This window comes from Rubrivivax albus, from assembly GCF_004016515.1.
Classification (GTDB): Bacteria; Pseudomonadota; Gammaproteobacteria; order Burkholderiales; family Burkholderiaceae_C; genus Rubrivivax; species Rubrivivax albus.
Window position 1 is genome coordinate 227026 of sequence record NZ_SACT01000005.1, and the last position, 56544, is coordinate 283569.

A 56544-nucleotide genomic window follows, 5' to 3' on the forward strand; every position below is an offset into this window, starting at 1 on the left:
CAAGGATCCCGCCGCATTGGCGGACTTCGCCGCCCTTTGCGACGAGGCCGCCGCGATGGGTCAACCGTGGGTGCTGGTCTTCGCGGCAGCGCTGTCCGGCGCAGGACAGCATCCGCTTGCCAGCAGCCAGATCGACAGCGCCCTGCAGCGCATGGTCGAATCCGTGAAGGCCGGTAGCCTGGGCGGGATGATCCCCTTCGATCGCCAGGGCCGCGCGGTGCAGCTGGGGTGAAGGCACTGCCGGACTGCCCCTTACGGCGCCACCAGGCAGATCGTCAGCAGCGCGGACGCATTCGTCACCGCGCACACGGCGTGCGGCTCGCCGGCGCCCAGGTGAATGAGCTGGCCTGCGGCCAGCCGCAGGGCGCTGCCCTGGACCAGGATGTCGATCACCCCTTCCACGCAGAGCACGGTGATCTCCCCTGCAACACGGTGCTCGCGAAGGGCCTTGCCGGCGGGGAGCACGAGCCTGACCAGCTCCAGCTGAGCGGACTTGATCAGCGCGTGGGTGACGTGCTGCGCCAGCGCATCGCCCAGCGCCTTCAGCTCGACGATCTCTCCCGAGGATGCATGCCGGTGCGCCATGCTCGGTCCTCTGGCTACTGCACCAGCGGCGACGTGGCGGCGTCCAGGTCGACACCCACGAGCGCCGCCCCGGCCGCGAGCAGTTGCAGGTACTGGCGAAGCGCGGTCGCGAAGGCCTGCTGACGCAAGGTCTGAGCCACTGCGGACTTCACCACCTCGAACGGGGGCTCGACGCCGGGTTCGCGCGCCAGCACCTCGACGACATGCAACCCGAAGCGGCTGTGCACCAGCCGCGGCAGCACACCGATCTCGGGCTTGCCGAAGATCTCGCCGGCCAGCTCGGGCGCGCAGTCGGGGCTGGTCAGCCAGCCCAGGTTGCCGCCTTCGGCCCCACTGGGGCAGTTGGAGGTGGCCCTCGCGGCCGTCGCAAAGCGATCCTGGCCGTCGGGCGTCGCGCAGCGCACGTCCAGCAGGCAAGCCTCGGCGCGCTGCCGCAGGGCATTCACATCCACGCCCGGCGTGACAGCGAACAGGATGTGGCGCATCAGCACTCGCTCCCCGACCGCGTAGCGCCCCCGCTGCGCCGCGTGGTGGCGGCGCAGGGCTTCTTCCGTCGGGTCGGGCAGCTGAAGCTCACGCTCCAGCAACTGCTCGATGGCCGCGCTGGCCGTTTCAGTCATCGCACCGCCCAGCGGCAGCGGATCGTCCTCGGCCAGCAACCCGGCGCGAATGGCGGCCTGCCGCAGCAGTTCGGCGCATGCGCGCTGACGCAGCGCCTCGGTGCCCAACTGCTCGCTGGGATACGCGAGTACGACGCCATTGACCTGCGCGAGGCTGGAAACCGGTGCATCCATGACGAACTCCTGGTTAGGTGGGCCGGGGACTCAACTGGCGCGGCGCGGAAGGTTCTGGCGCGCCGGGACATTGAGCCGGCGCGAACGCACCATCTGGTACGGGCGGAACAGATAGGCGACGGTGCCAAAGCCGCTCCACACGTGCACCAGCCGGCTGAAGGGGAACAGCAGGAAGATCGTCATGCCCAGCAGTATGTGGAGCTGGAAGTGCCACTCGATCCCGGCCACCAGCGCCGCGTTGGGCTGCAGCAGTACGATGCCCTGCAGGTACTCGGCCAGGCGCAGCATGGTGGTGGGTTCGCCCACGTGGCGCAGCGAGGATGGCAGCGTCGACAGGCCGATGGCCAGTTGCACCCACAGGATCACCAGGATCGCGATGTCGGTGCGGTGGCTGGTGAGCCGGATGCGCGGGTCGAACAGCCGGCGGTGCAACAGCATCGTCAGCCCGATGAAGCACAGGCCGCCGGCCACGCCGCCGGCGATCACGGCCAGCAACTGCTTCTGCGAGGACGTCATGACCAGGCCGTACACCGCGTGCGGGGTCAGCTGGCCGAACAGGTGGCCGAAGAACAGGAAAAGGATGCCGCCGTGGAACAGGTTGCTGCCCCAGCGCAGCTGTCCCGCGCGAAGCAGCTGCGAGCTGTCGCTCTTCCACGTGTACTGGTCGCGGTCGAAGCGGGCCAGGCTGCCCATCAGGAAGAACGCCAGACAGACGTAGGGGTAGACGGTGAAGGCGATGGTGTGGAGGGTGTTCATGCCGATGCTCCCGGCTGGTTGGACGCCTGGCGCGCGGCGGCGCGCACGAGCTGGATCGGTTGCGGCTGGCCCGGACTGGCCTGGCCCTGGGTGGAGCAGCCACCGAAGGCCGCAGGCTCCTCCCAGGATTCATCGAGGGTGGGCTCGTCGGGGATCTTCACCGCCTGGGCCTTCTCCCCGGCCAGTTCGAGCACCGCTGCCAGCACGCTGGCATAGGGGCTCTCGCGGCGCAGCAGCGCGCTGAAGATTGCCTGCAGGATATGCGTCAGCTCGCGCAGGAAGGCCCGGGCCTGTGCGGGCGGCTGCGTGGACGCGTACTCCAGCACCACCGCCAGGTGATCGGGCAGTTCGCCCGGCGCGAGGTACAGCCCGGCCTGCTCGTATGTCTTCAGCAGGTCGATCATGGCCGGCCCGCGGTCGCGACTGTCGCCGTGCACATGCTCGAACAGGTGCAGCGCCGTGCCACGGCCACGGTCGAAGGTCTCGACGTAGTGCGCCTCGACGTCCATCGCGCGCGCGCCACGCAGGTGCTGCATCAAGGCCGACAGTTCTTCCAGGCGATCAGCGCCGAGCGCCCGTTCGCGTTGCAGCGCTGCCGTCATCTCGGCCATGTGATCGCGCAGCGAAGCGGCCGGATAGCTCAGCAGGTGCGCCAGCACCCGCAGCGTCAAGGGAAAGGGCTTGCTCATACGGTGGCCTTGATGGGAATGGTGCGCTTCTTCTCGCTGCCGAACAGGCTGGTCTCGGTGACCCCTTCGCTGCAGCCATTGCCGAAGCTGAAGCCGCAGCCGCCGCGCACGTTGAAGGCGTTCTCGGCGTACTCGCGATGCGTCGTGGGGATGACGAAACGGTCCTCGTAGTTGGCGATGGCCATCACGCGGTACATCTCCTCGACCTGGTTCACGCTGAGCTTCACCTGTTCGATGGCGGCCCGGTTGGCGCTGCCGTCGACATGTTTGGCCCGCTGGTAGGCGCGCATCGCCAGCATCCGCTCGAGCGCCCGCACCACCGGCGCGGTGTCGCCCGCGGTCAGCAGGTTGGCGAGGTACTTGACCGGGATGCGAAGCTGATTGACGTCGGGGATCTCCCCATTGGTGCCGACCTGGCCGGCGTTGGCCGCGGCGGTGATGGGACTGAGCGGCGGCACGTACCACACCATCGGCAGCGTGCGGTATTCGGGGTGCAGCGGCAGCGCCACCTTCCAGTCCACCGCCATCTTGTAGACCGGGCTGTTCTTCGCCGCTTCCAGCCAGTTGTCGGGGATGCCGTCGGCCCGCGCCTGCGCGATGACTTTCGGGTCGTTCGGGTCCAGGAAGATGTCGAGCTGTGCCTGGTACAGGTCCTTGTCGTGCTCGACGCTGGCCGCCTCCTGGATGCGGTCGGCGTCATAGAGCAGCACACCCAGGTAGCGGATGCGGCCGACGCAGGTCTCGCTGCACACCGTGGGCTGGCCGGCCTCGATGCGCGGGTAGCAGAAGATGCACTTCTCGGCCTTGCCGCTCTTCCAGTTGTAGTAGATCTTCTTGTACGGGCAGCCGCTCACGCACATGCGCCAGCCGCGGCACTTGTCCTGGTCGATCAGGACGATGCCGTCTTCCTCGCGCTTGTAGATCGAGCCAGAAGGACATGAAGCCACACACGCCGGGTTCAGGCAGTGCTCGCACAGCCTGGGCAGGTACATCATGAAGGTGTTCTCGAACTGGCCGTAGATGTCCTTCTGGATCGCGTCGAAGTTCTTGTCCTTCGAACGCTTGGCGAACTCGCCGCCCAGGATCTCTTCCCAGTTCGGACCCCACTCGATCTTCTCCATGCGCTTGCCGGTGATGAGGCTGCGCGGCCGGGCGGTCGGCGCGTGCTGCATCTCGGGTGCCGACTGCAGGTGGTCGTAGTCGAAGGTGAAGGGCTCGTAGTAGTCGTCGATCTGCGGCAGGTTCGGGTTCGCGAAGATCTTCATCAGCAACTGCCACTTGCCGCCCTGGCGCGGCACGATGGAACCATCGGCCTTGCGCACCCAGCCACCGTTCCAGCGGTCCTGGTTCTCCCACTCCTTCGGGTACCCGATGCCCGGCTTGGTCTCCACGTTGTTGAACCAGGCGTACTCGACGCCGGGGCGGCTGGTCCAGACGTTCTTGCAGGTCACGCTGCAGGTGTGGCAGCCAATGCACTTGTCCAGGTTCAGCACCATGCCGATCTGTGCGCGTACTTTCATTGCGATGCTCCTTGTCTGATCGGCCGGTTCAGGGGTTCTCGCCCTGGCCCTGGTAGGCGGCGGCGAGGTGGTCGTCGGCGGGTGTGTCCAGCCAGTCGACCTTGGCCATCTTGCGCACCACGACGAACTCGTCGCGGTTGGTACCGATGGTCCCGTAGTAGTTGAAGCCGTAGCTGAACTGCGCGTAGCCACCGATCATGTGCGTGGGCTTGAGCACGATGCGCGTCACGCTGTTGTGGATGCCGCCGCGCACGCCGGTGATCTGCGATCCCGGGGTGTTCACGATCTTCTCCTGCGCGTGATACATCAGCAGCATCCCGGGATTGACGCGCTGGCTGACCACCGCACGCGCCGCGATGGCGCCATTGATGTTGAAGACCTCGACCCAGTCGTTGTCCTCGATGCCCGAGCGCTTGGCGTCGTCCTCGCTCAGCCACACCACCGGGCCGCCACGGTTGAGGGTCAGCATCAGCAGGTTGTCGCTGTAGGTGCTGTGGATGCCCCACTTCTGGTGCGGCGTGATGAAGTTGAGCAGGATCTCCTGGTTGCCGTTCGGCTTGATGTTGTGGATGCCGGACGTCGTCTTCAGGTCCACCGGCGGGCGGTAGCTGCTCAAGGCCTCGCCGAACGCGATCACCCACGGGTGATCGAGGTAGAACTGCTGGCGCCCGGTGAGCGTGCGCCAGGGGATCAGTTCATGCACGTTGGTGTAGCCGGCGTTGTAGCTGACGGTCTCGCTTTCGATGCCGCTCCAGGTGGGGCTGCTGATGATCTTGCGCGGCTGCGCCTGCACGTCGCGGTAGCGGATCTTCTCGTCCTCGCGGTACAGCGCCAGGTGGGTATGGTCGCGACCCGTCTGCTTGCCCAGGGCTTCCCAGGCCTTCACCGCGACATGGCCGTTGGTCTCTGGCGCGAGCTGCAGGATGACCTCGCAGGCGTCGATGTCGGTCACGATCTTCGGCATGCCCTGTGTCACGCCCTCGGTCAGCGTCGTGCCGTTGAGTTGCCCGAGTTGCTCCACCTCGGTACCGGTCTTCCAGCCGATGCCCTTGCCGCCGTTGCCCAGCTTGTCCATCAAGGGGCCGAGCGCGATGAAGCGCTTGTAGACGTTCGGGTAGTCGCGCTCGACCACGCCGATCTGCGGCGCGGTCTTGCCGGGGATCAGATCGCACTGGCCCTTCTTCCACTCCTTCACGTCGAACGGCTGGGCCAGTTCGGCGGCGCTGTCATGCATCAGCGGCGTCAGCACCACCTCGCGTTCGACACCCAGGTGGCCGACGCAGACTTCGCTGAAGGCCTTCGCAAAGCCCTTGTAGATCTCCCAGTCGCTGCGGCTTTGCCACACCGGGTCCACCGCGGCACTCAGCGGGTGGATGAAGGGGTGCATGTCGCTGGTGTTGAGGTCGTTCTTCTCGTACCAACTGGCGGTGGGCAGCACGATGTCGCTGTAAAGGCAGGTGGTGCTCATGCGGAAGTCCAGCGTCACCACCAAGTCGAGCTTGCCGACCGGGGCCTCGGCGTGCCACTTCACTTCAGATGGCTTGGCGTCGTCGGCGCCCAGGTCCTTGCCCTGGATGCCGTTCTCCGTGCCCAGCAGGTGCTTGCAGAAGTACTCGTGACCCTTGCCCGACGAGCCCAGCAGGTTGCTGCGCCAGACGAACATCACGCGCGGCCAGTTCTGCGGCGCATCCGGGTCCTCGCAGCTCATCTCGACAGTGCCGTCCTTCAGCGCCCGCACGACGTAGTCCTTCGGGTCCAGGCCGGCGGCGGTTGCATCCTTGACCACCTGCATCGGGTTGGTCTTGAGCTGCGGCGCACTGGGCAACCAGCCCATGCGCTCGGCGCGCACGTTGTAGTCGATCATGCTGCCGCCGAAGGCCTTGCGGTCGGCTAGCGGCGACACGATCTCCTCCATCCCGAGCTTCTCGTAGCGCCACTGGTCGGTGTGCGCGTAGAAGAAGCTGGTGCTGTTCATCTGGCGCGGCGGTCGGATCCAGTCCAGTGCGAAGGCCAGCGCCGTCCAGCCGGTCTGCGGGCGCAGCTTCTCCTGGCCCACGTAGTGCGACCAGCCGCCGCCGCTTTGGCCGATGCAGCCGCACATCATCAACAGGTTGATGACACCGCGATAGTTCATGTCGCAGTGGTACCAGTGGTTCATCGCCGCGCCGATGATCACCATGCTCTTGCCATGCGTCTTGTGCGCGTTCTCGGCGAATTGCCGCGCCACGGTGATGATCTGGTCGCGCGGCGTACCGGTCACGCTCTCGGCCCAGGCCGGCGTGTAGGCCGCGTCGTCGTCGTAGCTCTTGGCTCCGCTGCCCAGCCCACGGTCGATGCCGTACTGCGCGGCCTGCAGGTCGAACACCGTGGCCACCAGCGCTTCGCGGTGATCGCCTTCCTTGCCCAGGCGCAGCCGCACCGCCGGCACCTTGACGAAGTTGACCTCGCCGTTCTGCACATTGGTCGTGAAGTGCGGATTGCTGACGCCGCCGAAGTAAGGCAGGCCGATGTCCACCACCTCGTGCGCCTGATCGCCGTCTTCAAGGACCGACAGCTTCAGCTTGACCTCGGTGCCGTGGCGCGCCTCCTTGTTCTCGAGGTTCCACTTGCCTTGGTCGGGGCCGCCCTCGGGCGTCCAGCGGAAGCCGATGCTGCCGTTGGGCAGCACCGCCCGGCCGCCGGTGTCGAAGGCCACGGTCTTCCACTCGGGGTTGTTCTGCTGGCCGAGCTTGCCGTTGAAGTCCGAGGCGCGCAGGTAGCGGTCAGGCACCAGCGTCTTGCGGCCGTCGGGCAGCGTGTGCTCTTTCAGCATCACCAGCAGCGGCAGGTCGGTGTAGCGGCGCGCGTAGTCGTCGAAATACGGGCTACGCTGCTTGAAGTAGAACTCGTTGAGTGCAACGTGGCCCATGGCCATCGCCAGCGCAGCATCGGTGCCCTGCTTGGGGTGGAGCCAGATGTCGGCGAGCTTGGCGACCTCGCTGTAGTCGGGCGTGACGGCCACCGTCTTCGCTCCCTTGTAGCGCACCTCGGTGAAGAAGTGCGCATCGGGCGTGCGCGTCTGCGGCACATTGCTGCCCCAGGCGATGATGTAGGTGCTGTTGTACCAGTCGGCCGATTCAGGCACATCGGTCTGCTCACCCCACACCTGCGGGCTGCTGGGCGGCAGGTCGCAGTACCAGTCGTAGAAGCTCATGCACACGCCGCCGATCAGGCTGAGGTAGCGGCTGCCGGCGGCGTAGCTGACCATGCTCATCGCCGGAATCGGGGAGAAGCCGATCACCCGATCGGGGCCGTGCTTCTTGATCGTGTAGACATTGCTGGCTGCGATGATCTGGTTCACCTCGTCCCAGCTGCTGCGCACGAAGCCGCCCATGCCGCGCACCTTCTGGTAGTCGCGCCGTGCCTCGGGGTTCTCGACGATGGTGGCCCAGGCGTCCACCGGCGTCTTGGCGGTCTTCATCGCCGCGCGCCAGCGTTCGAGCAGGCGGCCGCGCACCATCGGGTACTTCACGCGGTTGGCGCTGTACAGGTACCAGCTGTAGCTGGCGCCGCGTGCACAGCCACGCGGCTCGTGGTTGGGCATGTCCCAGCGCGTGCGCGGGTAGTCGGTCTGCTGGGTCTCCCAGGTGACGATGCCGCCCTTGACGTAGATCTTCCACGAGCACGAGCCGGTGCAGTTCACGCCGTGCGTGCTGCGCACGATCTTGTCGTGGGCCCAGCGATTGCGGTAGGCGTCCTCCCAGGTGCGGTCCTCACCGGTGGTCAGGCCATGGTCGCCGGCGAACGTCTCCTTGGGCAGTGAGAAGTGGGTGAGGCGGTCCAGAAAGTGGCTCATGTCGTCGTCCTTGAAGGCTTGGAAAGGGTCTTCCGCGTGCGGGATCCAGCAGATGAACTAGCAGGGGTAAGGCGCGTTGCGGCGGCTGTACGCCCACCAGGTCAACGCGATGCAGGAAAGGTAGAAGCCGATGAACATCACCAGCGCCGCCGAGGCGCTTCCGGTGATCGCCAGCGACGAGCCCACGCTCTTGGGGATGAAGAAGCCGCCGTAGGCGCCGATGGCGCTGGCAAAGCCGAGCGCCGCTGCGGCCTCCACAGCACCTTCGCGCGCAGCCTGCGCACGCGCCGAGGGCAGTTCATCGGCCTTCTTCAGGCGCTCGGCGACGAACAGGCTGGAGATCATCCGGAAGGTGCTGCCGTTGCCTATGCCCGACGCCGCGAACAGGAGACCGAAGGCCGCGAGGAAACCGGTGTAGCCGTTGCTCGACACTTCCGAGCCCGAGCCGCTCACCGTCGGCAGACACAGCAGAGCGACCAAGGCGGCCAGCGCCATCAGCACGAAGACCCAGAAGGTGACGCGCGCGCCGCCCCAGCGATCGGCCATCCAGCCGCCCAACGGGCGCAGCACGGCGCCAATCAGCGGCCCCAGCCAGACCAGGTGCATCGCATCGGCGCGCTGGTACTGGCTCTGGGCCAGCATCGGCAGGCTCGCCGAGAAGCCGATGAAGCTGCCGAAGGTGCCGAGGTAGAGCCAGCACATCAGCCAGTTGTGCCGGCGGGTGAAGACCACCGCCTGCTCGGCCATGCCGGCGTGCCGGTCGGCGAGGTCGTCCATGCCGAACCAGGCCGCAGCCGTGCTGGCCAGGATGAGCGGCACCCAGATGAAGCCCGCGTTCTGCAGCCACATCGGTCCCTGCGCCGTCGACTGAGGCGGACCGTCGAAGATCCCGAAGACACTCGCGCTGATGGCCAGCGGCACCAGCAGCTGCATACCGGCCACGCCGAGGTGACCGAGCCCCGCGTTCAGGCCGAGCGCATAGCCCTGGCGTGCGCTGGGAAAGAAGTAGCTGATGTTCGCCATGGAACTGGCGAAATTGCCCCCACCCAGCCCACACAGCAGCGCCAGCACCACCATCCATTCGAATGGCGTGGACGGATCCTGCACGGCCAGGCCTATGCCCACGGCCGGCAGCAGCAGGCTCGCGGTGGCCAGCGTAGTGAAGCGGCGGCCGCCAATCACCGGCACGGCAAAGGCATAGAAGATGCGCAGCGTGGCACCGCAGAGGGCGGGCAGCGCCGTCAGCCAGAACAGCTGGTTGGTGCTGTATCGGAAGCCAGCCGCGGGCAGATGAACCACCACCACCGACCAAAGCATCCACACCGCGAACGACAGCGCCAGCGCCGGGATCGACAGCCAGAGGTTGCGACGCGCAACGGCCTCGCCCTGGCGCTCCCAGAAGACCGGGTCTTCAGGATTCCAGTGGTGGATGATCGCGGCGGACATGGCGAATCGAGGTGAGCGCTGACCGGGGTACGCTCAGGGGTTCTTCACGTAGGCGTTGCCGCGCAGGTAGAACCACCAGTTCAGCACCAGGCACAGGGCATAGAACACCGCGAAGCCGTAGAACGCCAGTTGCGGTGCGCCCGCCTTGATGTACTGGCCGATCAGCACCGGCGCGATGAAGGCGCCGTAAGCCGCGACCGCCGACGTCCAGCCCAGCACCGGGCCCGCCTGGGTACGGTCGAAAATGACGCCGATGGTGCGGAAGGTGGAACCGTTGCCGATGCCGCTGGCAAAGAACAGCACCAGGAAGAGCCCGAGGAACATCGGGAAGTACTGCTCCGGCGTGGCCGAGCCGTAGGCCAGCATCATCACGTAGCCGACCGCGACGGCGGCCAGGGCCATCACCGCGGTGATCACCTGCGTGACGATCGAGCCGCCCACCTTGTCGGAGATCCAGCCGCCGATGGGCCGAGTGGCCGCGCCGACGAAGGGGCCGATCCAGGCATAGGCCAGGATGGTCGGCGCGTTCGGGTTGTTCAGGGTGTGCTGCATCACACCGTTGGCATCGGGCACGTGGCTGACACCGAAGATGACCTTCATCGACAGCGGCAGCGCCATCGAGAAGCCGATGAACGAGCCGAAGGTGACGATGTACAGGGCGGTTAGCGACCAGGTGTGCTTGTCCTTGAAGATCGCGAACTGCTTCTTCACGCCCTCCTTCATCTCGCCGAAGGCCGCCAGTCGCATCACGGCGAGCGCCATCAGGATGTCCAGGGGAATCGCCACCCACATGTTCAGCAGCCCCAGGCCGGTGGGCTTGGGCAGGTACAGCCAGAGCATGAAGATGGTCGGGACAAAGGCCAGCGTGTACAGGTAAGTGATCTTGGCGAAGGCCACGATCGGCGAGCCGGATTTCGGCGACACCGTCTTCAGGTTGTTCATGCCGAACCAGCACAGCGCGCCCAGCGGCACCAGCGAGAACACCCAGGCGAAGCCGGCGTTCTGCACCCAGGTGGGCGTGCCGGCGGCGATCTTCCCGAAGATCCAGCCGCTGTCCTTCAGCAGCGTCATCGGCTCTCCGCCGAAGGCGCCCAGCAGCGGAACGGTCATCACCAGCGGGATGACGATCTGCATCGTGGTGACGCCAAAGTTGCCCAGGCCCGCATTCAGGCCCAGCGCCGTGCCCTGCAGCCGCTTCGGGAAGAAGCCGCTGATGTTGGACATCGAACTGGCGAAGTTGCCGCCGCCCACGCCCGACCACAGCGCCATCAGCTGGAAGGCCCACAGCGGCCAGTCCTTGTGCTGCAGCACGATGCCGGTGCCGATGGCCGGCGCCAGCAGCATCGAGGTGGTCAGGAAGATCGTGTTGCGCCCGCCGGCCAGGCGAATCAGGAACGAGGCCGGGATGCGCATCGTCGCGCCGGCGATGCCGGCGATGGCGGTCAGCGTGAAGAGCTCGTCCTGGGTGAACGGAAAGCCCAGGTTGAGCATCTGCACGGCGATGATGCCCCACATGCCCCAGACCGCGAAGCCGCACAGCAGCGCGGGGATCGAGATCCACAGGTTGCGGTAGGCCACCTTCTTCCCGGTGCCCTCCCAGAAGGCGTTGTCCTCGGGGCGCCAGTCGGCGATGTCGGCCGCTGAGCCGCCATGCTTGGCCGTCCCTTGTGTTGCCGTGGTGGTGGCATTCATGAAGGTTCTCCTTGCCCTCAGCGCGCGAAACTGCGCGACAGGGGCGATGCGGGCGCGTTGCGGCCCATCATTTCGGTCTTGCGCACCTCGGTCCAGTACATCCAGATCAACGAGACCCAAACCACGCCGTACAGCAGCATGAAGGCGCTCGAGCGGATGCCGGTCAGATCCATCAATGCACCGAACAGGATCGGCAACACGAAGCCCCCAAGGCCACCTGCCAGGCCCACGATGCCGCTGACGGTTCCGATGTTTCCGGCGTAGTCGTCGCCGATGTACTTGAAGACGCTGGCCTTGCCGAAGGCCCAGGCGATGCCCAGGATGAACATCAGCGCTGTGAATACGTAGACGTTCAGGCCCACTTGGAAGGTGCGGGGGCCGTTGACGGTGAGCACCGTGAACTCGGTCTGCGGGTAGCTCAGCAGGAACAGGCACACCCAGCTGACCCAAAGCACCCACCAAGTGACCTGATGGGCGCCGAACTTGTCAGAGAGAATCCCGCCGACAGCGCGCAGCACGCCACCAGGCAGACTGAAACAGGCGGCGAGCAGGGCGGCGGCCTGGATCGACAGGCCGAACTCGCCCACGTAGTACTGCACCATCCACAGGGCCAGCGCAACATAGCCACCGAAGACGATGCTGTAGTACTGGCAGTACTTCAGCACCTTGGGGTCCTTCAGCATCTTCAGTTGGTCGGTGAACTTCACGCTCGACGGCACCCTGTGCTTGGGATCGCTGGCGCTGCCCAGCCAGAACAGGATGACGGTGCCGAGCATCACCGCGGCGTAGACCTGCGGCACCAGCGTCCAGCCGCCGATGGCCAGCAGCACCGGCGCAGCGAACTTGTTGACGGCCGAACCGGAGTTGCCGGCACCGTACACACCCATCGCCATGCCCTGGCGGGACTTCGGAAACCAGCGCGCCACATAGGGCGTGCCCACCGAGAAGGAGCCGCCCGCCAGACCCACGAACAGGCCGATGACCAGGAAGTGCCAGTAGGCGGTGGCATAGCTCATCAGCCAGATCGCCGGCACCGTGGCAGCCATCAGCAGCGCCATCACGATGCGGCCGCCGTAGCGGTCGGTCCAGATGCCCAGAGGCACGCGGATCAGCGAGCCCGTGAGCACCGGGGTGGCGGTCAGCAGGCCGAACTCGGTGGCCGACAGGCCAAGGCTCTTCTTCAGCGGGATCCCGATGACGCCAAACATCATCCAGACCATGAAGCAGACGGTGAACGCCAGCGTGCTCACGACGAGCACGGACCACGCCTGGCGTGGGATGGCGGTAGGGAGGGCGGTGGGGTTGGTATGGGAAGCCATGATGCTGACTCGACCGGGGTTGGCGAGACTGTCCGCCCGGCCTATGTCCGTGACCATCCGACCGGTGGCTAGGCGCGGCACGGCAGAAGAACGATGGGGCCACGCCGGTACATAGTTCTGAAGAACTACTCCGGGCGGGTTTGCCCGGGCCGTTGACTTGCGTCAACGTCGCAACGTCGCCGGCTCGCCCAGACTGGTCCGGCCATGCCCGCTGAACACGCTTCTCGCATCGATCCTGCCGCCCAGGCGGCGACACTGATCGAGCACATCCAGACCCGCTACCACGACACCCATCGGCGATCGCTTGCGCAGTTGCTGCCCCTGGCCAGCCAGGCCGTCGCGCTCGGTCTCCATGTCGGCGTGGTCGAGCAACTGGCCTCGATCGGCAATGCGCTCGAGCAGCACATGTTCAAGGAGGAGATGCGGCTCTTCCCGATGATGGAACAGGGCGGCAACACGCTCATTGGGCGCCTGATCGAGGATCTGCATCGAGAGCACGGCGAGCATCTGCCGGCCGTGCAGGAGTTGCAGAGCCAACTACGCGCGAGCGATGCGACGGGCGCGGCGCAACCGATCCTGGCCCAGCTCGTCCGGGGCGTCGACGACTTCGCCCGCGAGCTGGCCGAACACATCCGCCTCGAGGACGAGGTGTTGTTCCCCCTGTTCTGCCACTCCGCTGCTGCGGGCGCGCGGACGGCCCTCATCCCCTAGACAGCGAGGTTCAGAAGTCATGGATCCACATTCACCGCAGGAGAATCGGCCCTCGCTCGATGAGACCGCTCGCGCCGAGTTGCTGGCCGCGCTCAATGAGCTGCTCGAAGCCGAGCGCGCAGGAGCGCGCGTGGCCATGGAGACAGGCCGCGAGATCCACTCACAGGAGCTGGCCGCCCTGGTGGCCGACATTCACAAGGACGAAGTGCACTGGTGCGGCATGCTGATGCGGACGATCAAGTCCCTCGGCGCCACGCCTTCGAGCGCAACGGGCGCCTTCCATGGCAAGGCGATGGCGATCCCTGACGTCGACGATCGGCTGAAGTTCCTCAATCGGGGTCAAGCCTGGGTCGTGCGAAAGCTCGAAGCCTTGCTCCCCCGGCTGGATGTCCCGCAAGCACGCGCAGACCTGGAGGCGATGCTGCAGGCCCATCGTCAGAACATCGAGCGAGTCGAGTCGCGCTTCTCTGAAGGCGGCACACCCGAACCCGGCGGCGCGGCCGGCAAGACAGAACCCACCGAGCCTTCGGCGCTGATCGAGTACATCCTGCAGCGCTTCCACGAGGTCCACCGTCAGCAGCTGCCCGAACTGATCGAGCTGGCAACCAAGGTGGAATCCGTCCATGCGGATCATCCGGACGTGCCGCGGGGTCTGACAGTGCTTCTGCAGCAGATGCACTCGGAATTGCTGGATCACATGGCCAAGGAAGAAGGCGTGCTCTTTCCGATGCTGGCGCGAGGCGGAAGCTCCTTCGTGACCCACCCCATCTGCGTGATGATGTCGGAGCATGAGGAACACGCCCACCGGCTGACGCAGCTGATGGCACTGACGCGGCAAGCCACGCCGCCGGCGGGCGCCTGCAGAACATGGGTTCGGCTCTGCACGGCAACGAAGACTTTTGCCGAAGACCTGCAGAAGCATATTCAACTGGAGAACACAGTGCTGTTCCCGCAGTTCGACAGTTCGCTTGCACGGCAAGGGTAGCGGCCGCGCGATGAGCAAGCGGTTCCCGGTGAAGCCTGCGCATCCTGAGCGAATCTGCTGGGGATGCGACCGGTACTGTGCGGCCGATTCGATGATGTGCGGGAACGGGAGCGTGGCCACTCTTCATCCGTCCGAACTCTTCGGGGCGGACTGGGAGAGTTGGGGAACCCACCCGCAGCCGCCAGCAGGCGCTGGCGCCGAGACTGTCCCTGTGCAGGGTGCTGTGGCAAGGATCGAGCCCCCCCTCGAGCAATGAGCCGCCGCACAGACGAGCGCCTCGCGTCGGACCTGCCCCAGCATGCGTACGCACAGTCGGCCCATGCGGGCTGCGTTTTCGAGGTCAGGGCCAGAACCTTTGCCGATGGTTCTGGAAGCTACGTGCTTGTGGTGGTCCATGCACCCGCCAACGCCCCTCATGAGCAGTCGGCGGAGTACGTGACCGACGACGCGACGGCTGCGGGCGGGTTGAGATCCGGCATCGCCATCGCGAAGTCAATGATCATGGATCGGGTCCAATGGGGGCCCGGACAACTTTCGCGGGATGGTCACGCGTCTGGACCATCCTGACTCCCTGCGCGACGATGAAGAATCTGCTGGAAAACAGCCGAGGGCTGCTATGGCTGGGCTTCCAGCGGCAGACCGTCGATGCACGCGAACGAACGCGTGACGTCACCGGCGCCGCGCTTGGGCTGCTGCTCACAGGCGGCCTGAGCTGGTGGGCGTGGGGTGCCGACTCGGTCTGGCTCGGCGCGCCGATGGGCGCCTCGGCCGTGCTGCTGTTCGCCGTTCCCAGCAGCCCGCTGGCGCAGCCCTGGCCGGTGGTGGTGGGCAACCTCATGGCCGCGCTGGTGGGTGTGTTCATCTTTCGCACCTTGGGTGCCTCGCCCCTGTCCGCAGCGCTGGCCGGAGGCCTGGCACTGGCGCTGATGTTTCCCTTGCGCTGCGTGCATCCCCCCGCAGGCGCGGTGGCCATCACGGCGGTAGTCGGTGGCGCGACGGTGCACAACCTGGGTTACGGCTTTGCGCTGACGCCGATTGCGGTGAACTCGGTGGTGCTCGTCGCCTGTGCGCTGCTGTGGCGGCGTCTGACCCACAACCACGTGGCGCCGCATCCGGTGGTCCACGCCAACCGCCATCGCACGACAGACGCAGCGCCGCAGGACCGCATCGGCATGACCATCGAAGACCTGGACGCCGCGTTGCGCAGCTTCAACGAACTCTTCGACATCGACAGCCAGTCGCTGGAGCAGGTGTTGCGGCACGCCCAGGGGCTGGCCTGGGAGCGGCAGTTCGGCAAGGTGCGCTGCGCCGACATCATGTCGCGCGATCTGGTCACGGTGGAATTCGCCACTCCGCTTCAGGAGGCCTGGACCTTGCTCCACCGCCACCGCATCCGGGCGCTGCCCGTGGTGGACCGTGCCCGCCGGGTGATCGGCGTCGTCACACTGGTGGACTTCCTCAAGCACGCCCGGCTGGACCCGCGCGATCACCTGAGCCTGGGGCAGCGTATCCGCAAGCTGCTGGCGCCCACGCCGGGGGACTACTCCGACAAGGCCGAGGTCGTCGGGCAGATCATGACCAGCCCCGTGCACACCGTGACAGAAGAAGACGCGGTGGTCGAGCTGGTGCCCAGGCTGTCCGACGAGGGCATGCACCACTTGCCCGTCGTCGACGCGGAGCGCCGGCTTTCTGGCATGGTGACCCAGTCGGACCTGATGGCCGCCTTGTACCGCTCGCAGTCCTCACTTCAGACGGTCAAGTCGACCTGAGCCGGCGTCGTTGAAACATGGCGAGTCACTCCCACGACACTTCACCACGGGCACGGGGCAGTGGTGCCATGCCTACCGACGCCTTCCGCTGCGCTGTGCACGCTCTACTGGGGCGTGGTGTTCCCGCTCAGCATGTACGCTGCGAGGACGAAGCGCATGATCGAGGTGATGGGGATCGGGTTTCTCGATGCCGTTCCGCGCATGTTCTTCGCGATCGCGGTAGCGGCCTGGTGAGCGGCGTTTTTTGGGCTGGTTTCGGAGTTTCTGGGCCGGACGCGGCGGGCGGCGGGGCCATGACGTTCTCAGCCCCCAGGCCTCAGGAGCCGGTTTCATCGTGACAAGCAGCCTCGCCATCCAGCACGTCGCATTCGAGGACCTCGGCACCCTCGCGCCCGTCTTGGACCACGCCGGCATGGCACCCCGCTATCTGGACGGCTGGAGCCCGGAGCTGGCCCACGTCGATCCCGCCGCGGGCCTGGTCGTGGTGCTGGGCGGCCCCATCGGTGTCTACGAGGTCGCCGCCTACCCCTGGCTCGCGCACGAGATCGCGTGGCTGCGAACGCGCCTGCTGGCCGGTCGGCCCACGCTCGGCATCTGCCTGGGGGCCCAGCTGATCGCCGCCGCGCTGGGCGCTCGCGTGTACCCCCGCCCGTCGAAGGAACTCGGCTGGACGCCGCTGCAGCTGAGCGCCGCAGGGCGCGCTTCGGCCCTGGCTCCGCTGGACGGCGAGTTGACCTCGATGCTGCACTGGCACGGCGACACCTTCGACCTGCCCGAAGGCGCTCAGCTGCTGGCCAGCACGGGCTCGTACCGCCATCAGGCCTACCGGTGGCAGCAGCATGTGCTGGGCCTGCAATGCCATCCCGAACTGGACGGTGCCACGTTCGAGCGCTGGCTGGTCGGCCACGCGCTGGAACTTGCCCAGACCGGCGTCGACGTGCCCGCGTTGCGCGCCGAGACGGCGGCCCGGTCCGGCACACTGGCTCGGCAGGCGGCTCTGGCCTGGCGGCGCTGGCTGGCCGAGGTGGGTCTGGCGTCTGCTGAATGAGTCTTCCGCCCCCTGAGGCCGCTGCAGCCGAGTCGACACGCGCGTCAAGCTGGCGTGCCCAACGGCTGCTCAGCTCGCCCCATCGGCTGTGCTTCTTCTGGGCCGGCGTGCAATGGGCGGTCAGCGCCGGCTGGTGGGCCGCCGAGTTGCTCGCTGGACCACGCGCCGGCGATTCTCAGCACATGGTGCCCTCGGTGGCGTGGCACGGACTCTGGTTCAGCCTGGGCACCATGCCCTTGTTCGTGGCCGGCTTCGTGTTCACCGCAGGTCCGCGGTGGCTACATACCATCCCCATCGACACGCGCCAGCTTCGCGTGGGAGTGGGATTGTTTTCGGCAGGCTGGCTGCTGGCGCTGCCACTTGCCGGGGTGAACGCTCGAGCCGTTGCGGCCATGTTGCTCGCGGCTGCGATTGGCCAGTCGCTCCTGGTCGAACGGGTGCTGGCCCTGCTGCGAACGGGTCGCCCCGGAGAGCGCGTGCACGTCGCTCTGATCACCATTGCCATGGCAGCCATGACGCTGACACTCCTGGCCGCAGCGCTGGCCTTGGCCACCGGTTGCGTGGAGTGGCTGCAGCCTCTGGCACACGCCGGGTTGTGGTGCGGACCCGTCCTGGTCTTCGTGGCAGCCTCGCATCGCATGCTTCCCTTCCTCGGCGACGGCCTGTGGCCGGCGCTGGATCGAGGTTGGCCCCATTGGCCGCTGTGGCTGCTGGTATCGCTCGTCCCTGTCCAGGCGGTCTGCGCGTTGTTGCCCATCATGGCCCCGCTGCCCCCGTGGCTGCGGTTCGTTGGCTTCGGCCATCTGGCCGTCGTGTGCGTCGCCAGTGCTGGCCTCACACTTCGCTGGGTGGGACACCCCGCGATGCGCACGCCCATGCTGAGGATGCTTTTCGGCGCGGCCTTGTGGTGGCTGCTGGCGTTGCTTCTGTTGACGGCTGCGGCGGTCCCTGCGTTGTCCGATGAGAGTGCCAGGCGGCTCGAACTCGCCGGCCTGCACGCCTTGGGCATGGGTTACCTAGGTGGCACATTGCTGACCATGGCGACACGCGTGAGCGCCGCGCACCAGGGAATCGCCCGCGCGATCGACGGTGTCGCCCGCGTGCTCTATGTGGTGCTTCAGACCGCCGTGCTCGCCCGACTTTGCGCCTTGCTCTGGCCGCAGGCCGCTTCGGTTTGGCTGCCTGCTGCCGCCGTGGCCTGGAGCTTCGTGACCGCGGTCTGGCTGCTGCGGCATGGCCGCTGGCTGGGCCAACCGCCCAGAGTCCGCTCGCGTTTGTCCCAATCACCGATCATTGCCGCAATCGAGAAGCGTTGACGGCCGAGAAGTGTCGGTCGACGTCGCAGGCCGTGTGCGGCCCGACGATCAACGGAGGCTGAGTTGCGGGACACGTGCCTTCAGCGCCTCGCGCCATGACGCGGCGAGCGCCGCGGCCGGGCCGCCGCCGGGCGGGCGTCCCGCCTGCAACACCCAGCGCTGCACGCCGTGCGACGATAGCCAATCGGCCAGCATCAGCAGCGCAGGCTCGGGCAGCCACCGCGGATGCCATGTGGTGCGCAGTTCGTACGCCACGCCTGACTGCTGCACCAGCTGCAGCGCCCGCGCGGTTTCCCGCACGCTGCCCGGCGCGCCCGTCAGCCCCGGCAGTTGGGGTGGCGCGGCCTTGATGTCCAGCGCCACCCAGTCCAGCAGCGGCAGCACGCGGCTCAAGTGCGCGGCCGACACGCCAGCCGTGTGCAGTGCCGTGGCCAAGCCTACCTCACGCACTTCGGCCAGGGCCGAGGGCAGCGCCGGGTCGAGCGTAGGTTCACCGCCGCTGAACACCAGTCCGTCGAGCAGGCCGATGCGGTCCTGCCAGCGCGCACGCAAGTCAGCCCAGCGAAGCCCGGCCTGGGGCGCGCACTGAGACTGCAAACCCGGGTTGTGACAGTAGCTGCAGCGCCAGGGACAGCCTTGCACGAAGACGACGGCCGCCAAACGGCCCGGCCAGTCCTGCGTAGAGAAAGGCTCGAAGCCGCCCACCGACAAGGCATCGGCGACCACCATGGATGACACTCAGGCGCAGGCCGGAAGCTGCTGCGAGGCCTCGGCAAGATCCTCGGTCACCATGGCGCAGTCCGTGGCCACGAAGCTCAGGCGCTCGGCATGCTCGCCTTGCTTGCCGATGTTGAACGAGGCCACCGGCCGGTGGTAGCCCATCACGCGGGTCCAGACCTCGCAGGGCTGGCGCTCGTGGATGGCGAGTTCCGGATGGTGGATGGGGGTCTGGCTGTGGCTCATGAAGTTCCTTTCAAGGGCTGGTTTGATGCATGGAGCGGGCCCCCGGCGCACCCTGCGCCGGGGGCCTGGACTCAGGTGACGGCCGCATCGGCTTGCGCGCTGCGCTTGCGCTGCAACGCCAGCTCGTCGCACTGCGGACAGAATTGGTGTTCGCCCGACAGGTAGCCGTGAACCGGGCAGATGGAGAACGTGGGCGTGACGGTGATGTAGGGCAGGCGGAAGTTCTCCAGCGCACGCCGCACCAGGCTGCGGCAGGCCTGGGCATCCGGCAAGCGCTCACCCAGGTAGAGGTGCAGCACCGTGCCGCCGGTGTACAGGCGCTGTAGCGGCTCCTGGCGAGCCAGTGCCTCGAACGGATCGCTGGTGAAGCCCACCGGCAGCTGGGTGGAGTTGGTGTAGTAGGGCTGCTGCTCGCTTCCGGCCTGCAGGATGCCAGGGTAGCGCCGCCGGTCCTCCTTGGCGAAGCGATAGGTCGTGCCCTCGGCCGGCGTGGCCTCCAGGTTGAAGAGGTGGCCGGTGCCCTCCTGGAACTCCGTCATACGCACGCGGATGTGCTGCAGCCAGCGCAGCGCGAACGCTTCGCCCCACGGCGTTGTGATGTTCTCGGTGCCGCCGCTGAAGTTGCGGATCATCTCGTTGACGCCGTTCACGCCGATGGTCGAGAAGTGATTGCGCAGCGTGCCGAGGTAGCGCTTGGTGTAGGGGTACAGGCCACCGTCGATGTAGCCCTGGATCACCTTGCGCTTGGTCTCGAGGCTGTCGCGCGCCAGGTCCAGCAGCTCGTCGGTACGCGCCAGCAGCGCGGCCTCGTCGCCGGCATACAGGTAGCCCAGGCGGGCCCCGTTGAGCGTGACGACACCGACCGAGCCGGTCTGCTCGGCCGAGCCGAACAGGCCGTTGCCACGCTTGAGCAGTTCGCGCAGGTCGAGCTGCAGCCGGCAGCACATGCTGCGCACCATGTGCGGCTGCAGGTCGCTGTTGAGGAAGTTCTGGAAGTACGGCAGGCCGTAGCGCGCCGTCATCTCGAACAGCGCGTCGCAGTTGGGATGCTCCCAGTCGAAGTCGCGTGTGATGTTGTAGGTGGGGATGGGAAAGGTGAAGGCTCGGCCCTTGGCATCGCCGGCGCACATCACGTCGATGTAGGCGCGGTTGATCAGGTCCATCTCGGCCTGCAGGTCGCCATAGGAAAAGGGCATCTCGCGCCCGGCGATCACAGGCACCTGCTCGCGCAGGTCTTCCGGGCACGTCCAGTCAAAGGTGAGATTGGTGAAGGGCGTCTGGGTCCCCCATCGCGAGGGCACGTTGAGGTTGTGCACCAGCTCCTGCAGGCACTGGCGCACCTGTTCGTAGCCCAGCGCGTCGACGCGTACGTAGGGCGCCAGGTAGGTGTCGAAGGAGCTGAAGGCCTGGGCGCCGGCCCATTCGTTCTGCAGCGTGCCCAGGAAGTTGACGATCTGCCCGATCGCGCTCGACAGGTGTTTGGGCTGCGCCGAGTCCACTTTGCCCGGGATCCCATTCAAGCCCTCGTGCAGCAGCGTTCGCAACGACCAGCCGGCGCAATAGCCCGAAAGCATGTCGAGGTCGTGGAGGTGAAGGTCGGCCTCGCGGTGGGCCTGCCCCACGGCCGGCGGGTACACATGCTCCAGCCAGTAGTTAGCCGTCACCTTGCCGGCCACGTTCAAGATCAGCCCGCCCAGCGAATAGCCCTGATTGGCGTTGGCGTTGACGCGCCAGTCCTCGCGGGCCAGATATTCGTTGACCGATCGACCCACATCGACCATGCAGCCGCGGTCGGCACGCAACAGGCGGTGCTGCTCGCGGTAGGCGATGTAGGCACGCGCCGTTTCGAGATGGCCGGACTCGATCAGCACGGCCTCGGCTTCGTCCTGGATGCGCTCGATGTGCGCCACGCGGCCGGCCAGCCGCGCGGTGACCTGTTGTGCCAGGTCCTGCGCACGCGCGGCGCCGAACTCGCCAGTGGCGACACCCGCGCGCGCCAGCGCGTCGGCGATCTTGCTGACTTGGAACGGCGCGCTCTGGCCTTCGCGCTTGATGACCGCCACAGGCGCGAACGGGTTCACCTGGAGTTGATGCTGCATGCGCTACCTATAGTGTTTGGTACTGGACAAAAACGCTATATGTAGTGTCCTTGGCGATCAGTCGAAGTGGATTTGATCCAGCACATGCTCTTGGGCGATCTCAGCCTGTGGACTCTGGATATCTCTTTGCGTTAGCGCAAGACCATACTTGCCGCGCGTTTCCAGACTCCTCCGTTTTGCCTGCCATTCCGAGGCCAGCGTCGCGCACCGGCCCCTTCTCCCATGCTGGCCACGCACACCAACCTGCCCTCAAGCCCCCAACTTGTCTGCCCAGCCGGCAGCCTGCGTGCCCTCACCGTGGCCGTGGATGCCGGCGCCAATGCCGTCTATCTGGGCCTGAAGGACGCGACCAACGCCCGCAACTTCGCCGGCCTGAACTTCGACGAGACACAGATCCGCGAAGGCATCGCCTACGCACATCGGCGTGGCGCGCAGGTGCTGATGGCGCTGAACACCTTTGCCGACGCGCGCAGCCCCGAGCCCTGGTTCGCCGCGGCCGACAAGGCCGCCGAGCTGGGTGCCGACGCGCTGATCGTGGCCGACACCGCGGTGATGGGCCACTGCGTGCGTCATCTGCCGAGCCTGCGCCTGCACCTATCGGTGCAGGCCTCGGCCACCAGCCATGCGGCCATTGAGTTCTACCGCCAGCGCTACGGTGTGCAGCGGGCCGTGCTGCCACGTGTTGTGGCAGCGGATCAGATCGCCAAGATCATCGAACGAACCTCAGTGGAAATCGAGGTCTTCGCCTTCGGCAGCCTGTGCGTGATGGTCGAGGGCCGCTGCGCGCTGTCGTCCTATGCCACCGGACAGTCACCCAACACGGCCGGAGTTTGCTCGCCGGCGGCCGCCGTGCGATGGCAAGAGGGGGCCGACGGCGTGCGCGCCAGGCTGGGCGGTGTGCTGATCGACCACTACTCCCCGGATGAGCCGCGCGGCTACCCCACGTTGTGCAAGGGTCGATTCGATGTGGATGGCCAACGCTCGCATGCGCTGGAAGAACCCACGAGCCTCAACACCATGGCGATCCTGCCGCAGCTCATCGCCATGGGCGTGCGCGCTTTCAAGATCGAGGGCCGTCAGCGCAGCGCCGCCTATGTGGGCGATGTCACACGTACCTGGCGCGCGGCGATCGACGCTGCCTGCGCTGCCGCCGCGCAAAGCCAGACTTTCCAGCCCCAGCCGGCATGGACCCAGGCGCTGTCGCGCCATGCGGAAGGGGCGCAGACCACGCTGGGTGCGTTCGAGCGCCCCTGGCGATAAAGGAACCGCCCATGGATGCCCCTCACCACGCTACTCGCGACACGTCCGTCGCTCAGGCCCCGGCGCTGCCCCTTCTATCCGAATCGAAGTCCAGACGCTTCGGCCTGACCGTAGGCCCCGTGCTGTACCTCTGGTCGCGTGCACGCCTGTTGGACTTCTACGCCGAGATCGCCGAATCGCCCGCCGACTGCGTGGTCCTGGGCGAAGTGGTGTGCGCGCGCCGCCGCGAGTTGCGCCTGGACGACTGGCTGGCGCTGGCGCGCGAGCTCACCCAGGCCGGCAAGCAGGTCATCCTGGCCACGCAGGCGCTGGTGGAAACCGAGGCCGATCTGCGCCTGATCGAGCGCCACGCCCATCTTGCCTGCCATGCCGTGGAGGCCGGCGATGCGTCGGCACTGGCCTTGCTGCACGGCCGCGTGCCGCTGGTGCTGGGTCCGCACGTCAACGTCTACAGCCAGGCCGCGCTGCGCGAACATGCCGATCTGGGCGTGCTGCGCTGGGTGCCGCCACTGGAGCTGTCGCTCGCTGCGGTCGCTCATATCAACCCGGCGGGACGGCCCGTGCGTGGACCCGACGGCGGTGCCATAGTCACCGAGGTGTGGGCATTTGGCCGATTGCCGCTGTCGTTCTCGGCGCGTTGCTTCACTGCGCGCCATGCCAGCGTTCCCAAGGATCAGTGCGGCTACCCCTGCATGGACGATCCTGATGGCCGCCTGGTCCGCAGTACCGAAGGCCAGTCATTCCTGGTGCTCAACGGCACCCAGATTCAATCGGCCGGCGTGCACAACCTGCTGGAGCATGACGCGGCGCTGGCATCCTGCGGGGCTACCCGCGTGCGGCTGTCGCCGCAGTCATCCGGCTTCACGAAAGTGATCGAGGACTTCGACGCTGTCTTGAACGGCGACCAGCCGGCCGAGGGACGACTGGCCGGCTGGGCCGAAGCCGGCGTCCCTCATCCACTCGTGACCGGGTACGCCTTCGGCGGCGCGGGCATGAACGCGGTCCAGGCGGAAGTGGCGGGAGTCGACGCATGATCTCCATTCGCCGACCACCGCGGTGGTTGTCCGCCCGGGTCGCTGCGGTCGCTGCCCACTTGGACCGCTTGGCACCACCGCCACCCTTGCTGGCGCGCGCGATCGCCAAGCTGGCCGGGGGCATCACCCAATTGCCCAGCGCGCCGCCATCGGCACTGGTGGCCGCGGCCATCAACGGGGCGTTGTGGCCGCGCTTCCCGCCCGAGTTGCGTGACGGGTTGGCGGGTCGCGTCGTGGCACTGGAAATCACCGACCTGGGCGTGCGCGTGAGGCTTTGCGCGGGCCCGTGGGGCTTCTCAGCAGCCGGCGAGCAGGCGGTGGCGGCGCTGCGCATCGCCTCCCGGACCTCAGGCTGGTGGCGGCTGGCTCGCGGCCTGGACGATCCTGATCGCTTGTTCTTCGATCGCGTGCTGATGATGGAGGGTGACACGGAGCTTGGCCTTCTGCTCAAGAACTCGCTGGACGCCCTCGGTCCGCTGTGGCCGGTGACCAGGGCCCAAGAGCAACGCTGATCGCCGCAGACCATTCACCCGGCGTTCAGTCGATCGGCGATTCCCGGCGTGAACTGGATCCAGATCCAGCGCCGCTGCAAGCGTCGTCTGCCTCGGGCGCTGCCGTTGTCCACCTCGCTGCAGACGGTGCGCGGCGATTTGGGCTGGCGTTCGGCCATCCAACACCTAGCAGTCGCCTTCACGCCGGTCGATGGGCAGCGCCAAGGATCCGAACGCCGTGCGACAGCCCTCCCCGAGTGACCTCGAAGTCCCGCGTCACAATTTTCGATTCACCAAATAGCGTCCTGATAAGAACACTTCTCAGGACATCCCCCACCGCGATGCGTTGACTGTCGATCACGTAGAACATCCTTCCACGGACATCGCCTCCAGGTCGATCAACGCATCCGCCATCCCCGTCAGCTCCGGCGTCTGCGACACAAAGAACTCTCGCGCGTAGCCACCCAGTTCCAGCACCCGCCGCTTCATCGCCATGAACATGCGCTTGCGTTCCGGGTCCAGCGGTCCATCGGTCTCGTCGGAGAACAGGGTGTCGTAGCGCCGGCCGGCGTTCTGCGCCAGGTACAGCGCCACGGCCCGCACCAGGCACTCGTTGATCCAGACCCGTTCGCCTCCGCTCATCGCCGTGACGCTCTTGTCCTCGCCCGACTCTGCGTCGTAGACCCGGATGTCGAAGCCCTCGCGCTGCTCGCCCTTGGCCGTCTCCTGCAAGGTTTCGATGGCCACCGTGAAGCGCTGGCCATAGCAGGCCAGCAGCAGGTCGTTCACCAGACCGGACAAGGTCGGCCCCGCATCGTCGATGGCCAGCGCGATCAGGCCATCGTTGCCCATGCAGCGGGCGAACAGCAGCCACTTGGCGAGTTCCTGCTCCACCCGTGCCGTGCGGGCCGCGGCTGCGTCGCGCCGCCGGCCATGCTCCTCCATCTGGGCCGACAGGGCGGCAAGCGCCTGCGCGTCGCGGACGGCAGCCAGATGCAAGCGCTCCGCCTCATCCAGCACACCATGCCAGCGCTCCACCTGGGCTCGAGCATGTGCGAGCCCCGCAGCATCCGGCGGCGACGGCAGTGCATCGATCGCGGTCTGGAGTCGCTGGATGGCCGCCTGTGTCTGAGCCTCCAGCAGCGAGACACGCTCGGCAACGCGCATCCGGCTGGCGATGATCTGCCGGCGCTCGGCCGCTTCGGAGTCGGTGTCGATCGCGATGCCCGCCCCGGCCGAGGAGTCTGGAGCGGGAAGAAGAGCGGCCAGTTCGTCCTCCGCTTCGACAAGACCCGCGCGCGCCTGGAGCATCTCCGCCCCGCGCGCAGCCAAGGCGGCATAGGCCGTCTGACGGGCCAGGGCTCGCCTCGACTGGCACTCGGCCCGGCTCAGGCTCTGCGGTGCGCCGACGTTGAGGCTGACCACCTCTTGCAGGGCTTGCAGTTCAAGCCGAAGACTGTCCCGCTCCGCAGCGAGTTGACGGATGCGCTGCTGGGCGCTCGGCGCCAGCGCGGCCGCTTCGCGTGCGTCCGACAGCAGGGTGCATTGGCCCTGCATGGGCATGCCGCTGCACGGCACGCGGTTACTCAGGGCCAGTCGGCGACTCAGGTCCTCCGTCTGGAGCGCGGCCTGGCCCACCTCGCGCTCGAGCGATGCCAGCCGCTGCCCGAGCCCTGCGACGGCATCGCGACGACGCGCAAGGTCCTGGACGGCATCGCGAAGCGCCAGCACGCGGTCCTCGCGGCGACGCACCACCTCTGTCGCCAGCGGCAGACGGCGGCCGGCTCGAGCCACCGCGCCCTCGTCCGCCAGCACCCGATGCAGGGACCGGATGCGGGCCTCCAGTCGTTCGCGCTGCGCCCTGGCCTGCGCGACACGCTGCGCCACACGACCGTCGAGCCGTGCGAGTTGCTCCGTTGCCTCCCGGTCCTGCGTGCGCAGGTCCTGCAGGGTGCGATCACCCTCGGCACGGGCGCCCGCCAGTTCCTCCACCAACTGCGCTCGCCGGCTCTCGATGGCCTTCGCCTGCTCCTGCAGGGCCATCAATGACGCCTCGTGCGTTCGCGCAGCTTCCAGTTCTTCATGGGCTGCCTGCCGGCTGGCGTGCGCCGCCTTGACCCTCTCGTCCGCGCCGTGCCATCGACGGGCGTCATCCTCCAATCGCTGGCGCTCGGCATCGAACGCGGCTCCCTCGGCGCGCAACGCCGCCAGCGCCGCCTTCAGCTGCCGCGCCGTCTCGCCGGCCTTCTGACCGAGCGCGCGGATGTCCTCCTGCCCCAGCAGATCGGCCAGCAGGGCCTTGATCTCGCCGTTGCGGTAGGTGCTGAGCTGCCGCTTCCCTTGCGCCGAGAAGACCGAGGTGAAGAAGGTGTCCGCCGGCCCGCAAATGGCCTCGACGCATCGCGCATAGGTCTCGACCTTGCCGTCGGAGACGGTGCCGTCTGGCAGCGCGGCGGGAGACCACGTGCCGGCGTCATCCAGCGTCAGCAGGTAGGCCTCGGTCCTGCGGCGGCTCCCGGTGCGGCCGTTCATGCGGATGACCACCTGCGAGCGGTAGCAGCGCCCGGCGTGCGCCCAGTGCAGGTCCTTCTCGTTCTCGGGCAGACAGACCTGGTCGTAGTACGAGAATCCGCCCGGTCCGGCCTGCGCCGCCCGCGACGGCATGGTCAGGTAGGGATGTTAGGTTGCATTCGCGAGTGTCAACAGAGTTGGCTCGCTCGACGCCACGACCTACAGTTGTTCATGCCCGAGGAGCCCAAGCCTCTTTCAGAGGCGAGTAGCCCGGTGCGTCCCGCGTTTTCAGCAGCTTCAGCGGGGGTTCGACATGATGGTTGCGCGCCGATCTCGCAGGTCGTTCAGTGCCTCGACGTTGACACGGCTTCGTCAGATGCCGGCCAGCGACGCGCTCGCGCTGCTAGCCACCCACGTCAAGCCCGATTCGACCTATCAGCCCCTCAAGGATGAGCACAGCCGCCGCTGGCACGCCAGCACGGCACGCGGCGAGTTCGAGATCCTGACCACGGGCGTCAAGTGGTACGACACACGCGCGCACGCCGGTGGCGGCGGAGCCATCGACCTGGCGATGCACTTGCTCGGCGTGTCGTTCGTCGACGCTGTGAAGCGCTTTACCGCGAGGTAAGAGCGCCGTGGTCCAGATAGTCCGCAAGGCTTCGCTGCCGAGTCCGGCAGACCTGCCGGAACCCTTGGCGCAGCTTGCAGCACAGGCTTTGGCGACTTCGCTTCGCGAGCCGCGTCCTGCCGGTTTCCCGCTTCTTTTCACGAAGCAGTGGCAGTTGATCGAGCCCGCGGTCGCCTTCCTGCATGAGCACGCGATCCAGCGCGCGCACACCGCCGACACGCTCAGAACCTATACCGAGATCCTCTACGACTGGTTCGACACGCTCGAGCAGAACGACATCCCTTGGCACAAGGCGGATGCTGTCGACCTGGTTGCCTATCGCAACCGCATGATGTCGCAGCCCAGTCCGCACACCGGACGTGCGTACCGGACGACGACCATCAACCACCGGGTTCGCGGCGTGCTGCGGTTCTATGCTTGGGCGGTCCGCGCGCATTGGCTGAGCGAATCGGCGCTCGCGGACAAGACCCGCGACTTCGCTGTGTCGAGGCGGTACTCGCCGATCCGGACGCGCTACGCTGCGGACACCGAGCGCAGCATCTTCGTACTGCGGCAATACGAACCGCTGCCCCGCCCGCTGGTCTCCGGGCAGGCTCGCGAACTGCTCGCCTATCTCGCCCCGCCGTACGATCTGATGGCCCGCTGGCAGCTGTACACCGGGCTGCGGATCAGCGAACTCCTGCGGCTCGGCGTCGACGACATCAACGGCCGCCCCACCCCGCTCACGGCGCATCACACCATCGAGATCACGCGCAAGGGCCGCAAGCCGGGCTACGTGATTGCACCGGCCAGCCTGCTCGACGAGACCGATGGCTACATCTCGGGGCTTCGCTTCGCGTGGCTCAAGCGCGCGCGACGCAGGGGACGCGCCGCCCACCACCCGGCGTTGTTCGTCAACGCCCGCGGCGCACCGGTGAGCAAGAACGCCTACCAGCGCGCCGTCAGCCGGGCCGGCCTGGCCTGCGGCTTCAAGGCGACGACGCATCTGCTTCGCGCGACCTTCGCATGCATGCTGCTGGCCCGGCTCGAGTACTTGGCCAGCGAGGGCGCCAAGGTCAATCCACTGCTCGTGGTGAAGATCCTGCTCGGGCACGAGCACATCGAGACCACCGACCGGTACCTGCGTGCCGTCGCCGTCGACGCCTGCGTCCTCAAGGACGTGCTGGACACGCTGCTCGCGGGCAGCGCAGAGCCGTGAGTTCACGGCGCCCGCCGATTCCGCGGACCCTGGCCACCAGACCGCAGGCCGGAACGGGGCACGCGCCACAGCCGGCGCGCCACGACGCGGCTCGCCTGGTTCGCCACACGCTCATCGACTTCTCGTCGTTGCCGCTGCCAGCCGACGTGCGCCTGGCGCTCGCCCAGGCCTTCTGGGGCCATATCGGGGGCCATTCGGATCGCAGCATCGCCTCGTACTGGAAGTCGATACTGCCCTTCGCCCGGTTCGCCGCCGAATCGCAGTCCCTCAGATCGGTCGCCGACCTGGACCGCGCGATGCTGGTTCGCTACATCGAGTGGCTCAACGCGCAACGCTGTGCCGACGGCAGGATCTGGGCCCTCACCACGCAGGCCGCCGTCTATGGGGCATTGCGCCAGCTGCTGCGATGGCTTGAGCGGTGTCGGCCCGACTTGATCACCAGCATCGATTACCCCTTCTCGCCGTTCCCCAACAAGGCCGCCGCGCGGGCATCGCGCTCGACGCTTTCCGGTCGGCAGCTGCGCGCCATCCTCCAGGCCTGTGAGGATGAGATCGCCCAGATGCGCACGGCCCGCGAATCGGCTGCCCGTCAACGCGCCGCCGACGCAGACAAGCCCGGCACTCTCGGCTGGATCCTCGAACAGATCGATCAACGCCACGGAGGAATCATTCCGGACTGGCGCACGACCCAGGCCAGCGGCAATTTCTGGCTGCAGAAGGCCGTTCGCCGCTACGGCGGCGCCAAGCAACTGGCTCCCCTCCTGTACCCGCGCGCGGTTTCGCTGCTGCCGTACTACCTGGCGATCCTGATCCACACGGCCGGCAACCCCGAAGCCATCGCCGACCTCACTCGCGACTGCCTGCAGCCCCTGCCCTTGCTCGATGACCGCGAGTTGCTGGTGTGGTTCAAGGCTCGCGCGTCGCGCATCCAGCGCCGGACCTTTGACCGCGCCGACGCATTCGGGCCGCCGGCCCTGGTACGGGACATCCTGGCCTGGAACGAACGGCTGATCCCGCTGACCCCTCCCCCGCAGCGCAACCGGCTCTTCGTGTTCAAGGGGCAATTCACGGTCAACGCGATGTCGATCATCACGGTCCACCATCAGCTCGGCGCGTTCTGCGATCGCCATGGCTTGCCGCACTTCGCTCCGGCGAGCATCCGGCCGAGCGTGCTGAGCTGCTTCTACCGCGCCAGCGGTGACCTGCTGCGCACCAAGGCCGTTGCGAACCACGCCAGCGTCGCCACGACGGTTCGTTACGTGCAAACGCCCCTGGTCGAAGCACAGAACCGCTCGCGCATCGCGGATCTTCAGGGTGCATTCATCGAGCACATCGAAGGGCGGTCGGGTCCGAGCCAGACGCGGTGCGACGCTGCGCCTGAACCATCGCCTCCCCCACGCGGCCGCGGTGTCACGCTGTTCGGCTTCGACTGCAAGGATCCATTCGCGGGCATCGCACCCGGTACTCGGCAGGGCGACCTCTGCGTGAACTTCATGGGCTGCTTCACCTGCCCGAACGCCGTCATCACGCCCGACCCGATGTCGCTGGCGCGCTTGCTTCAGGCGCGCGATCACCTGCGCGCCGCTGCGGCGACCCTGTACCCGGCTCGTTGGGAAGTACTCTATGCCCCGCAGCTGAGGATCCTGGAGGAAGACATCCTCCCGCGCTTCGGCTCCCGCGAGCTCGACGCCGGCCAGAGGCTGCAGGCGCAGCTTCCCCCGCTGCCTGACCTGCGGTGAGGTCGCGCCATGCAACCACGGCGATCCAGCGCGCTGAGAACTTCGGCCGGCACTACGCTCGGCACCTCTGACGATCGCCCATGGTTCCTGAAGAACTCGCGCTGGGAGGATTCGACCTGGATCCTTGCGCCCACCAATGCGCTCGAAGAGAGGCTGCCCGTGCGCCTGCACTGGGACTTTTCGGTCGAGGATGGCTGCAGTTTCACCGACGCGCGCCATGCCCCGCTGCTGCAAACCAGCAAGCGGCTGATCGCCCTCATACGCGGCCGCTCGCTGTACACGGGACTGCCGCTGCGGCCGAGTTCCGTCCTGAACTTCTTCCACACGCTGCGCCTGCTGGTGCGCTGGATGGACCTGGAAGGCCTCAGGCGCTTTGCCGACCTCGATCGGCCGGCGCTGCTGCAGTTCCAGCACCGGCTGTCGGTGTCTCCGACGTCCAGGCACTCGACACGCGCCGCCTCAACGGTGCAGCGGCACCTCGCCTTGTTCAACTACCTCTACCGCTGTCGCGCCGAACTCGGCGACGGTCTTTCGTTCGACCCGTTCCCGGGGAGCAACCATCACGAAGCCGCTGGCGCCCGGGAAGGACTGCGCCGGCCGTGGCCGTACACGCCGGACACTGTCTCGGTGGTGTTGCTGCAGGCCGCCGTCAAGATCGTGACGCACGACGCGGCGCATGTCCTGCAAGCCCGAGAGACCTATCGGCGCGTGATGGCGAGCGCAGCCGCGCCGCCCCACAGCTCAGCACCTGTCGGCCGGGCAACGAGGGCGCTGCGTCGGGCACGCGAGGGTACGTCGGGCGTCGAGCGGCCGGTGACGTCGGTGTCCGAACTCGTGCGGCGCATCGACATGCTCTACGCGGCGTGCTTCGTGGTCCTCTCCTACATGGTCGGTCCGCGTGTCAGCGAGATCCTCCACCTTCATGCCGGCTGCGTGCGGCGGCTGGTCGGCGATGCGGCCGGCGCACCGTGAGCGTGATCGTCGGCAGCATCTTCAAGCGCCAGCCCGGCTACGATGGCTGTCCCCATGAATGGGTCGCACCGCCCGTGGCCGTCCAGGCGATCTCGGTGCTCGAGGCGCTGTCCGAGCCGCATCGCGCCCTCACGGCTCGCCCGGAACTGTGGCTGCGCCTGCGCCGTGGCAACGGCGCGTGGGAGTGGCACGAGGTGCAGCCCGAACTGCTGGAGATCGCGTCGGCCCCGCGCGTCAGCCATCTGCTGCGGCGCTTCGGCGCCGCGCTCGGCCTGTCGCACCTCGACAAGCCCTGGAGGCTGACGACGCATCAGGGGCGCAAGACCTTCGCCAGGTTTGCCGCGCTGCGCGACCGCAGCTGCCTCTTCGCGCTGGCTCAGCATCTTGGCCACCGCGAGCGCGCGCAGACCGACCACGGTTACGTCGGCAGCGACTATCGGCTCAACCAGGAGATCGACGCCGAGATCCTCAACCAGTCCGTCGCCGCGTGGGAGCACATGCTGGCGGCGCCCGGGCTCGGCGGGCGCGCGGGCGCCGAGATCGTCGCCAAGCGCCCGCGCTTTCGGGGCAGCCGCATGAAGCAGGACCTCAGGAGCTACGCCCGCTTGCTCGTCGACGCCGGCTTGGTGCTCGGCGTGTGCGACTGGGGCTACTGCGTCTACCGCGAGGAACACAGCGCCTGCCTCGGCAACGCGACCGGGCCCAATCCAGCCCGGCGCGAGCCCTCGACCTGCGCGCGCTGCCAGAACTTCGTCGTCTCGGCGCAGCACCGGCCGTACTGGCTCGAACAGGTGCGACGCAGCGAGAGGCTTCTCAACGAACCCGCCCTGCCGCTGCAGACGTTGCGCATCGTCCGCGCGCGCATGAACGAGGCCCGTGGCCTGCTGCGCGCGCTCGGCTCGGACACAGCCGAGGAGACTGATCATGCCTAGGAAGACGCCCGTCAGCTCCGCAGAACCGCCTGCTGCCCAGCGCCTGCATGACGCCCTGGCGGAGATGGTTCGCCAGCACGGCGCCGGCCTGTCGCCGCGCGAGCTGACCGCCAAGGCGCTTTGTGAGTCGGCCGGCATCTCGCGCAACGCGCTTTACCGGTACCACCGCGACGTGCTGCTGGCGCTGCACGACGCCCAGAGCCGCCACCGCGATCGGCCCGAGGCTGCGAAGCGCGTCGCCGCCCAGTTGCGCCGGGAGAATCGCGAACTGCGCGAACACCTCGCCAAGCTGGCCGCGCTGGTCGACCACTACTTCGCGGCTTGGCAAGAGACGCGGCTGCAGCTCGAGCGGCGCGATCGGGAGTTGGCCGACCTGCGCCGGATCCACAGGCCCCAGGTGATCCCATTGCAGCGCTCACCCGGGAACCGGAGTTGACCTTGACACGGGGACAAGGTCTACGCTGCAAGCAATGGGGCAGTGGTGTCCCGTATGGAGGTCTGCGATGAACTGCGACCTCGGATCGAACCTCGTGCTCGCGCGAGGACTGTTGCGGCTCTTCAAGCTGGCCGTGATCGATGGGCACCGTGGCGTAGCCGACCAACTGCTGTGTGCCCTGGAACGACTCGCCCGAAGCGATCCGGGATGCGAACCGATTCTCGATCATGCCTACCTGTGGAGCGTCGGTGGGCACGCCGGCGCAGCGCGTCTGCGCACGCCAGGGCCCGGGCCGCAGTGATCGATGCCGCTGCGACGCCATCGGCTACGCCAGCGACACGCACCGATCCGCATCGCACCCGTCCGCCCTCAGCGCGTCGATGTCGATCACGGCGTCCGCCATCGCCGTCAGCTCGGGGGTCTGCGAGATGAAGAACTCGCGCTCGTAGCCGCCCAGGCGCAGCACTTCCCGCTTCATCGCCATGAACATGCGTTTGCGCTGCGGATCCAGTGCGCCGTCTGCTTCGTCGGTGAACAGCGTCGTGTAGCGGCGCCCGGTGTTGCGGGCAAGGTACAACGCGATCGCCCGGGTCAGGCACAGCTCCACCAAGGTCCGCTCGCCGCCGCTCATCATGCTGACGCTCTTGCTGTCGCCGGTGTCGCCGTCGTGCACGACGATGTCGAAGCCCTCCTTCTGCTCGCCCTTGGACGTTTCCAGCAAGGTGTGGATGGACACCGTGAAGCGCGGTCCGTAGCAGGCCAGCAGCAGGTCGTTCCCCAGTGCCGACAGCGCAGGCCCCGCGTCGTCGATCGCCAGCGCGATCAGCCCGTCGTTGCTCATGCAGCGCGCGAAGAGGCTCCAGTTGCCCAGTTCATCCTCGACGCGGGCGCAATGCGCGCGCAGGCGTTCGCGACGTTCATCCAGCACGCCCTCTTGCTTGGCGACCTCGTCGAGCGTCTGCGCCTCGCGCACCGCCGTGAGCATCGACTGCTCGGCTGCGGCGAGCGCTTCCCGCGCGGCGCCCAGTGCCCGCGCAGCCTGCGCGACCTGCTGCTCGTCGAAGGCGGGAGGCAGCGACCCGAGCGCTTGATCCAGGCGCGCCAGCGCCGCGCCGGAGTGCGTGGTCTGAAGATCCCGTTGTTGCCCGATCGCCGCCCGCGCTGCGGCGATCTGTTGGCGCTCCGCGCGCTCGTCGGCGGTCTCGGCGGCGGCACCGTCACCCACCTCGGGCCCCAGCGCCTGCAGCTCCCGCTCGACCTCGACCAAGGTCGCCTGCGCCTGCGCGCACGCCTGGGCCTTCGAGCACATCACGGACAAGCGGTTCACCCGCTCGCGTGCGACGGTCTCGTGGAACTCGGCCTGCGCCAGGGCCTGCGGCGCGCCGGCCAGTGCCTCGTAGCGCTGGCGTGCGTCGGTGAGCTCCCGTTTCGCCTCGGACTTCTCGCCGGCCAGCCGAGCGACCTGCGCCTGGGCGTTCGGGATCAGCGCCTGCGCCTCGCGCGCATCACCCAGCAGCTTGCAACGCCCCTGCAGGTCCGTGCCGGCGCAAGGCACCTCGCCGGTCAATCCGAACCGGCGCGCCAGTTCCTCGGCCTTCAGCACGGCCCGACCCGCGTCCCGTTCGATGCCGGCGACGCGCTGCTCTGCAAGACGTACCGCCCCCTGGCACTGCGTCAGCTGATGAACCTGCTCGCGGCACGCCTGCGTGCGTGCACTGCGCTGCGTCTGCACGCGTTGCGCCAGCGGCAGGCGCCTTTCGGCGTGCCGCACCGCGCCGGCCTCGGCAAGCACCACCAGGCATCGCTGCCGGGACTGGCCCAAGGCCCGCCGCCGCTGTCGTTCCTGCTGCAATCGGCTGGCGACCCGCTGATCGAGGCGTTCCAGCCGCTGCTGCTCGGCCTGTTCCTGAGCATCGAGCGCGCGCAGCGCCTGAGTCGCGCTTGCCAGCGCGGCTTGCCGTTCGGCCACGAGCTGTGCCCGCCGGGCATCGGTAGCCTGCGACTGCTCGCGTTCGACCACCACGCGGGCGTGCCGCGCCTGGGCGGCCTCCAGGGCGGCCTGTGCCGCCGTCTTCGCGCGCTCGGCCGCCGACACACGATCGTCGGCGCCGTCGAGTTTTCGGCGCACCGCGTCGAGGCGCTGATCCTCCGCGTCGAGCCCGGCCAGTTCCTGACGCTGGGTTGCCAGTCCCGCTTTCAGCAGGCGGACGATTTCTGCGGCCTTCTGGCCCAGTTCCTGGATCTCCTCCTGCCCGAGCAGGTCGGCCAGCAGCGTCTTGATTTCAGCGTTGCGATAGGTGCTGAGCTGCCGTTTGCCTTGTGCGGCGAACACCGAGGTGAAGAACGTCTCGGCACTGCCGCAGAGGCTCTCGACGCAGCGCGTGTACGTCTCCACCCGGCCGTCGGACTGCATACCGTCATCGAGTTGCACCGGCCGCCAGCATCCGGCATCGTCGAGCGTGTGCAGGAACGCCTCGGTGCGGCGGCGGCCGTTGAGGCGGATGACGATCTGCGACCGATAGCATCGGCCCTCGTGCGCCCAGGTCAGGTCCTTCACGCTCTCGGGCAGGTAGACGTGGTCGTAGTAGGAGAAGCCGCCCGCACCGGCCAACGCGACCCGGCTTGGCAGTCCCATGAAGGGCGTGAGGCAGTCCATGATCGTCGACTTGCCGCTGCCGTTGGCGCCGACGATGGCGATCAGGTTGGCGCCGTCCGCCAGGCGCTCGAGGTCGAGGGTGATTTCGTCGCGGCCCAGGCCGTCGCGGATGCCGCGGAAGCCTTTGAGGGTGAGTCGGAGCGGCTGCATGGGATGCCTCGGAGTTGATCTCCGATCAGGCTCTCATGGCCGACGGCGCCTTCAACGGTTGTCAGGGACGACCGTTCACGAGCTTTGCCGCAGGTGGCGATGCTCCGCGACGTTCCTTGTTCAAGTCCCGCTGAGCTCAGCCGGCGCAGCACGACAGTTGCTTCACGTCCTTGGTGAAGGTCTGCGCCGCGAGCTTCAGGGCTTCGACCATCGTCAGGTACGGGAACAACTGGTTGGCGAGGTCGTGCACGCTCATGCCGGCACGGATGGCAATGGCGGCGGTCTGGATGACCTCGCCGGCTTCGGCGGCGACCGCCTGCACGCCCAGCAGCCGGCCGGTGCCCGCTTCGGCCACGAGCTTGATGAAGCCGCGCGTGTCGAAGTTGACCAGCGCGCGCGGCACGTTGTCGAGCGTCAACGTGCGGCTGTCGGTCTCGATCCGCCCCTGGTGCGCTTCGGCCTCGCTGAGACCAACCGTCGCGATCTGCGGATCGGTGAACACGACAGCCGGCATCGCGCGCAGGTCCAGTGCTGCATTGCCGCCAGCCATGTTGATCGCCGCCCGCGTGCCTGCGGCGGCCGCGACGTACACGAACTGGGGCTGATCGGTGCAGTCGCCTGCGGCATAGATGTTCGGTGCGCTGGTGCGCATGTGGCCGTCGACCACGATGGCGCCCCGACCGTCCACCTTCACGCCGGCGCCTTCGAGGTTGAGCGCGCCCGTGTTCGGCGTGCGTCCCGTGGCCACCAGCAGCCGGTCGGCGCGCAGTACCCCGTGGTTCGTCATCACCACGAATTCGCCGCCAGCATGAGCGACGCGGCTGGCTTGCGTCTGCTCGAGCACCTCGATGCCTTCCTCGCGGAACGCGGCGGTGAGTACCTCGCCGATGGCTGGGTCCTCGCGGAAGAACAGCTTGTTGCGCGCGAGGATCGTGACCTGGCTGCCCAGGCGCGCGAAGGCCTGAGCGAGTTCCACTGCGACGACGGACGAACCGATCACAACCAGCCGCGGCGACGTCTCGCTGCTGGCCAGCGCCTCGGTCGAGGTCCAGAACGGCGTGTCTGCGAGGCCAGGGATCGCCGGCACCGCCGCGCTGGCACCGGTAGCCACCAGACAGCGGTCGAACGGCACGACCCGCTCGCCGCCGTCGCGTAGGGTCACCGTCAACGAGTGGGCATCCGTGAAGCGCGCCGTGCCGTGCACGACCGTGATGGCCGGTGTGCCCTGCAGGATGCTCTCGTACTTACCGTGGCGCAGTTCGTCCACCCGCGCCTGCTGCTGCGCGAGCAGCCGGTCGCGCAGGATGATCGGCTCGGCAGCGGAGACGCCAGCGTCGAACGGGCTGCGTCGCCGCAGGTGCGCGACGTGCGCGGCGCGGATCAAGATCTTGGACGGCACGCAGCCGACGTTGACGCAGGTGCCGCCGATCGTGCCGCGTTCGATGAGCGTGACCCGCGCACCGCGTTCGACCGCCTTGAGCGCCGCGGCCATTGCGGCGCCGCCGCTGCCGATGACGGCAACGTGCGACGCATCGCCGCCGCTGCGCTCCTTCTGGCCACTGCCAAGCCAACTGCGTGCCCTATCGAGGAATCCGTCGCGCGACGGACCGGAGGCAGCCTCGGGCACGCGAGCGCGATATCCGGCGGCGGCCACGGCCGACACGAGCTCCGCCACGGGTGTGTCAGTCGCAAGGGTGAGGCGCGCCGTTCCGTTGGGGTAGGACACTTGCGCCGAACGCACACCAGGCACCTTCTCCAGGGCCTGGCGAACGTGCGCGGCGCACGACTCGCAGGTCATGCCGCTGATCGCGAGTTCGGTCATCGGAATGCCTTTCTGGTGGAGTCGCAGCGTGAAGGCTTCAGGCGTGCTTGGGCGGGACTGCGCAGCCATCCGGACCGCAGCGCCGGTTCGCCGGCGAGACGAAGTCCCACACCGACACCGCGACCATCGTCGCGAGGCCCACGTAGAGAAGCTTCTCGGCCACGGTGAAGCTGGCGACCAGCACGATGGCGGGGCCGACCATGCCCAGCACGCTGCGGTGCCACTGGCGGTGGTTGAACCAGCCCAGCGCGTTGGCCAGCAGCGCCAGCGCCGCGAACAGCGGCAGCAGCACGGTGACGAACACGGCCTCGAACTGGCTCAAGAAGCCGAGCCCGAGTGCTGCGCCAAGGCTGGCCAGGGCCGGGAAGCAAGCCCCGCAACCCATCGCCGAGACGATGCTGCCCAGCGCTCCGGCCTTGTCCGCGACCCGCGTCATGACGCTCATATTGTCCTCCTCGATCGCTGCGGCTTCAGCGCTTGACGGTGGACGGATAGCCCGCGTTCTCGGTCGCCGCGGTCAGCTTCTGCACGTTGGCCTTGGCATCGTCGAAGGTCACGATGGCCTGGCGCTTCTCGTAGCTCACGTCGACCTTGCTCACGCCGTCGACCTTCGAGATCGCCTTCTTCACCGTGATCGGACACGCCGCGCAGGTCATGCCCGGCACGTCCAGCGTCACGGTCTGCGGCGCTGCCTGGACACCGGCCGCGCCGGACATGGCGAGGGCCGCGATCAAGATCAGCTTCTTCATGGAGCACTCCTGGTCAGTAGAACAGCGGAAGGACATAGGGGAAGGCCAGCGCGATCAGCACCAGCACGGCCACGAACCAGAAGACGGCCTTGTAGGTGGACCGCACCTGGGGGATCGCGCACACCTCGCCCGGCTTGCACTGCTGCACCGGTCGATAGATGCGACGCCACGCGAAATACATGGCGACAAGCGCAGCGCCGATGAAGAACGGGCGATAGGGCTCCAGCGCCGTTAGGTTGCCGATCCACGCGCCGCTGAAGCCCAGGGCCACCAGCACGAGCGGGCCCAGGCAGCAGGTTGACGCGAGGAACGCGGCCAGTCCGCCGGCGAAGAGCGCACCACGCCCGGTCTGCGATTCCGTCATGCACTTTCCTCGGTGTGTCGGGGACACGATGGCGTAAGCTTATTTCCGTACTCATGTACGGAGTCAAGCGGGATGGACAGCGATCAGCAGGGACTGACGATCGGGGCCGTCGCCAAGGCGGCCGGGGTCAACGTGGAGACCGTGCGCTTCTACCAGCGCCGCGCGCTGCTACCCGAGCCGGACAAGCCCTACGGCCGCATTCGGCGCTATGAGGCGAAGGACGTGGCGCGGGTGCGGTTCGTGAAGGCCGCACAGCGCCTTGGCTTCAGCCTCGACGAGGTTGCGGGCTTGCTGAAACTGGACGACGGCACGCACTGTGACGAGGCGAGACAGCTCGCCGAAGCAAAGCTCGGCGATGTGCGCAAGAAGCTGAAAGACCTGCGCCGGATCGAGTCGGCGCTGGCCGTCCTCGTCCGCGACTGCTGCTCGATGCGGGGCAAGTTGTCGTGCCCGTTGATAACCACCCTGCAGAGGCAGTGAAACAAGTGAAACGCCGCGTGTTGGACGATTGTTGACGCAGCGAATTCAACATAAGGGGTGCAGGTTGTCCATCACCGTGGACTTTCCGCGGCCGTTGGCGCCGGCGATGGCGACCAGCCCAGCACCATCGGCCAGCCGCTCCAGATCGAGGGTCAGCTCTTCCAGCCCGAGGCCGTCGCGGATGCCCCGGAAGCCCCGGAGCCTGAGTGAGAGAGGTTGCATGATGCGTCCTGTTCTGGATTGGGAATCCGAGCAGATTGCCCCTCAGACTCCCGGAATCAAGGTCTATGCGCCGAGTGATCGCTGACGATCCGGGCCCGCGCAATCGAATCGGGCGAACTGACTCACACAGACGACCAGGAGCAGACACTTGCGCCAGCGCAGGACAGCAGTCATCCGTCGAGCCTTGGCGATTCGCTTCTTGACTCAACCTTCCACGGCGGTCATGGCCGTCTTGAGGCGTCGCACGCCCCCCTCTATCGCTTCAGTGCTGAGCAGCGCATAGCCCATGACAAGTCCCGCGGGACGCGGGATCGTTGGTCGTGACCGGGCACACGTGGGCAGGTACAGCGGTCCGACGGGATACACCCGCACCCCACGCTCACGTGCCGCCTGCACCAGCGCCGACTCGGCGCTCGCCGGCAGCCCGGGAATCCACGCCAGGAGATGCAGGCCGCTGGCCGCGCCCTGGATCCGAACGCGATCCCCCATGTGCCATTCGAGCGCGTCGGTCAGTGCGCGCTGCCGGGCCTGTTGCAGCCGCCGCATGCGACGGACATGGCGGTCGTAGCTGCCGTCTTCCAGCAGCAGCGCCAACGCCCGTTGCGCGGCCGTGGCGGCGTGTCGATCGACCACGCGCTTGGCGGCCACGAAGATCTCCACCAGGCTCGGCGGCAGCACCATGTAGCCGAGCCGAAGTTGCGGCGACAGCGTCTTGGAGAAGGTGCCGACGTGGATCACGCAGCCGCGATGGTCCAGCGACAGCAGGGTCTCCTCCGGCCGCACCGAGTAGCGGTACTCGCTGTCGTAGTCGTCTTCGATGATCCACGCATGCCTCGCGGCAGCCCAGGCCAGCAAGGCGCGTCGCCGGGCCACCGTCAGGAAGGACCCAAGCGGAAACTGATGGGTGGGAGTGACGTAGGCCACGCACGCAGGACCGAGCGCAGCGAGCGCGTCGGTTTGCAGTCCATGGTCGTCGACGTCGACACCGAGCAGCTTGGCTCCGCAGGCTTCGAACGCGTGGTGCGCCATCCGGTAGCCGGGGTTCTCCACGACCACACCATCTCCGGGATCGACCAGCAGCTTGGCGCACAGGTCCAGCGCCTGCTGCGAGCCGCTGACGATCATGAGCTGGTCGGCGCTGCAGGCCACGCCCTTGGTCCGGCTCAGATGCGTCTGCAGGGCGCGGCGCAGTCCGAGGTTGCCGCGTGGGTCCTCGTACTCCAGCCGATGCACGCGTTGCCGCTCGACCGTCCGAAGCGCCTTGAGCCAGGTCTGGGTCGGGAAGTCGCCACCGGCCAGCGGGCCGTAGACGAAGTCGATTTCTGCGGGCGCCGTCGGACCGGCATCACGGATGTGCATGGCCGCGATACGGCGGCCGACCGCTGACAGCCTCCCCGCCGGCCGACCCGCGTCGCTGCGCTGCTTACGTCTGCCGGCCGTGCGATGAAGCGCGGCCGATGCGCCTGCGGCCACCCGGCTCGTGGCGCCGGGCCGCGTGTCGATAAAGCCATCGGCCGCCAGTTGCTCGTAGACCAGCGTCACAGTGCCGCGCGACAGGCCCCGCTCGGCCGCCATGGCGCGCGAAGACGGCAACGGCACGCCGGGCGCGTAGGTGCCGTCCGCGATGCGGGCTCGGATCTCCTCGTACAGCGCGCGGCTGAGTCCGCGTCGACGGTCAAGATCGGGGGGCATCAGAAAACTGGTCCAGCGAGATTGACGAGAACTGGCTATTTTCGCAAGGCCGGCTTCGGTGCACAGTGCGGGCGTCACGATGCAACAACCCAGTCGCTGAACCTGTCGGACCCGCCATGTACCTTCCCAGCCAATTTGTCGAGCCTCGTATCGAAGAACTGCACCGCATCGTTCGCGAGAACTCGCTGGGCATGATGGTGCGCAACACGGGTACCGGCATGGAAGCCGACCACCTGCCGTTCCTGCTCGACGCTGATCAAGGCGAGCACGGCACGTTGATTGCGCACGTCGCGCGCAACAACCCGGTCTGGCGCGAGATCGAGGACGGCGCCAAGGTCCTCGTCGTCTTCCGCGGCGTTCAAGGCTACATCTCGCCGAACTGGTACCCGGGCAAGCAGGAGACGCATCGCTTCGTGCCGACCTGGAACTACGAGGTGGTGCACGCGCACGGCACGATCCACATCCGCGACGACGAGAAGTTCGTCAGAGGCGTCGTCGCCCGGCTGACCCGCAAGCACGAGGCCGATCAGACCGTGCCGTGGAAGATGGGTGACGCACCCGCCGACTATCTCGCCATGCAACTTGGCAACATCGTCGGACTCGAGATCCGCCTCACCCGCCTGGAGGGCAAGCGCAAGCTGAACCAGCACCATCGGACAGAGGATCGTGAAGGCGCCATCCGGGGCCTGGAGTCGGTCGGCAAAACCGGCCTCGCGCAAGCCATGCGGGACACTGCCAAGCCGGACGCTTGAAAGGACCCACCGGTGTACAGCGCGACCTTCACCTTCGCCAAGGGCGACTACGACGACGAGTTCCATCGCCGCGACCAGGCGATCGCCGAGATCGCCAAGGCGATTCCCGGATATCTGGGCGAGGAAGCCTGGGAGAACCCGGCAACCGGACTGATCTCGACCGTGTACTACTGGCAGACGCTGGAGGCCCTGCAGCAGCTCGTCGAGCATCCACAGCACCGCGCCGCCAAGAACCTGCAGAGCCGCTGGATCCGGGGTTATCACATCACCATCGCGCAGGTGCTGCGAAGCTATGGCGATGGTGGCATTGCCCACCCTCTCGCCCACGCTTCAGGCCCGGCGTCGACCGCCGGGCAGGACTGAACGAGAAGGAAGGAGATGCGCCCATGGCGTGGCTGTTGCTCATCATCGCGGGCCTGCTCGAAGTGGGCTGGGCCATCGGCTTGAAGTACACCGAGGGCTTCACGCGACTGTGGCCGAGCGTGTTCACGATCGGGGCCATGGTGCTCAGCGTCGCGCTGCTCGGCGTGGCGATGAAGACGCTGCCGGTCGGGACGTCGTACGCGGTGTGGGTCGGTGTAGGTGCCGTCGGCACGGCGATCCTCGGCATGGTGCTGTTCGCAGAGCCGGCCACGGCCGGGCGGCTGGCGAGCCTGGGCCTCATCGTCGCCGGCATCGTCGGACTGAAGTTGGCCAGCGCCTGATGCATCCGTAAGTTTCAAGTCGCCGCCGAGAGAACAGAGCATGAACCCACACCCCACCCATCTTCACCCCAACTCCTGGCTCGTCACGGCCGGCCGCTCCTCGGAGCCTGGCGCGTCCCTGAACGTGCCGCTCGTGCCCGCGTCGAACTTCATCATCGGCGGCAAGCGAGAGTATTCGCGCGACGATGGAACGCCGACCTGGGAAGCACTGGAAGAACTCGTCGGCGGCCTGGAGTCGGGGCGGGCGGTGGCCTTCGCCTCAGGCATGGCGGCCATTGCCGCCGTCTTCGACCAACTCCACGCCGGCGCGGCGGTGGTGCTGCCCGACGACTGCTACCAGGGTGTCGCCGGTCTGGTGGCGGCCGGCGCTGAACGCGGCCGCTGGTCGGTGCGGCGCGTCGCCCTTCACGACACGCCGGGATGGGTCGACGCTTGCCGCTCGGCCGACCTCGTCTGGCTGGAGTCGCCGTCGAACCCGCTGCTGGGTGTGGCGGATCTGGAGGCGATCTGCGCCGCGCCTCGCAAGCCGGGCGCTGTGGTGGCCGTCGACAACACGTTCGCCACGCCGCTGAATCAGCGACCGCTTGACTTTGGCGCGACGGTGTCGCTGCAGTCGGCGACCAAGTTCATCGGCGGACACTCCGACCTGCTCGCCGGCGTGGCGACGACAAGCGACGAAGCGTTCTGGCACGCACTGAAGAAGTCGCGCGAACTGAGAGGCGCGACGCCAGGCACGCTGGAGTCCTTCCTGGCGGTGCGCGGCGCACGGACGATGGCGCTGCGGCTGGAGCGGTCCCAGCAGTCGGCGATGGCGTTGGCCGAGCGACTGGCTGTGCACCCGGCGGTCGAGTTGGTCCGCTATCCGGGGCTGGAGTCACACCCAACCCATGCGACGGCGAGGCGTGTGCTCAAGGGCTACGGGACGATCATTTCGTTCGATGTCCGCGGGGGCGCTGCGGCAGCCGACGCCGTATGCCGACGCACGGGTCTGATTCGGCACGCGACCAGCTTGGGAGCTGTCGAGTCGACGATGGAACGACGAGCGGCGATCCCGGGTCAGGGTCATCTGCCGCCTTCGCTGCTGCGCCTCAGTGTCGGCATCGAGGATGCGGAGGATCTGTGGCGAGATCTCGATAGTGCCTTGGCCGCGTCGATGCCATGACAGCGCTGTTCATGGCTCGCAAATGCGACTCGCCAGCGGCAACGATCGGGGCGATGGGTCACTTGACGAAGGTCTGGTTCTCCAGACACCAAGTGACTGCCTAGGGTCGTCAGCGGGTCAGGTTGGGCGCAGGCAAAGCGCCCACTTTCTGCAAACCAGCGGCCGCTTGCGCTAAGCAGCAGCTCCCGAACCTTCGTCGGGACGCGGCGCCAGGGCCTCCGCGACGATGTCCTCGGGTTCGGTCGTCGTCACCCGCTCCAGGCACTCCAGCAGCGGCGCCGCGTGGACGTCCGTCGCCGTGGCCCAGGCCCTGACCTTGTCGGTCAGGCTGACGAGCTGCGAGATGCCGGGCGCGCGGGTGCGCACCACGGGCACGATCCGCCCTTCGAGCCGGACATCGGCGGCGCCGGACAGGGCATGCTCGATGGCACCGCGGTCCACCTCGTGCCGGTCCTCGTCGGCCACGGTCCATCGGACCCGCACGCTGACGCCGGCCAGTTCCTGCGCCCGAACCGCCTCTCGCAACTGGTCCAGGTCGGGCCGGCCTTCGAACACGATGTCCAGCGTCCGTCTCGCAGGAGTCGGTTCGAGGCGACAGTCCACTCCATCCGGTCCGAGTTCCCACAGCAGGAACCCCTTGTCGCCCTGCTCACCGTGGTGGAAGCGACCGATCGACCCGGCGTAGGCGATGCACTGGCGCCGGTCGCCCTCCCCTTGCATCCAGGCCTGGTGCCGATGGATGTGGCCGAGCAAGGTGGCCTGCGCGCCGGTGCTGAACAGCGCCCCGGTGGTGAACTCGTGGTCGAACCCGGCCATCGGCACGCCGTGCTCGGTCACGCAGCCGAAGACCGTGCCATGCGACACCGCGAGCGTCGGCACGCCGGCAGCACGGGCTACGCCGTGGATGCCGGCGTAGCCCTGCAGCAGCCGGGCCAGGCGCTCGCCCTGGGCCTCAGCGGCAGCGGTGGCGCCGACCGCTGCCGCGACGGCCGCCTTGTTGATCGACGGGATGCAGGTGAACAGTGCCCTGGCGCCAGGCGGCACCTCCGCGAATCGTGGGCCTTCGGATGCGGTCCAAAGGTCGGCAGCAGACGCATCGGTCGCCGACAGGTCCCGAGACGATGCGCAGCCCATCAACGCCACCTGACCGATCCGGTCCGCGACGAAGACCCGATGGCGGCTTCCCAGCATCCTGAACACGGACAGCGTGCCGGGCGGCTCGTGCGACCACGTGCCCTGGAGCATCAGCACCGGGCAATGATCGGCCAGCCGCCGCACCTGCGCCAGCAGCCGCAACGCTGCGGGCGCATGCAGGTCCAGGGCGTGATCGGTGGCATCCCCGGAGATCACGGCAACGTCGACGGCGAGTTCGATGGCGCGGTCCACGGCCGCCGAGAAGCAGCGATCGGCCTCCTCCAGGTGGCGCGGCCCGTAGTGCAGGTCGGACAGATGCGCCACCCCCACGCGATGCGCCTGACGGGGCGAACCGTGCGCTCGCAGATGCCCATCCGGGATGCACGGCACCTCCGCACGGTGTGCACCGGTTCCGCCTGGCAGTCGTCCCGGCGCGCTCACGATGCCACCTGCTGCAGTTCGGCGTTGACCTTGTCCGCGTAGCCCTTCGGATCGTTCCGGAAGCGCTCCAGCTCGCCGAAGGCCCGCTGCCGCCCCTGCGGATTGAGCTTCCACCCGGGACCCCAGCGCGTGGCCGCATAGCTCATCCAGGTCTGCGCAGGCACGCCCATCGCGGCCAGCCGCCCGAGCACATGCTCCAGCGTGGGCGGCATGCCGTCTGCCGTGGAGTCGCTCGTAGCCACAGGTTCGTCGACGGACTCCGGCCCCTCCCCAGGCGTCGAGGAAGCGTCCTCCCGGTGCCCCTGGAGCACGCGGGCCGCAACATCGGCCTGCAGGAGCACGGTGTCCTGATCGTCCTGCTCCCGCATCAGCGTCGCCACGTCGACCGGCGCTTCCAGTTCGATGATCCACTGCGGCACCCGGACAGGCCGCCCATGGTCATCGATGTGCGCCACCTCCATCAGCCGCTTGGTCAGGTAGAACGGCGTGCCCTGGCGGTCCAGGAATCCGGCGAGCCGGCCGCCCCGCAGGAACGCCACGGTCTCGAAGGTGCGGATCGCCGCATTCATCGCGTAGAAGCTGCGCGTGTGCAGCTCGAAGGCGCTGATCGAGCGGATGCCGGGGATGAAGAACAGGAAGCGTCCGGTGAGGTTGCACTGCCGCTGCTGGTACTCCGGGCAGGACTCCGGCTGGCACAGCCCGCCGTTGTCCTCGCGCGGAATCGCCTTGCGGCCGCCGAACAGCCGCACCGTGCGGCGCCCGGTCGCGTCCACCGGCACCGGCGCGTGCGTCATGCAGTGGCGCCATCGTCCGTCGGTCGAATACTCCGACCAGAAGCGCTTGTCCTGCGCACCCCAGGTGGCCAGTTCATGCGGCATCACGCTCTGCCAGCGATCGGTCGGGAACACCACCGGGAAGCGGTAGAGGCGCCGGCCCTCGCCGCGGTCCTCGCCATGGAGGCCGAGGATCTGTGTCGCCAGTTCGGGGTTCGGGAAGTCCTGGGTCCGCACGGTGAACCACGGCACGTTGCGCGGAACGAGCGGGCTCTTGAGCTCAGGGCAGGCCTCGGCCAGCGCACGCTCGATCTGGTCGAACGACTGGCCCTGGTTCAGGCCCTGTTCGTAGATCGCCTGCGCACGCGGCACCTCGGCAGCCCGCCGCGTCAGGACCTTGATGCCCGCGCGGATCTTGCCGCCCGTGGGCAGGCGGGGCGTTCCGTTTGTACCGTTACCCAGCAGGGTCGGCAGAGCGGTGGGCCCGCCGTGCAGCACGACGGCGGGCCGGGGATCGGGGGATGGTGAAGAGGCCATCGGCGTTCCTCGGTGGGCGTCGGGGGATTCCGACGAACCATCGTCCCGCCTCGGTCTCGGATTTCAACCTCGATTGCCGCTCCGACTGACACGACCCGCAGTCCTTCGCGCGGCAGCGATATGCACCTGCTTGCGCCCCGCGAGCGGCCCTTCTCGCTCGTCGGAGCGGTCATCGGATCGGTGGCTCGTGCCGTTCCGGCCCGGGTCCTTCACTCGGGTCGTTGGCGCAGCAGCCGCAGCCCGTTGACGACGACCAGCAGGCTCGCCCCCATGTCGGCAAACACCGCCATCCACATGGTCGCGCTGCCGAACACGGCCAGCACGAGGAACACCGCCTTGATGCCCAGCGCCAACGCGATGTTCTGCCAGAGCACCGCGTGGGTCGACCGGGAGAGTCGGACCGTCTCCGCGATGCGCCGCAGGTCGTCGTTCATCACCACGACGTCGGCCGCTTCCATCGCCGTGTCGGTGCCGGCGGCGCCCATCGCAACCCCGATGTCGGCCTGCGCCAGCGCCGGCGCGTCGTTGATGCCGTCGCCGGTCATCGCCGTCGGGCCCATCTCGCGCTGCAGCGCCTTGATCGCCTCGAGCTTGTGCTCCGGCAGCAGGTTGCCGCGCGCCTGCTCGATGCCGGCTTCGTGGGCGACGGCGCTGGCGGTGGCCTGGTTGTCACCGGTCAGCATCACCGGCGTGATGCCCAGCGCCCGCAGCGACGCCACGGCTTCGCGCGACGAGGGCTTGATGGTGTCGGCGACGGCGAACAGCGCGATGACCTGCTCGGGCGTGGCAAGCAGCGTGACCGTGCGGCCCGCCTCTTCGTGCCGCTTCAGCTGCGCCTCCAGCGCCGGGGAACACTGGCCGCGCTCCTCGATCAGCCGGTGGTTGCCCAGGACGTAGGTCACACCATCGACCTCCGCCTGTACCCCGCGACCTGACTGTGCCGTGAAGTTCCAAGCCTCGACGCTGTTGGGCTTGAGCCCCGCCGCGATGGCCTTGGAGACCGGGTGGTCGGAGTGGCTGGCGAGCACGACCGCGATGTGCTCGGCCACTGCCGGATCCGTGCCGGCGTCCACCACGCTCCAGTCCACCAGCCGCGGCTTGCCCTCGGTGATGGTGCCGGTCTTGTCCAAGGCGATGGCCTTGAGCTTGCGGGCTTCCTCGAGGTAGATGCCGCCCTTGATGAGGATGCCGCGCCGCGCGGCGGCCGCGAGGCCGCTGACGATGGTCACCGGCGTGGAGATCACCAGCGCACACGGGCAGGCGATGACGAGCAGCACGAGCGTCTTGTAGACCGCCTGCAGCCAGGTCCAGCCAAGCATCCACGGGCCGAGCAGCGCCACCGCCAGCGCGATGACGAAGACGGCCGGCGTGTAGACGGCCGCGAATCGGTCGACGAAGCCCTGCGTCGGCGCGCGCGTGGCCTGGGCTTCCTCGACGGCATGGATGATCCGGGCGAGGGTCGAACTGGAGGCGGCTGCGGTGACCTCGAACTCGAAGGTGCCCGACTCGTTGATGGTCCCCGCGAAGACGGGATCGCCTGCGCCCTTGTCGACCGGGATGCTCTCGCCCGTCACCGGCGCCTGGTTGATGCTGGTCTGGCCGGAACGGACAACGCCGTCCATCGGCACGCGCTCGCCCGGCTTCACCCGCAGCAGCGCACCCACGGCCACCTCGCCCACCGGCTGCGTGGCCCAGCTGCCGTCGGGCTGCCGGACCGAAGCCTCTTCGGGCGCCAGCGCGAGCAGACCCTTGATCGCGTTGCGCGCCCGGTCGACCGCACGCGCCTCGATGGCCTCGGCGATGGCGTACAGCGCCATCACCATCGCGGCTTCGGGCCACTGGCCGATGACGAAGGCGCCCGTCACCGCCACCGTCATCAGCGCGTTGATGTTGAGCCGGCCGCGGCGCAGCGCCGCCAGACCCTTCTTGTAGACGTCGAAGCCGGCCAGCCAGATGGCGACGGCGGCCACGGCCAGGCCGGCGCCCCGCCACACCAGCGTCTCCGGCGCGAAGTAGCCGACGAGCTCGGCACCGATGGCCAGCAGCAGCGCGCCGGCGAGCCTGGGCCACGCACCTTGCTGATCGTCGTGGTCGTGGCCGCGGTGGTGGTCATGGCCCGGCGCATGCGCTTGCACTTCCGAAGCGCCTTGGACCGCCTGCGGGTCGAACCCGGCCCGTCGGATCGCTTCGAGCGCCTGCGGCATCACCGCCTCGTCGGCATCGATCGTCAGCTGACGCCGGCCCAGCTGGAACCGCAGGCCACGGATGCCTTGGATGGGTTCGAGCGCCCGTCGGATCTCGGATTCCTCGGCCGCGCAGTCCATGCTGGCGATGCGAAAGCTGCGCCCGCGCGGGGGCGAAGCGTCTCCCGGCACAGCAGGGGCTGATGTACAACAGGCGCCGCAACCGGCTTCGTTGCTGGCCACGGCAACGCCGTGCCCAGGGGATGTGTGGCTCATGACAGGTGTGGCCCTTGAACGATGCCTGCATTTCAAACCCTGAAGCCGGTATAGAGTCAAGCTCCTGCGCTTGCGGAATCGGACGAGGGCTTGCCATGAAGATCGGCGAACTGGCGGAGGCCACCGGCACACCGGTGGAGACCATCCGCTTCTACGAGCGCGAAGGCCTGCTGCCGCCGCCCGCGAGGGCCGACAACAACTACCGGGTCTACCTGCCGGCACACGTCGAGCGGCTGGCGTTCATCCGCCAGTGCCGCAACCTCGACATGGCACTGGACGAGGTCCGCGCCCTGATAGTGCTGCGCGAGTCGCCTTCCCGGGACTGCGGGGAGGTCAACGCGCTGCTGGATGCGCATATCGGCCATGTCACCCAGCGCATCCGCGAACTGCGCGCGCTCGAGAAGGATCTGAAGGCACTGCGTGCACGCTGCAGCGCGCCGCACACCGTGTCGGAGTGCGGCATCCTGGGCGGCCTCGATCGCGCCGCCACGGCCAGGCCGGCGCCGCCGGGGAAGCGGCGCCACGTGCACGGGGCGCACTGAGCGGCGCGGACGCCGCGCGCTGCGCCCCCGCTTCCGGGCAGCCACCCGGCTGCTTGACTCTGAACTGGCTTCAGGGTCTTCAATGGCGGCACGCCAACCGAACTGCCCCGCTGCCATGTCCGACGCCCTCTCCCCGCTCCTGCGGCCCACGCGCCTCCTCGACCACCAGGCCCCTGCGCTCGAAGCCCTCGTGGCTGCACGCGGCTGGCGCGAGCTGCCGCTGCACGATCGGATCGGCGCGATCTACGACTTCGTGCGCAACGAGATCGCCTTCGGCTACAACGAGGGCGACGAGATGCCCGCCTCGCGCGTGCTGGCCGACGGCATCGGCCAGTGCAACACCAAGAGCGCGCTGCTGATGGCGCTGCTCCGTGCCGCCGGAGTGCCGTGCCGCTTCCACGGCTTCACGATCGACAAGGCGCTGCAGCGCGGCGCGATCACGGGCCTGGCGTATCGCCTGGCGCCCCGACGCATCATCCACAGCTGGGTCGAGGTGTGGTTCGAGGGTCGGTGGGTGAACCTCGAAGGCTTCATCCTCGATGCCGACTACCTGGGCAGCCTGCAGCGCCGCTTCCCCGGCGCCAAGCGCTTCTGCGGCTACGGGGCCGCCACGCCGGACCTCTCGGCCCCGCCCGTGGAGTGGCGCGGGCAAGACACCTTCATCCAGAAGGATGGCATCGTCGACGACTTCGGCACCTTCGACGATCCCGACGCCTTCTACGCGCGACACGGCTCCAACCTCGGCGGCCTGAAGCGCTGGCTGTTCGTGCATGCCGTGCGGCACTGGATGAACGACACCGTGGCACGCGTGCGCGCTGGCCGCTGGTGACCTGCGTCACGACAGACCACGGCCCTGTCCCGTTACCGTCAACCCTGTAGCCGCTACACTCCGCCCCCATGCGTCGTTGGCTCGCGATCGTGCTGCTGGTCCTGCTGCCGCTCCAGTTCTCCTGGGCGGCGGTGGCCGACTACTGCATGCACGAGTCGGGCGCTTCGGCAGACCATGTCGGCCATCACGACCATGCCGATCACCAGCATGGGGCCAGCGCCAGCGACAAGGCCAAGTCCGACGGCTCGGCGTCGACCGCGGCCGACTTCGACTGCGGCCATTGCCATGGCCATTGCGCCGGCATGCTGGACGTTCCCGCCGGCCTGAAGACGTACGCCGTGGGCAGTGCGCCGCCGGGGCTGGCCGAGGCACCCAGTGCCGAGCACCTGCCGGCCCAGCCCGAACGCCCCCAGTGGGCGTGCCTCGCCTGATCGGCGAGGCGGGCTTCTCCCCTTTCTGAACCCCGTCCGCGCCTGAGCGCGCTGCCCCGACGCACCGGGCGCAGTTCCGCTCGGGTCGGCGCGACCGCCTGGTCGCCGCTCGCCGGTCTCCCGTGTCCTTCCCACAGCACTGGAGCATCGGATGCATCCGAGAACACGAACACATCGACAGACCCGCCAGGCCTCCCGGCTTGGCGGCTTGGCAGCGGCGCTCGTCGCCGCTTGGCTGCAGTTCGCGCCCGGCGCTGCCGCGGCGCAGACGACGGCCGCGCAGAGCCTCAAGGACCTCTTCGAAGCCGCCTGGGCGCGCCAGCCCGAATCGATCGCCCTCCAGGCGCGCCGCGACGCCGTGCAAGCCCAACGGCGGGCCGCCGAGGCCTGGACGCCGGAGCCACCGGCACTCGAAGCCAGCCACAAGACCGACCGCCTCACGCGCAACGACGGCGCGCGGGAGCTCGAGGTCGGCGTCGCGGTACCGCTGTGGCTGCCCGGCGAGCGACGCCACACCAGCGCACTCGCCGATGCCGAGGCCGCCGCCCTCGACAGCCGGGCCGAGGCCGCGCGTCTGCGCCTGGCCGCCTCGGTGCGCGAGGCCTGGTGGCACTGGCAGCGCGCCGGCGTCGAAGCCGAGATCGCCCGCGCGCAACTCGACAGCGCCCGCCGCCTCGCGGCCGACGTGGCGCGCCGCGCGAAGGCCGGTGAACTGGCACGGGCCGACCAGCACCAGGCCGACGGCGCCGTGGCCGCGGCCGAAGCCGCCGTGGCGCAGGCCGAGGCCGGGACGACGGTGGCCCTGCAGCAGCTCAAGTCGCTGGCGGGTGGCACCTGGGCGCCCGTGGCCACCGCGAGCGCCGTGGCCGAGCCCGAGCCCCCGGCCGCCGCCGAGCCACCGCCGCATCCTGCGCTGGCCGAACTGAGGGACCGGGCGACCGTCGCGGAGCGCGCCGCGGCCTTGGCCTCGACGCAATCGCGCGCCAATCCGGAGCTGACGCTCGCGACGACACGCGACCGCGGCGCGAGCGGCGAACGCTACGGCCAGACGGTCACGCTGGCCGTGCGCATCCCGTTCGGCGCCGGGCCCCGGCACGACGCCCGCGTGGCCAGCGCCCGCGCCGATGCGGCCGAAGCGCAGGCGCAGCTGGCGCTGGACCGCGCGCGGCTGGAGTCGGAACGCGAGGCTGCCACGGCGCGCGTGCAGGCGGCACGCAGCCAACTCGCCGCTGCGGAGCGCCGCGCCACCCTGGCGCGCGAGACGCGCGGCTTCTTCGAGAAGTCCTTCCGCCTCGGCGAGACCGACCTGCCGACCCGCCTGCGCATCGACGCGGAGGCCACCGAGGCCGAGCGCCAGGCTGCGCGCGGCCGCATCGAACTGGCCGCCGCGATCTCGGCCTGGCGCCAGGCGCTGGGGCTGCTGCCGCAGTGAGCCCCACCGACACCCTCTTCATTCAGATCCCCACCATGACAACTTCTTCCCTCCTTGCCGCGCTCGCTACAGTCGCGGCCCTTCTGATGCCCCCGCTGGTTCACGCCGGCGAGGGCCACGATCACGGCGACGCTGCCCCGACGTCCACCGGCCCCGCGCTGCCCCGCTTCACGGCGGTCTCCGAGACCTTCGAGCTGGTCGGCGTGCTGAACGGCAAGCAAATCACGCTGTACCTGGACCGCACGGCCGACAACGCGCCCGTCACCGACGCACAGATCGAGATCGAGATCGCCGGCACCAAGCTCAACGCCGAGAAGCACGAGGACGTCTTCGAGGTCGTGCTCGCTGCCCAGCCCAAGCCGGGCGTGCTGCCGATCACGGCCACCGTCACCGCCGGCCAGGAGATCGACCTCCTGGCCGGCGAGCTCGACCTGCACGAGGAGGCGCACGCCGACGAGGCCGCGCATGTGCACTCGTGGAAGGAGTACGCCGGCTGGGGCGCCGGCGCCCTGGCCGCCCTGATCGCCCTGATCCTCATCGGCCGCCGCATCGCCGCAGGCCGCCAGCGCACCACCGGAGCCGTCGCATGACTTCGAACATCCTCTCGACGCGCCGCTGGGCGCGCCCGGCCGCCGGGGCACTGACTCTCGCGCTGACCCTGGCACTGTCAAGCCCGGCTCTCGCCGGTCCGGGCCATGACCATGGCGATGCCCCCGCCACACCGAACGCCAACGGCCCACAGCGCCAGCCCGACGGCAGCGTCTTCCTGCCCAAGCCAGCGCAGCGCCAGCTCGGCGTGCGCACGCTGCTCACCGAGGCCGCCGAGCTGCCGCGCTCGTTCGAGCTGAACGGCAAGGTGGTCATCGACCCCAACGCCGGCGGCAAGGTGCAGCCGCTGAACGCCGGCCGCATCGAACCCGGCCCGCGCGGCCTGCCCAACGCCGGCCAGGCGGTGCGCAAGGGCGAGGTGCTGGCCTACGTGGTGCCGTCGGCCGCGCCGATCGAACGCTCGAACCAGGCCGCGCAGCTGGCCGAACTGCGGGCCGCGAAGTCCTTGGCGGACAAGCGCGTCGCGCGCCTGAAGGAACTGGCCGACACCGTCCCCCGCAAGGACATCGAGGCCGCCGAGAGCGAGGCGCAGAGCCTCGCCGAGCGCATCGCCGCCGTCGGCACCGGCCTCGCGTCGCGCGAGGCGCTGGTGGCGCCGGTCTCGGGCGTGATCGCCTCGGCGCATGTCGTCGCCGGCCAGGTGGTGGATGCGCGCGAGCTGTTGTTCGAGATCGTCGATCCGGCGCGGCTGCGCATCGAGGCGCTGGCCTTCGATGCGGCGCTGGCCGGCAACGTCGGCAGCGCCAGCCTTGCGGTGGGCAACCAGCGCGTGCCGCTCGCCTTCATCGGCGCCGCGCGCAGCCTGCGCGAGCAGGCCTTGCCGCTGGGCTTCCGTGCCGAGGGCAAGGTGCTGTCGTCGCTGGCCGTCGGCCAGCCAGTGCGCGTCTTCGTGCAGGGCAAGGAAAAGGTGCAAGGCGTTGCCGTGCCGGTGTCCTCGCTGATGAAGAACCCGGCCAACCAGACCATCGTGTGGGTGAAGACGGCGCCTGAGCGTTTCGAGCCGCGCACCGTGACGGTCGAGCCGCTGGACGGCGTCAACGTCGCCGTGACCTCGGGCCTGAAGGCCGGTGATCGCGTGGCCACCCAGGGCGCCACCTTGATCAATCAGGTGCGCTGATGTTCAAGTGGCTCCTCGACAACAGCCTGACGAACCGGCTGCTGGTGATCATCGCCAGCGTCGTGCTGATGGCCTATGGCGCGTTCACCCTGTCCCGGACACCGGTGGACGTCTTCCCCGATCTCAACAAGCCCACGGTCACGATCATGACCGAGGCCGGCGGCATGGCCGCCGAGGAGGTGGAACAGCTCATCACCTTCCCGCTCGAGACGACGATGAACGGGCTGCCCGGCGTGGAGTCGGTGCGCTCCACGTCGTCGGCGGGTCTCTCGTTCCTCTACGTGACCTTCGACTGGAACACCGACATCTTCCGCGCCCGGCAGCTCGTGGCCGAGCGCCTGGCGTCGATGGAGGAAGGCATCGCCGAGGGCGTGGTGCCGCGCATGGGTCCGATCAGCTCGATCATGGGCGAGATCATGCAGATCGCGATCCCCGTCGATCCGCAGAAGATCAGCCCGATGGCGGTGCGCGAGTACGCCGACTGGGTGCTGCGGCCGCGGCTGCTGTCGGTGCCGGGCGTCGCACAGGTCATCCCGATCGGGGGCGAGGTGCGCCAGTTCCAGGTGCAGCCGAACACGGCCCGCATGGCCGAGCTCGGCATCACGCACGACCAGCTGGAGGCGGCGCTCAAGGGCTTCTCGGCCAACACGTCCGGCGGCTTCCTGGAGCTGAACGGGCGCGAGTACCTGATCCGCAACCTCGGCCGCACCTCGCGCCTGGACGACCTGAAGAACCTCGCGCTCGGCGCGAGCAACGGCCAGCCGATCCTGCTGCGGCAGATCGCCGAGGTCACGTTCGCGGCAGCCATCAAGCGCGGTGATGCCGGCTACGAGGGCAAGCCGGCGGTCATCCTGGGCATCCAGAAGCAGCCGACCGCCGACACGATCGCACTCACGAAGTCGATCGAGGAGGCACTGACGGGCCTGAAGGCGTCGCTGCCCGCGGGCATGGAGGCACCGCGCGTCACCTTCCGCCAGGCCAGCTTCATCGAGGCCTCGATCACCACGCTGCAGGGCAAGTTGATCGGCGCGTCGGTGTTCGTCGCGGTGATCCTGTTCTTCTTCCTCGGCACGCTGAGGCCGACCATCATCGCGTTGACCGCGATTCCGGTGTCGATCTTCATCACCGCGCTGGTCTTCCGCTACTTCGGGCTGTCGATCAACACGATGACGCTGGGCGGCCTGGCGATCGCGATCGGCGGCCTGGTCGACGACGCGGTCGTCGGCGTCGAGAACGTGCTGCGGCGCCTGAAGGAGGACCGCGCCAAGCACCCGAACAGCCGGCTGCACCCGATCGAGGTGGTGGCCCACGCCACGATGGAGGTGCGCTCGGCGATCCTGTACGCGACCGTGATCATCGTGCTCGTCTTCATCCCGCTGTTCGCGCTGCCGGGGCTGGAGGGCAAGCTGTTCGTGCCGCTGGGCATCGCCTTCATCGTCTCGACGCTGGCCTCGCTGGTGGTATCGGTGACGATCACCCCGGTGCTGAGCTTCTACCTGTTGCCGCGGATGAAGAACCTGGACCACGGAGACACCAAGGTGCTCGCCTGGCTCAAGGCCCGCTACCGCAGCAGCCTGGAGGGCGTGCTGAACCGGCCGAAGGCGGCGCTGGCCGCGGCCGGCGCGGCCGTCGTCGCGGCGGCCGTGGCGGTGCCGTTCTTCCCGACCACCTTCCTGCCGCCCTTCAACGAAGGCACGCTGCTCGTCGGCCTGCGCCTGAACCCCGGGGTGACCTTGACCGAAACCTCCGCGCTCGCGCGTCAGGCCGAGATCCTGGTCAGCCAGGTGCCCGAGGTCACGCACGTCGGCCGGCGCAGCGGGCGGGCGGAGCTCGACGAGCATGCCGAGGGCGTGCACGTCAGCGAGCTGGATGTCGGGTTGAAGCCGGCTTCCGAGCTGACGCGCCCGATGGACGAGATCCGCGCCGACATCCGCGCGAAGCTGGCCAACCTGCCGGCGGCCATCGAGATCGGCCAGCCGATCTCGCACCGCATCGACCACATGCTCTCGGGCGTGCGCTCGCAGATCGCCATCAAGATCTACGGCGAGGACCTCGATGCGCTGCGCGGCCAGGCCGACGCGCTGCGCGCGAAGCTGGCGTCGATTCCCGGCATCGCCGACCTGCAGATCGAGAAGCAGGTGCTGGCGCCGCAGATCAAGGTGCGGGTGGACTATGCTGCCGCGGCGCAGTACGGCTTGCCCGCGCCGCAGGTGCTGGCGACGCTGCAGGCGCTGGTCGAGGGCGAGAAGGTCACGCAGATCGTCGAGGGCGGCCGGCGCTTCGCGCTGGTGGTCAAGCTGCCGGAGTCGGCGCGTTCGATCGAGGGCCTCAGCCAGATCCTGATCGAGACGCCGACGGGCCGCATTCCGCTGTCGAAGGTAGCGACGATCGAAGACGGCGACGGCCCCAACCAGATCAGCCGCGACGACGGCAAGCGGCGCATCGTGCTGTCGGCCAACGCCTCGGGCCGTGCGCTGTCGGAGATCGTCGCCGACATCCGCAAGGTGGTGGCCGAGACGAAGCTGCCCGAGGGCTACTTCATCACCCTGGGCGGCCAGTTCCAGGCGCAGGAGGAGGCGTCACGCCTGGTCGGGCTGCTGTCCATCGTGTCGCTGGTGCTGATGTTCGTGGTGCTGTACAGCCGCTACAAGTCCACGACGCTCTCGGCGCTGATCATGGTGAACATCCCGCTCGCGCTGGTCGGCGCGGTGATCGGGCTTTGGCTGTCGGGCCAGCCGCTGAGCGTGGCCGCGCTGGTG

Annotated in this window: 51 protein-coding genes and 1 pseudogene (2 of these 52 cut by a window edge); 29 read left to right on the top strand and 23 right to left on the bottom strand. The window is 68.2% G+C overall.

The genetic code is table 11. The annotated features are described in order from the left end of the window. Window positions 1-232 carry the 3' portion of a ribonucleotide reductase subunit alpha gene (locus ENE75_RS16155; RefSeq protein WP_128199354.1) on the top strand. It extends 173 nt beyond the left edge of the window, so the window shows 232 of its 405 coding nt (coding positions 174-405); the start codon falls outside the window, past its left edge; the stop codon is at window positions 230-232. A 20-nt stretch (window positions 233-252) separates the two neighbouring features. Here the strand turns inward: ENE75_RS16155 and ENE75_RS16160 are convergent, their stop codons facing one another. From ENE75_RS16160 to ENE75_RS16200, 9 genes are read right to left on the bottom strand one after another with little or no spacing between them, the layout of a single operon-like run. After that, window positions 253-585 carry a cupin domain-containing protein gene (locus ENE75_RS16160; protein WP_128199355.1) on the bottom strand — a complete coding sequence of 111 codons (333 nt, stop codon included), beginning with the start codon at window positions 583-585 and terminating at the stop codon, window positions 253-255. A 14-nt stretch (window positions 586-599) separates the two neighbouring features. After that, window positions 600-1379: a peptidylprolyl isomerase gene (locus tag ENE75_RS16165; protein WP_128199356.1), complete on the bottom strand. Its 780-nt coding sequence runs from the start codon at window positions 1377-1379 to the stop codon at window positions 600-602. A 30-nt stretch (window positions 1380-1409) separates the two neighbouring features. Further along, the gene (narI, locus tag ENE75_RS16170) at window positions 1410-2135 is read right to left on the bottom strand and encodes a respiratory nitrate reductase subunit gamma (protein WP_128199357.1); all 726 of its coding nucleotides are present in this window, start codon (window positions 2133-2135) and stop codon (window positions 1410-1412) included. Beyond that, window positions 2132-2824 carry a nitrate reductase molybdenum cofactor assembly chaperone gene (gene narJ, locus ENE75_RS16175; RefSeq protein WP_128199358.1) on the bottom strand — a complete coding sequence of 231 codons (693 nt, stop codon included), beginning with the start codon at window positions 2822-2824 and terminating at the stop codon, window positions 2132-2134. The genes narI and narJ overlap by 4 nt, the downstream gene beginning before the upstream one ends. Next, the gene (gene narH, locus ENE75_RS16180) at window positions 2821-4344 is read right to left on the bottom strand and encodes a nitrate reductase subunit beta (protein WP_128199359.1); all 1524 of its coding nucleotides are present in this window, start codon (window positions 4342-4344) and stop codon (window positions 2821-2823) included. The genes narJ and narH overlap by 4 nt, the downstream gene beginning before the upstream one ends. Window positions 4345-4372: 28 nt before the next feature. Then, entirely contained in the window at window positions 4373-8179 is a 3807-nt protein-coding gene (locus ENE75_RS16185) for a nitrate reductase subunit alpha (protein ID WP_128199360.1), read from the bottom strand. Between the two features lie 57 nt (window positions 8180-8236). Beyond that, entirely contained in the window at window positions 8237-9625 is a 1389-nt protein-coding gene (locus ENE75_RS16190) for an MFS transporter (RefSeq protein WP_128199361.1), read from the bottom strand. A gap of 33 nt (window positions 9626-9658) precedes the next feature. Further along, window positions 9659-11317, bottom strand: a complete 1659-nt coding sequence (locus tag ENE75_RS16195; protein ID WP_128199362.1) for an MFS transporter — start codon at window positions 11315-11317, stop codon at window positions 9659-9661. Window positions 11318-11334: 17 nt separating this feature from the next. Then, the gene (locus tag ENE75_RS16200) at window positions 11335-12636 is read right to left on the bottom strand and encodes an MFS transporter (protein WP_128199363.1); all 1302 of its coding nucleotides are present in this window, start codon (window positions 12634-12636) and stop codon (window positions 11335-11337) included. Window positions 12637-12840: 204 nt separating this feature from the next. Between ENE75_RS16200 and ENE75_RS16205 the strand changes: the two genes are divergently transcribed. From ENE75_RS16205 to ENE75_RS16230, 6 genes are all read left to right on the top strand, one after another. Then, the gene (locus ENE75_RS16205; RefSeq protein WP_128199364.1) at window positions 12841-13347 is read left to right on the top strand and encodes a hemerythrin domain-containing protein; all 507 of its coding nucleotides are present in this window, start codon (window positions 12841-12843) and stop codon (window positions 13345-13347) included. Window positions 13348-13366: 19 nt separating this feature from the next. Further along, window positions 13367-14332 carry a DUF6306 domain-containing protein gene (locus ENE75_RS24880; protein ID WP_158288974.1) on the top strand — a complete coding sequence of 322 codons (966 nt, stop codon included), beginning with the start codon at window positions 13367-13369 and terminating at the stop codon, window positions 14330-14332. A gap of 10 nt (window positions 14333-14342) precedes the next feature. Next, window positions 14343-14588 carry a DUF3079 domain-containing protein gene (locus ENE75_RS16215; protein ID WP_128199460.1) on the top strand — a complete coding sequence of 82 codons (246 nt, stop codon included), beginning with the start codon at window positions 14343-14345 and terminating at the stop codon, window positions 14586-14588. A gap of 325 nt (window positions 14589-14913) precedes the next feature. Then, window positions 14914-16101 (top strand): HPP family protein, encoded by a 1188-nt coding sequence (locus tag ENE75_RS16220; RefSeq protein ID WP_158288975.1) that lies wholly within the window; start codon window positions 14914-14916, stop codon window positions 16099-16101. 334 nt (window positions 16102-16435) lie between these two features. Beyond that, window positions 16436-17149: a glutamine amidotransferase gene (locus ENE75_RS16225; RefSeq protein WP_128199366.1), complete on the top strand. Its 714-nt coding sequence runs from the start codon at window positions 16436-16438 to the stop codon at window positions 17147-17149. Beyond that, window positions 17146-18465 (top strand): NnrS family protein, encoded by a 1320-nt coding sequence (locus ENE75_RS16230; protein ID WP_128199367.1) that lies wholly within the window; start codon window positions 17146-17148, stop codon window positions 18463-18465. Before ENE75_RS16225 ends, ENE75_RS16230 begins: the two co-directional genes overlap by 4 nt. Window positions 18466-18513: 48 nt before the next feature. Here the strand turns inward: ENE75_RS16230 and ENE75_RS16235 are convergent, their stop codons facing one another. From ENE75_RS16235 to ENE75_RS16245, 3 genes are all read right to left on the bottom strand, one after another. Beyond that, the gene (locus tag ENE75_RS16235) at window positions 18514-19194 is read right to left on the bottom strand and encodes an anaerobic ribonucleoside-triphosphate reductase activating protein (RefSeq protein WP_128199368.1); all 681 of its coding nucleotides are present in this window, start codon (window positions 19192-19194) and stop codon (window positions 18514-18516) included. A gap of 9 nt (window positions 19195-19203) precedes the next feature. Next, entirely contained in the window at window positions 19204-19428 is a 225-nt protein-coding gene (nrdD, locus tag ENE75_RS25400; protein WP_233259121.1) for an anaerobic ribonucleoside-triphosphate reductase, read from the bottom strand. A 71-nt stretch (window positions 19429-19499) separates the two neighbouring features. Continuing rightward, the gene (locus ENE75_RS16245; protein ID WP_128199369.1) at window positions 19500-21527 is read right to left on the bottom strand and encodes a ribonucleoside triphosphate reductase; all 2028 of its coding nucleotides are present in this window, start codon (window positions 21525-21527) and stop codon (window positions 19500-19502) included. A gap of 222 nt (window positions 21528-21749) precedes the next feature. Here ENE75_RS16245 and ubiU point away from each other — a divergent pair, with 222 nt between their 5' ends. The 3 genes from ubiU (at window position 21750) to ubiT (ending at window position 24333) form a co-directional block, all read left to right on the top strand. Beyond that, window positions 21750-22787 carry a ubiquinone anaerobic biosynthesis protein UbiU gene (ubiU, locus tag ENE75_RS16250; protein ID WP_128199370.1) on the top strand — a complete coding sequence of 346 codons (1038 nt, stop codon included), beginning with the start codon at window positions 21750-21752 and terminating at the stop codon, window positions 22785-22787. Between the two features lie 104 nt (window positions 22788-22891). Continuing rightward, window positions 22892-23821, top strand: a complete 930-nt coding sequence (locus tag ENE75_RS16255; protein ID WP_259371714.1) for a U32 family peptidase — start codon at window positions 22892-22894, stop codon at window positions 23819-23821. Between the two features lie 86 nt (window positions 23822-23907). Continuing rightward, a complete protein-coding gene (ubiT, locus tag ENE75_RS16260; RefSeq protein ID WP_233259123.1) occupies window positions 23908-24333 on the top strand; it encodes a ubiquinone anaerobic biosynthesis accessory factor UbiT in 426 nt (141 codons plus the stop codon). Between the two features lie 336 nt (window positions 24334-24669). Here ubiT and ENE75_RS16265 read toward each other — a convergent pair whose 3' ends face one another. Beyond that, window positions 24670-26976, bottom strand: a complete 2307-nt coding sequence (locus tag ENE75_RS16265; RefSeq protein WP_128199373.1) for a coiled-coil domain-containing protein — start codon at window positions 26974-26976, stop codon at window positions 24670-24672. Between the two features lie 223 nt (window positions 26977-27199). Here ENE75_RS16265 and ENE75_RS16270 point away from each other — a divergent pair, with 223 nt between their 5' ends. The 7 genes from ENE75_RS16270 to ENE75_RS16300 all read left to right on the top strand — a co-directional run bounded on the left by ENE75_RS16270 (window position 27200) and on the right by ENE75_RS16300 (window position 33029). After that, window positions 27200-27451, top strand: a complete 252-nt coding sequence (locus ENE75_RS16270; protein WP_199232326.1) for a hypothetical protein — start codon at window positions 27200-27202, stop codon at window positions 27449-27451. A 7-nt stretch (window positions 27452-27458) separates the two neighbouring features. Beyond that, window positions 27459-28649 (top strand): tyrosine-type recombinase/integrase, encoded by a 1191-nt coding sequence (locus ENE75_RS16275; RefSeq protein WP_128199374.1) that lies wholly within the window; start codon window positions 27459-27461, stop codon window positions 28647-28649. Further along, window positions 28646-30388 (top strand): site-specific integrase, encoded by a 1743-nt coding sequence (locus ENE75_RS16280; protein WP_128199375.1) that lies wholly within the window; start codon window positions 28646-28648, stop codon window positions 30386-30388. The genes ENE75_RS16275 and ENE75_RS16280 overlap by 4 nt, the downstream gene beginning before the upstream one ends. Before the next feature lie 9 nt (window positions 30389-30397). Continuing rightward, a complete protein-coding gene (locus ENE75_RS16285) occupies window positions 30398-31360 on the top strand; it encodes a site-specific integrase (RefSeq protein WP_128199376.1) in 963 nt (320 codons plus the stop codon). After that, a complete protein-coding gene (locus ENE75_RS16290) occupies window positions 31357-32292 on the top strand; it encodes a hypothetical protein (protein ID WP_128199377.1) in 936 nt (311 codons plus the stop codon). Before ENE75_RS16285 ends, ENE75_RS16290 begins: the two co-directional genes overlap by 4 nt. Further along, a complete protein-coding gene (locus tag ENE75_RS16295; protein ID WP_112190001.1) occupies window positions 32285-32728 on the top strand; it encodes a hypothetical protein in 444 nt (147 codons plus the stop codon). Before ENE75_RS16290 ends, ENE75_RS16295 begins: the two co-directional genes overlap by 8 nt. 67 nt (window positions 32729-32795) lie before the next feature. Further along, window positions 32796-33029, top strand: coding sequence for a hypothetical protein (locus ENE75_RS16300; protein WP_127997788.1), 234 nt, complete (start codon window positions 32796-32798; stop codon window positions 33027-33029). Between the two features lie 24 nt (window positions 33030-33053). On the opposite strand, the gene ENE75_RS16305 is transcribed toward ENE75_RS16300, so the two are convergent. The 5 genes from ENE75_RS16305 to merT form a co-directional block, all read right to left on the bottom strand. Then, window positions 33054-35534 (bottom strand): AAA family ATPase, encoded by a 2481-nt coding sequence (locus ENE75_RS16305; protein WP_112190002.1) that lies wholly within the window; start codon window positions 35532-35534, stop codon window positions 33054-33056. Between the two features lie 136 nt (window positions 35535-35670). Further along, window positions 35671-37356 carry a mercury(II) reductase gene (gene merA / locus ENE75_RS16310; protein WP_112190003.1) on the bottom strand — a complete coding sequence of 562 codons (1686 nt, stop codon included), beginning with the start codon at window positions 37354-37356 and terminating at the stop codon, window positions 35671-35673. Between the two features lie 37 nt (window positions 37357-37393). After that, entirely contained in the window at window positions 37394-37801 is a 408-nt protein-coding gene (merC, locus tag ENE75_RS16315; protein ID WP_112190004.1) for an organomercurial transporter MerC, read from the bottom strand. A 25-nt stretch (window positions 37802-37826) separates the two neighbouring features. After that, on the bottom strand, window positions 37827-38105 hold the full coding sequence (gene merP, locus ENE75_RS16320) for a mercury resistance system periplasmic binding protein MerP (protein ID WP_112190005.1): 279 nt from the start codon (window positions 38103-38105) through the stop codon (window positions 37827-37829). 13 nt (window positions 38106-38118) lie between these two features. After that, entirely contained in the window at window positions 38119-38469 is a 351-nt protein-coding gene (gene merT, locus ENE75_RS16325) for a mercuric ion transporter MerT (RefSeq protein WP_112190006.1), read from the bottom strand. 72 nt (window positions 38470-38541) lie between these two features. On the opposite strand from merT, the gene merR reads away from it, so the two are divergent. Further along, a complete protein-coding gene (merR, locus tag ENE75_RS16330) occupies window positions 38542-38949 on the top strand; it encodes a mercury resistance transcriptional regulator MerR (protein WP_112190007.1) in 408 nt (135 codons plus the stop codon). A 54-nt stretch (window positions 38950-39003) separates the two neighbouring features. On the opposite strand, the pseudogene ENE75_RS16335 reads toward merR, so the two are convergent. Beyond that, window positions 39004-39171, bottom strand: a pseudogene (locus ENE75_RS16335) (AAA family ATPase); the annotation flags it as partial. 204 nt (window positions 39172-39375) lie between these two features. Continuing rightward, entirely contained in the window at window positions 39376-40863 is a 1488-nt protein-coding gene (gene pdxR, locus ENE75_RS16340; RefSeq protein ID WP_128199379.1) for a MocR-like pyridoxine biosynthesis transcription factor PdxR, read from the bottom strand. A gap of 116 nt (window positions 40864-40979) precedes the next feature. On the opposite strand from pdxR, the gene ENE75_RS16345 reads away from it, so the two are divergent. Genes ENE75_RS16345 through ENE75_RS16360 form a run of 4 tightly spaced genes read left to right on the top strand, consistent with a single transcriptional unit; the run spans window position 40980 to window position 43481 of the window. Further along, window positions 40980-41615: an FMN-binding negative transcriptional regulator gene (locus tag ENE75_RS16345; protein WP_128199380.1), complete on the top strand. Its 636-nt coding sequence runs from the start codon at window positions 40980-40982 to the stop codon at window positions 41613-41615. Window positions 41616-41627: 12 nt separating this feature from the next. After that, window positions 41628-41978: an antibiotic biosynthesis monooxygenase family protein gene (locus ENE75_RS16350; protein WP_128199381.1), complete on the top strand. Its 351-nt coding sequence runs from the start codon at window positions 41628-41630 to the stop codon at window positions 41976-41978. A gap of 23 nt (window positions 41979-42001) precedes the next feature. Further along, window positions 42002-42319, top strand: a complete 318-nt coding sequence (gene sugE, locus ENE75_RS16355; protein ID WP_128199382.1) for a quaternary ammonium compound efflux SMR transporter SugE — start codon at window positions 42002-42004, stop codon at window positions 42317-42319. Window positions 42320-42359: 40 nt separating this feature from the next. Next, window positions 42360-43481, top strand: a complete 1122-nt coding sequence (locus tag ENE75_RS16360) for a trans-sulfuration enzyme family protein (protein ID WP_128199383.1) — start codon at window positions 42360-42362, stop codon at window positions 43479-43481. Between the two features lie 171 nt (window positions 43482-43652). Here the strand turns inward: ENE75_RS16360 and ENE75_RS16365 are convergent, their stop codons facing one another. The 3 genes from ENE75_RS16365 to ENE75_RS16375 form a co-directional block, all read right to left on the bottom strand. After that, window positions 43653-45056 (bottom strand): metallophosphoesterase family protein, encoded by a 1404-nt coding sequence (locus tag ENE75_RS16365; RefSeq protein WP_128199384.1) that lies wholly within the window; start codon window positions 45054-45056, stop codon window positions 43653-43655. After that, window positions 45053-46366, bottom strand: coding sequence for a recombination directionality factor (locus tag ENE75_RS16370; protein WP_128199385.1), 1314 nt, complete (start codon window positions 46364-46366; stop codon window positions 45053-45055). Before ENE75_RS16370 ends, ENE75_RS16365 begins: the two co-directional genes overlap by 4 nt. A 209-nt stretch (window positions 46367-46575) precedes the next feature. Beyond that, window positions 46576-48825, bottom strand: coding sequence for a heavy metal translocating P-type ATPase (locus ENE75_RS16375; RefSeq protein WP_128199386.1), 2250 nt, complete (start codon window positions 48823-48825; stop codon window positions 46576-46578). 95 nt (window positions 48826-48920) lie between these two features. Here ENE75_RS16375 and cadR point away from each other — a divergent pair, with 95 nt between their 5' ends. From cadR to ENE75_RS16410, 7 genes are all read left to right on the top strand, one after another. Continuing rightward, window positions 48921-49367: a Cd(II)/Pb(II)-responsive transcriptional regulator gene (cadR, locus tag ENE75_RS16380; RefSeq protein WP_128199387.1), complete on the top strand. Its 447-nt coding sequence runs from the start codon at window positions 48921-48923 to the stop codon at window positions 49365-49367. A 115-nt stretch (window positions 49368-49482) separates the two neighbouring features. Beyond that, window positions 49483-50196, top strand: a complete 714-nt coding sequence (locus tag ENE75_RS16385) for a transglutaminase-like domain-containing protein (RefSeq protein ID WP_128199388.1) — start codon at window positions 49483-49485, stop codon at window positions 50194-50196. A 68-nt stretch (window positions 50197-50264) separates the two neighbouring features. Then, window positions 50265-50627 (top strand): DUF2946 family protein, encoded by a 363-nt coding sequence (locus tag ENE75_RS16390; protein ID WP_128199389.1) that lies wholly within the window; start codon window positions 50265-50267, stop codon window positions 50625-50627. 208 nt (window positions 50628-50835) lie between these two features. Then, the gene (locus tag ENE75_RS16395) at window positions 50836-52059 is read left to right on the top strand and encodes a TolC family protein (RefSeq protein WP_233259125.1); all 1224 of its coding nucleotides are present in this window, start codon (window positions 50836-50838) and stop codon (window positions 52057-52059) included. 86 nt (window positions 52060-52145) lie between these two features. Next, entirely contained in the window at window positions 52146-52649 is a 504-nt protein-coding gene (locus ENE75_RS16400; protein ID WP_233259126.1) for a hypothetical protein, read from the top strand. Continuing rightward, a complete protein-coding gene (locus ENE75_RS16405) occupies window positions 52646-53785 on the top strand; it encodes an efflux RND transporter periplasmic adaptor subunit (RefSeq protein ID WP_128199392.1) in 1140 nt (379 codons plus the stop codon). The genes ENE75_RS16400 and ENE75_RS16405 overlap by 4 nt, the downstream gene beginning before the upstream one ends. After that, on the top strand, window positions 53785-56544 hold the 5' portion of the coding sequence (locus ENE75_RS16410; RefSeq protein ID WP_128199393.1) for an efflux RND transporter permease subunit. It continues 360 nt past the right edge of the window; 2760 of the gene's 3120 nt are visible here — the first part of the coding sequence; its start codon is at window positions 53785-53787; its stop codon lies off the right edge, out of view. The genes ENE75_RS16405 and ENE75_RS16410 overlap by 1 nt, the downstream gene beginning before the upstream one ends.

Bases quoted from the DNA above. Each gene is read 5' to 3' on its own strand.
- ENE75_RS16385 (WP_128199388.1), top strand. From the start codon at position 49,483: ATGTCCGACGCCCTCTCCCCGCTCCTGCGGCCCACGCGCCTCCTCGAC.
- sugE (WP_128199382.1), top strand. From the start codon at position 42,002: ATGGCGTGGCTGTTGCTCATCATCGCGGGCCTGCTCGAAGTGGGCTGG.
- ENE75_RS16230 (WP_128199367.1), top strand. From the start codon at position 17,146: ATGAGTCTTCCGCCCCCTGAGGCCGCTGCAGCCGAGTCGACACGCGCG.
- ENE75_RS16200 (WP_128199363.1), bottom strand. From the start codon at position 12,636: ATGGCTTCCCATACCAACCCCACCGCCCTCCCTACCGCCATCCCACGC.
- narJ (WP_128199358.1), bottom strand. From the start codon at position 2,824: ATGAGCAAGCCCTTTCCCTTGACGCTGCGGGTGCTGGCGCACCTGCTG.
- ENE75_RS16370 (WP_128199385.1), bottom strand. From the start codon at position 46,366: ATGGCCTCTTCACCATCCCCCGATCCCCGGCCCGCCGTCGTGCTGCAC.
- ENE75_RS16205 (WP_128199364.1), top strand. From the start codon at position 12,841: ATGCCCGCTGAACACGCTTCTCGCATCGATCCTGCCGCCCAGGCGGCG.
- merT (WP_112190006.1), bottom strand. From the start codon at position 38,469: ATGACGGAATCGCAGACCGGGCGTGGTGCGCTCTTCGCCGGCGGACTG.
- nrdD (WP_233259121.1), bottom strand. From the start codon at position 19,428: ATGAGCCACAGCCAGACCCCCATCCACCATCCGGAACTCGCCATCCAC.
- pdxR (WP_128199379.1), bottom strand. From the start codon at position 40,863: ATGCCCCCCGATCTTGACCGTCGACGCGGACTCAGCCGCGCGCTGTAC.
- ENE75_RS16195 (WP_128199362.1), bottom strand. From the start codon at position 11,317: ATGAATGCCACCACCACGGCAACACAAGGGACGGCCAAGCATGGCGGC.
- ENE75_RS24880 (WP_158288974.1), top strand. From the start codon at position 13,367: ATGGATCCACATTCACCGCAGGAGAATCGGCCCTCGCTCGATGAGACC.
- merA (WP_112190003.1), bottom strand. From the start codon at position 37,356: ATGACCGAACTCGCGATCAGCGGCATGACCTGCGAGTCGTGCGCCGCG.
- ENE75_RS16165 (WP_128199356.1), bottom strand. From the start codon at position 1,379: ATGGATGCACCGGTTTCCAGCCTCGCGCAGGTCAATGGCGTCGTACTC.
- ENE75_RS16265 (WP_128199373.1), bottom strand. From the start codon at position 26,976: ATGCCGTCGCGGGCGGCGCAGGCCGGACCGGGCGGATTCTCGTACTAC.
- narI (WP_128199357.1), bottom strand. From the start codon at position 2,135: ATGAACACCCTCCACACCATCGCCTTCACCGTCTACCCCTACGTCTGT.
- merC (WP_112190004.1), bottom strand. From the start codon at position 37,801: ATGAGCGTCATGACGCGGGTCGCGGACAAGGCCGGAGCGCTGGGCAGC.
- ENE75_RS16360 (WP_128199383.1), top strand. From the start codon at position 42,360: ATGAACCCACACCCCACCCATCTTCACCCCAACTCCTGGCTCGTCACG.
- ENE75_RS16185 (WP_128199360.1), bottom strand. From the start codon at position 8,179: ATGAGCCACTTTCTGGACCGCCTCACCCACTTCTCACTGCCCAAGGAG.
- ENE75_RS16160 (WP_128199355.1), bottom strand. From the start codon at position 585: ATGGCGCACCGGCATGCATCCTCGGGAGAGATCGTCGAGCTGAAGGCG.
- ENE75_RS16190 (WP_128199361.1), bottom strand. From the start codon at position 9,625: ATGTCCGCCGCGATCATCCACCACTGGAATCCTGAAGACCCGGTCTTC.
- ENE75_RS16270 (WP_199232326.1), top strand. From the start codon at position 27,200: ATGCCGGCCAGCGACGCGCTCGCGCTGCTAGCCACCCACGTCAAGCCC.
- ENE75_RS16345 (WP_128199380.1), top strand. From the start codon at position 40,980: ATGTACCTTCCCAGCCAATTTGTCGAGCCTCGTATCGAAGAACTGCAC.
- ENE75_RS16400 (WP_233259126.1), top strand. From the start codon at position 52,146: ATGCCCCCGCTGGTTCACGCCGGCGAGGGCCACGATCACGGCGACGCT.
- ENE75_RS16305 (WP_112190002.1), bottom strand. From the start codon at position 35,534: ATGCAGCCGCTCCGACTCACCCTCAAAGGCTTCCGCGGCATCCGCGAC.
- ENE75_RS16300 (WP_127997788.1), top strand. From the start codon at position 32,796: ATGAACTGCGACCTCGGATCGAACCTCGTGCTCGCGCGAGGACTGTTG.
- narH (WP_128199359.1), bottom strand. From the start codon at position 4,344: ATGAAAGTACGCGCACAGATCGGCATGGTGCTGAACCTGGACAAGTGC.
- ENE75_RS16375 (WP_128199386.1), bottom strand. From the start codon at position 48,825: ATGAGCCACACATCCCCTGGGCACGGCGTTGCCGTGGCCAGCAACGAA.
- ENE75_RS16295 (WP_112190001.1), top strand. From the start codon at position 32,285: ATGCCTAGGAAGACGCCCGTCAGCTCCGCAGAACCGCCTGCTGCCCAG.
- ENE75_RS16245 (WP_128199369.1), bottom strand. From the start codon at position 21,527: ATGCAGCATCAACTCCAGGTGAACCCGTTCGCGCCTGTGGCGGTCATC.
- ENE75_RS16215 (WP_128199460.1), top strand. From the start codon at position 14,343: ATGAGCAAGCGGTTCCCGGTGAAGCCTGCGCATCCTGAGCGAATCTGC.
- merR (WP_112190007.1), top strand. From the start codon at position 38,542: ATGGACAGCGATCAGCAGGGACTGACGATCGGGGCCGTCGCCAAGGCG.
- ubiU (WP_128199370.1), top strand. From the start codon at position 21,750: ATGCTGGCCACGCACACCAACCTGCCCTCAAGCCCCCAACTTGTCTGC.
- ENE75_RS16220 (WP_158288975.1), top strand. From the start codon at position 14,914: ATGAAGAATCTGCTGGAAAACAGCCGAGGGCTGCTATGGCTGGGCTTC.
- ENE75_RS16285 (WP_128199376.1), top strand. From the start codon at position 30,398: ATGCAACCACGGCGATCCAGCGCGCTGAGAACTTCGGCCGGCACTACG.
- merP (WP_112190005.1), bottom strand. From the start codon at position 38,105: ATGAAGAAGCTGATCTTGATCGCGGCCCTCGCCATGTCCGGCGCGGCC.
- ENE75_RS16390 (WP_128199389.1), top strand. From the start codon at position 50,265: ATGCGTCGTTGGCTCGCGATCGTGCTGCTGGTCCTGCTGCCGCTCCAG.
- ENE75_RS16405 (WP_128199392.1), top strand. From the start codon at position 52,646: ATGACTTCGAACATCCTCTCGACGCGCCGCTGGGCGCGCCCGGCCGCC.
- cadR (WP_128199387.1), top strand. From the start codon at position 48,921: ATGAAGATCGGCGAACTGGCGGAGGCCACCGGCACACCGGTGGAGACC.
- ENE75_RS16235 (WP_128199368.1), bottom strand. From the start codon at position 19,194: ATGGTGGTCGCCGATGCCTTGTCGGTGGGCGGCTTCGAGCCTTTCTCT.